Annotated in this window: 47 protein-coding genes, 1 rRNA gene, 1 pseudogene and 1 riboswitch; of the genes and pseudogenes, 29 read left to right on the plus strand and 20 right to left on the minus strand. The window is 71.8% G+C overall.

The features are described from left to right. Positions 1 to 10 precede the first annotated feature (10 nt). From rrf to KBY47_RS30535, 11 genes are all read left to right on the plus strand, one after another. A 5S ribosomal RNA gene (gene rrf / locus KBY47_RS30485) occupies positions 11 to 127 on the plus strand. Positions 128 to 236: 109 nt separating this feature from the next. After that, positions 237 to 845 (plus strand): CDP-alcohol phosphatidyltransferase family protein, encoded by a 609-nt coding sequence (locus KBY47_RS30490; RefSeq protein WP_210926825.1) that lies wholly within the window; start codon positions 237 to 239, stop codon positions 843 to 845. Between the two features lie 115 nt (positions 846 to 960). Beyond that, positions 961 to 3,456 carry a mannose-1-phosphate guanyltransferase gene (locus KBY47_RS30495; protein ID WP_210926827.1) on the plus strand — a complete coding sequence of 832 codons (2,496 nt, stop codon included), beginning with the start codon at positions 961 to 963 and terminating at the stop codon, positions 3,454 to 3,456. Between the two features lie 102 nt (positions 3,457 to 3,558). Then, positions 3,559 to 4,476 carry a DUF881 domain-containing protein gene (locus tag KBY47_RS30500; RefSeq protein WP_210926829.1) on the plus strand — a complete coding sequence of 306 codons (918 nt, stop codon included), beginning with the start codon at positions 3,559 to 3,561 and terminating at the stop codon, positions 4,474 to 4,476. 12 nt (positions 4,477 to 4,488) lie between these two features. After that, positions 4,489 to 4,821 carry a small basic family protein gene (locus KBY47_RS30505; RefSeq protein ID WP_003977440.1) on the plus strand — a complete coding sequence of 111 codons (333 nt, stop codon included), beginning with the start codon at positions 4,489 to 4,491 and terminating at the stop codon, positions 4,819 to 4,821. Between the two features lie 5 nt (positions 4,822 to 4,826). Then, a complete protein-coding gene (locus tag KBY47_RS30510) occupies positions 4,827 to 5,660 on the plus strand; it encodes a DUF881 domain-containing protein (RefSeq protein WP_210926832.1) in 834 nt (277 codons plus the stop codon). 61 nt (positions 5,661 to 5,721) lie between these two features. Then, on the plus strand, positions 5,722 to 6,684 hold the full coding sequence (locus tag KBY47_RS30515) for an FHA domain-containing protein (protein WP_210926834.1): 963 nt from the start codon (positions 5,722 to 5,724) through the stop codon (positions 6,682 to 6,684). Positions 6,685 to 6,727: 43 nt separating this feature from the next. Then, positions 6,728 to 7,483, plus strand: coding sequence for a MerR family transcriptional regulator (locus KBY47_RS30520; protein WP_210926836.1), 756 nt, complete (start codon positions 6,728 to 6,730; stop codon positions 7,481 to 7,483). A 122-nt stretch (positions 7,484 to 7,605) separates the two neighbouring features. Continuing rightward, positions 7,606 to 8,079, plus strand: coding sequence for a bifunctional nuclease family protein (locus KBY47_RS30525; RefSeq protein WP_004002801.1), 474 nt, complete (start codon positions 7,606 to 7,608; stop codon positions 8,077 to 8,079). 261 nt (positions 8,080 to 8,340) lie between these two features. After that, the gene (locus KBY47_RS30530) at positions 8,341 to 9,021 is read left to right on the plus strand and encodes a MerR family transcriptional regulator (RefSeq protein WP_210926839.1); all 681 of its coding nucleotides are present in this window, start codon (positions 8,341 to 8,343) and stop codon (positions 9,019 to 9,021) included. Between the two features lie 57 nt (positions 9,022 to 9,078). Beyond that, the gene (locus KBY47_RS30535; RefSeq protein WP_210926841.1) at positions 9,079 to 10,488 is read left to right on the plus strand and encodes a DNA polymerase IV; all 1,410 of its coding nucleotides are present in this window, start codon (positions 9,079 to 9,081) and stop codon (positions 10,486 to 10,488) included. A gap of 116 nt (positions 10,489 to 10,604) precedes the next feature. On the opposite strand, the gene KBY47_RS30540 is transcribed toward KBY47_RS30535, so the two are convergent. Further along, the gene (locus KBY47_RS30540) at positions 10,605 to 10,952 is read right to left on the minus strand and encodes a PRC-barrel domain-containing protein (protein ID WP_210926843.1); all 348 of its coding nucleotides are present in this window, start codon (positions 10,950 to 10,952) and stop codon (positions 10,605 to 10,607) included. A gap of 153 nt (positions 10,953 to 11,105) precedes the next feature. After that, positions 11,106 to 11,201, plus strand: a riboswitch (glycine riboswitch). 176 nt (positions 11,202 to 11,377) lie between these two features. Here KBY47_RS30540 and gcvP point away from each other — a divergent pair. Beyond that, on the plus strand, positions 11,378 to 14,263 hold the full coding sequence (gene gcvP, locus KBY47_RS30545) for an aminomethyl-transferring glycine dehydrogenase (RefSeq protein ID WP_210926845.1): 2,886 nt from the start codon (positions 11,378 to 11,380) through the stop codon (positions 14,261 to 14,263). Between the two features lie 84 nt (positions 14,264 to 14,347). Here gcvP and modA read toward each other — a convergent pair whose 3' ends face one another. The 4 genes from modA to KBY47_RS30565 form a co-directional block, all read right to left on the minus strand. Next, positions 14,348 to 15,172 (minus strand): molybdate ABC transporter substrate-binding protein, encoded by an 825-nt coding sequence (modA, locus tag KBY47_RS30550; protein WP_210926848.1) that lies wholly within the window; start codon positions 15,170 to 15,172, stop codon positions 14,348 to 14,350. Between the two features lie 53 nt (positions 15,173 to 15,225). Continuing rightward, positions 15,226 to 15,621 (minus strand): molybdopterin-binding protein, encoded by a 396-nt coding sequence (locus KBY47_RS30555; protein WP_210926850.1) that lies wholly within the window; start codon positions 15,619 to 15,621, stop codon positions 15,226 to 15,228. 193 nt (positions 15,622 to 15,814) lie between these two features. Further along, on the minus strand, positions 15,815 to 16,012 hold the full coding sequence (locus KBY47_RS30560) for a DUF5999 family protein (RefSeq protein ID WP_210926851.1): 198 nt from the start codon (positions 16,010 to 16,012) through the stop codon (positions 15,815 to 15,817). Positions 16,013 to 16,325: 313 nt separating this feature from the next. After that, complete coding sequence (locus tag KBY47_RS30565) at positions 16,326 to 16,910, minus strand: hypothetical protein (RefSeq protein WP_210926853.1); 585 nt, start codon at positions 16,908 to 16,910, stop codon at positions 16,326 to 16,328. Between the two features lie 539 nt (positions 16,911 to 17,449). On the opposite strand from KBY47_RS30565, the gene KBY47_RS30570 reads away from it, so the two are divergent. Both KBY47_RS30570 and KBY47_RS30575 read left to right on the plus strand, forming a co-directional pair. Beyond that, positions 17,450 to 18,967 carry a glutamate-cysteine ligase family protein gene (locus KBY47_RS30570; RefSeq protein ID WP_210926855.1) on the plus strand — a complete coding sequence of 506 codons (1,518 nt, stop codon included), beginning with the start codon at positions 17,450 to 17,452 and terminating at the stop codon, positions 18,965 to 18,967. A 155-nt stretch (positions 18,968 to 19,122) separates the two neighbouring features. Then, positions 19,123 to 19,923 (plus strand): type II CAAX endopeptidase family protein, encoded by an 801-nt coding sequence (locus KBY47_RS30575; protein WP_210926857.1) that lies wholly within the window; start codon positions 19,123 to 19,125, stop codon positions 19,921 to 19,923. A gap of 49 nt (positions 19,924 to 19,972) precedes the next feature. Here KBY47_RS30575 and KBY47_RS30580 read toward each other — a convergent pair whose 3' ends face one another. The 3 genes from KBY47_RS30580 to KBY47_RS30590 form a co-directional block, all read right to left on the minus strand. Then, positions 19,973 to 20,782 (minus strand): PhzF family phenazine biosynthesis protein, encoded by an 810-nt coding sequence (locus KBY47_RS30580; protein WP_210926859.1) that lies wholly within the window; start codon positions 20,780 to 20,782, stop codon positions 19,973 to 19,975. Between the two features lie 122 nt (positions 20,783 to 20,904). Further along, complete coding sequence (locus KBY47_RS30585; protein ID WP_210926861.1) at positions 20,905 to 21,372, minus strand: Crp/Fnr family transcriptional regulator; 468 nt, start codon at positions 21,370 to 21,372, stop codon at positions 20,905 to 20,907. Between the two features lie 102 nt (positions 21,373 to 21,474). Next, positions 21,475 to 21,936 carry a pyridoxamine 5'-phosphate oxidase family protein gene (locus KBY47_RS30590; RefSeq protein ID WP_210926863.1) on the minus strand — a complete coding sequence of 154 codons (462 nt, stop codon included), beginning with the start codon at positions 21,934 to 21,936 and terminating at the stop codon, positions 21,475 to 21,477. Positions 21,937 to 22,139: 203 nt separating this feature from the next. Here KBY47_RS30590 and KBY47_RS30595 point away from each other — a divergent pair, with 203 nt between their 5' ends. The 7 genes from KBY47_RS30595 (at position 22,140) to KBY47_RS30625 (ending at position 31,042) form a co-directional block, all read left to right on the plus strand. After that, positions 22,140 to 22,838 carry a response regulator transcription factor gene (locus KBY47_RS30595; protein WP_210926865.1) on the plus strand — a complete coding sequence of 233 codons (699 nt, stop codon included), beginning with the start codon at positions 22,140 to 22,142 and terminating at the stop codon, positions 22,836 to 22,838. A gap of 102 nt (positions 22,839 to 22,940) precedes the next feature. After that, positions 22,941 to 24,668, plus strand: coding sequence for a GAF domain-containing sensor histidine kinase (locus tag KBY47_RS30600; RefSeq protein ID WP_210926867.1), 1,728 nt, complete (start codon positions 22,941 to 22,943; stop codon positions 24,666 to 24,668). A 113-nt stretch (positions 24,669 to 24,781) separates the two neighbouring features. After that, on the plus strand, positions 24,782 to 25,687 hold the full coding sequence (locus KBY47_RS30605; RefSeq protein WP_210926869.1) for a universal stress protein: 906 nt from the start codon (positions 24,782 to 24,784) through the stop codon (positions 25,685 to 25,687). A gap of 28 nt (positions 25,688 to 25,715) precedes the next feature. Continuing rightward, on the plus strand, positions 25,716 to 26,738 hold the full coding sequence (adhP, locus tag KBY47_RS30610) for an alcohol dehydrogenase AdhP (protein ID WP_210926871.1): 1,023 nt from the start codon (positions 25,716 to 25,718) through the stop codon (positions 26,736 to 26,738). 5 nt (positions 26,739 to 26,743) lie between these two features. Then, a complete protein-coding gene (locus tag KBY47_RS30615) occupies positions 26,744 to 27,604 on the plus strand; it encodes a universal stress protein (protein WP_210926873.1) in 861 nt (286 codons plus the stop codon). Between the two features lie 344 nt (positions 27,605 to 27,948). Beyond that, positions 27,949 to 30,333, plus strand: coding sequence for a phosphoketolase (locus KBY47_RS30620; RefSeq protein ID WP_210926875.1), 2,385 nt, complete (start codon positions 27,949 to 27,951; stop codon positions 30,331 to 30,333). 79 nt (positions 30,334 to 30,412) lie between these two features. Continuing rightward, positions 30,413 to 31,042: a PadR family transcriptional regulator gene (locus tag KBY47_RS30625; protein ID WP_210926877.1), complete on the plus strand. Its 630-nt coding sequence runs from the start codon at positions 30,413 to 30,415 to the stop codon at positions 31,040 to 31,042. 64 nt (positions 31,043 to 31,106) lie between these two features. Here KBY47_RS30625 and KBY47_RS30630 read toward each other — a convergent pair whose 3' ends face one another. After that, positions 31,107 to 31,535, minus strand: coding sequence for an SRPBCC family protein (locus tag KBY47_RS30630; RefSeq protein ID WP_210926879.1), 429 nt, complete (start codon positions 31,533 to 31,535; stop codon positions 31,107 to 31,109). Positions 31,536 to 31,654: 119 nt separating this feature from the next. Continuing rightward, positions 31,655 to 31,843, minus strand: a complete 189-nt coding sequence (locus KBY47_RS30635; RefSeq protein ID WP_210926881.1) for a hypothetical protein — start codon at positions 31,841 to 31,843, stop codon at positions 31,655 to 31,657. 198 nt (positions 31,844 to 32,041) lie between these two features. On the opposite strand from KBY47_RS30635, the gene KBY47_RS30640 reads away from it, so the two are divergent. The 3 genes from KBY47_RS30640 to KBY47_RS30650 all read left to right on the plus strand — a co-directional run bounded on the left by KBY47_RS30640 (position 32,042) and on the right by KBY47_RS30650 (position 34,879). Next, the gene (locus KBY47_RS30640) at positions 32,042 to 32,611 is read left to right on the plus strand and encodes a Clp protease N-terminal domain-containing protein (protein ID WP_308405353.1); all 570 of its coding nucleotides are present in this window, start codon (positions 32,042 to 32,044) and stop codon (positions 32,609 to 32,611) included. A 107-nt stretch (positions 32,612 to 32,718) separates the two neighbouring features. Further along, entirely contained in the window at positions 32,719 to 33,723 is a 1,005-nt protein-coding gene (locus KBY47_RS30645; RefSeq protein ID WP_210926885.1) for a DMT family transporter, read from the plus strand. Between the two features lie 214 nt (positions 33,724 to 33,937). After that, entirely contained in the window at positions 33,938 to 34,879 is a 942-nt protein-coding gene (locus KBY47_RS30650; RefSeq protein ID WP_210926887.1) for a DMT family transporter, read from the plus strand. A 110-nt stretch (positions 34,880 to 34,989) separates the two neighbouring features. Here KBY47_RS30650 and KBY47_RS30655 read toward each other — a convergent pair whose 3' ends face one another. Then, positions 34,990 to 35,679 (minus strand): pyridoxamine 5'-phosphate oxidase family protein, encoded by a 690-nt coding sequence (locus KBY47_RS30655; RefSeq protein WP_210926889.1) that lies wholly within the window; start codon positions 35,677 to 35,679, stop codon positions 34,990 to 34,992. A gap of 35 nt (positions 35,680 to 35,714) precedes the next feature. On the opposite strand from KBY47_RS30655, the gene KBY47_RS30660 reads away from it, so the two are divergent. Continuing rightward, a complete protein-coding gene (locus tag KBY47_RS30660) occupies positions 35,715 to 37,049 on the plus strand; it encodes an aminotransferase class I/II-fold pyridoxal phosphate-dependent enzyme (protein ID WP_210926890.1) in 1,335 nt (444 codons plus the stop codon). A gap of 158 nt (positions 37,050 to 37,207) precedes the next feature. Here the strand turns inward: KBY47_RS30660 and KBY47_RS30665 are convergent, their stop codons facing one another. Continuing rightward, positions 37,208 to 38,149, minus strand: coding sequence for a DMT family transporter (locus tag KBY47_RS30665; protein ID WP_210926892.1), 942 nt, complete (start codon positions 38,147 to 38,149; stop codon positions 37,208 to 37,210). Between the two features lie 74 nt (positions 38,150 to 38,223). On the opposite strand from KBY47_RS30665, the pseudogene KBY47_RS30670 reads away from it, so the two are divergent. Next, a pseudogene (locus KBY47_RS30670) lies at positions 38,224 to 39,120 on the plus strand (LysR family transcriptional regulator); the annotation flags it as partial. 217 nt (positions 39,121 to 39,337) lie between these two features. Here the strand turns inward: KBY47_RS30670 and KBY47_RS30675 are convergent. Further along, entirely contained in the window at positions 39,338 to 39,805 is a 468-nt protein-coding gene (locus KBY47_RS30675; protein ID WP_210926894.1) for a pyridoxamine 5'-phosphate oxidase family protein, read from the minus strand. Between the two features lie 191 nt (positions 39,806 to 39,996). On the opposite strand from KBY47_RS30675, the gene KBY47_RS30680 reads away from it, so the two are divergent. Next, positions 39,997 to 40,638, plus strand: coding sequence for a cysteine hydrolase (locus KBY47_RS30680; RefSeq protein ID WP_210926896.1), 642 nt, complete (start codon positions 39,997 to 39,999; stop codon positions 40,636 to 40,638). 15 nt (positions 40,639 to 40,653) lie between these two features. On the opposite strand, the gene KBY47_RS30685 is transcribed toward KBY47_RS30680, so the two are convergent. The 6 genes from KBY47_RS30685 to KBY47_RS30710 form a co-directional block, all read right to left on the minus strand. Next, complete coding sequence (locus tag KBY47_RS30685; protein WP_210926898.1) at positions 40,654 to 41,187, minus strand: Rieske (2Fe-2S) protein; 534 nt, start codon at positions 41,185 to 41,187, stop codon at positions 40,654 to 40,656. Between the two features lie 155 nt (positions 41,188 to 41,342). Next, positions 41,343 to 42,806, minus strand: a complete 1,464-nt coding sequence (locus tag KBY47_RS30690) for an aminotransferase class I/II-fold pyridoxal phosphate-dependent enzyme (protein ID WP_210926900.1) — start codon at positions 42,804 to 42,806, stop codon at positions 41,343 to 41,345. Positions 42,807 to 42,909: 103 nt separating this feature from the next. Beyond that, a complete protein-coding gene (locus KBY47_RS30695) occupies positions 42,910 to 43,350 on the minus strand; it encodes an SRPBCC domain-containing protein (RefSeq protein ID WP_210926902.1) in 441 nt (146 codons plus the stop codon). A 29-nt stretch (positions 43,351 to 43,379) separates the two neighbouring features. Beyond that, the gene (locus KBY47_RS30700) at positions 43,380 to 43,745 is read right to left on the minus strand and encodes a metalloregulator ArsR/SmtB family transcription factor (RefSeq protein ID WP_210926904.1); all 366 of its coding nucleotides are present in this window, start codon (positions 43,743 to 43,745) and stop codon (positions 43,380 to 43,382) included. Then, on the minus strand, positions 43,742 to 44,212 hold the full coding sequence (locus KBY47_RS30705) for an SRPBCC family protein (protein WP_210926906.1): 471 nt from the start codon (positions 44,210 to 44,212) through the stop codon (positions 43,742 to 43,744). Before KBY47_RS30705 ends, KBY47_RS30700 begins: the two co-directional genes overlap by 4 nt. Before the next feature lie 80 nt (positions 44,213 to 44,292). Beyond that, positions 44,293 to 45,243 (minus strand): helix-turn-helix domain-containing protein, encoded by a 951-nt coding sequence (locus KBY47_RS30710; protein ID WP_210926908.1) that lies wholly within the window; start codon positions 45,241 to 45,243, stop codon positions 44,293 to 44,295. Between the two features lie 146 nt (positions 45,244 to 45,389). On the opposite strand from KBY47_RS30710, the gene KBY47_RS30715 reads away from it, so the two are divergent. Further along, complete coding sequence (locus tag KBY47_RS30715) at positions 45,390 to 46,421, plus strand: trans-acting enoyl reductase family protein (protein ID WP_210926910.1); 1,032 nt, start codon at positions 45,390 to 45,392, stop codon at positions 46,419 to 46,421. Positions 46,422 to 46,981: 560 nt separating this feature from the next. Further along, positions 46,982 to 47,773, plus strand: coding sequence for a dienelactone hydrolase family protein (locus KBY47_RS30720; RefSeq protein ID WP_247695480.1), 792 nt, complete (start codon positions 46,982 to 46,984; stop codon positions 47,771 to 47,773). A 480-nt stretch (positions 47,774 to 48,253) separates the two neighbouring features. Here KBY47_RS30720 and KBY47_RS30725 read toward each other — a convergent pair whose 3' ends face one another. Beyond that, positions 48,254 to 48,859, minus strand: a complete 606-nt coding sequence (locus tag KBY47_RS30725; protein ID WP_210926912.1) for a dihydrofolate reductase family protein — start codon at positions 48,857 to 48,859, stop codon at positions 48,254 to 48,256. Positions 48,860 to 48,993: the final 134 nt, after the last annotated feature.

Below are 48,993 nucleotides of genomic sequence, written 5' to 3' on the forward strand. Positions count from 1 at the left end.
TTCATAGTGTTTCGGTGGTTATAGCGTGAGGGAAACGCCCGGTTACATTCCGAACCCGGAAGCTAAGCCTTACAGCGCCGATGGTACTGCAGGGGGGACCCTGTGGGAGAGTAGGACGCCGCCGAACTTCTTTTACAGCTCTGGCTCTTGGGTCTCTGACCCGAGGGCCAGAGCTTTTTTGCGTTGAGGTAGGGTCAGGGGGCATCGTTGGCTCGTTTCCCACAGGAGGCTCCCGGGTGGAGGTCCAGGAGACCCGTGTCCAGACGGATCGGGTCCTCACCATCCCGAACATCCTCAGCATGGCGCGGCTCCTCGGTGTGCCGCTCTTCCTGTGGCTGATCCTCAGGCCCGAGTTCGGGGGGCCCAAGAGCGACGGCTGGGCGCTGCTCGTCCTGGCGCTGAGCGGTGTCAGTGACTACCTGGACGGTAAGCTCGCGCGGCGTTGGAATCAGATCAGCAGCCTGGGTCGACTTCTTGATCCCGCGGCGGACCGGCTCTACATTCTTTCGACTTTGGTGGGGCTCACCTGGCGGGAGATTCTGCCTCTCTGGTTGACCCTTGTACTGCTGGCACGCGAGCTGGTTCTGCTGGTGATGGTGGGCATCCTCAGACGGCACGGCTATCCGCCGCCGCAGGTGAACTTCCTGGGCAAGGCCGCGACCTTCAACCTGATGTATGCGTTTCCGCTACTGCTGCTCAGTGACGGATCAGGATGGATCTCGTCACTCGCTGCTATTTTCGGATGGGCGTTCGCCGGATGGGGTACAACCCTGTACTGGTGGGCAGGAGTTCTCTACGTGGTACAGGTCCGCCGTCTGGTTCGGGCGGACGCCATGGCCGATTGACCTCGCCGATTGACGCAGCCGCTGCGGTGCGATGGCCCGCGACGGAAAGGTGCGGGACAATTCTGGCGAGAGTAGTCGGCTAGACCGTCGTCTCTTAGAGGAGGACGCTTCCGACATGAAGGCCGTCGTGATGGCCGGTGGCGAAGGAACACGCCTTCGCCCCATGACCTCAAGCATGCCCAAGCCGCTCCTGCCGGTGGCCAACCGGCCGATCATGGAGCACGTTCTGCGGCTGCTCAAAAGGCATGGGCTCAACGAGACCGTTGTGACAGTCCAGTTCCTCGCCTCGCTGGTCAAGAACTACTTCGGTGACGGCGAAGAACTCGGTATGGAGCTGACCTATGCCAACGAGGAGAAGCCACTCGGCACCGCCGGAAGCGTCAAGAACGCCGAAGAGGCGTTGAAGGACGACACGTTCCTCGTCATCTCCGGTGATGCCCTGACCGACTTCGACCTCACCGACCTGATCAGCTTCCACAAGGAAAAGGGAGCACTGGTCACGGTCTGTCTGACGAGGGTGCCGAATCCTCTGGAGTTCGGCATCACCATCGTCGACGAAGAGGGCAAGGTCGAGCGTTTCCTGGAGAAGCCGACCTGGGGGCAGGTCTTCTCGGACACGGTGAACACGGGCATCTACGTCATGGAGCCCGAGGTGTTCAACTATGTCGAGGCGGATGTGCCCGTCGACTGGTCCGGTGATGTCTTCCCGCAGCTGATGAAGGAAGGCAAGCCGATTTACGGCTATGTCGCCGAGGGCTACTGGGAGGACGTCGGCACCCACGAGAGCTATGTGAAGGCGCAGGCCGATGTCCTGGAGGGCAAGGTCGACGTCGAACTGGACGGGTTCGAGATCTCCCCGGGCGTGTGGGTGGCCGAGGGAGCCGAGGTGCATCCCGACGCGGTGCTGCGCGGGCCGCTCTACATCGGGGACTACGCCAAGGTGGAGGCCGGCGCCGAGATCCGTGAGCACACGGTCGTCGGCTCGAACGTCGTCGTGAAGAGCGGCGCGTTCCTGCACAAGGCCGTGGTGCACGACAACGTGTACGTCGGGCAGCACAGCAACCTGCGGGGCTGCGTCGTCGGCAAGAACACGGACATCATGCGTGCGGCCCGGATCGAGGACGGGGCGGTCATCGGGGACGAGTGCCTGATCGGTGAAGAATCGATCGTCCAGGGCAACGTCCGTGTCTATCCGTTCAAGACGATCGAGGCCGGCGCCTTCGTCAACACCTCCGTCATCTGGGAGTCCAGGGGCCAGGCGCATCTGTTCGGTGCGCGGGGCGTCTCGGGAATCCTGAACGTGGAGATCACACCGGAACTGGCGGTACGGCTCGCCGGTGCCTACGCGACGACGCTGAAGAAGGGCTCCACCGTCACCACGGCCCGCGACCACTCCCGTGGCGCGCGGGCGCTGAAGCGGGCGGTGATCTCCGCGCTCCAGGCCAGCGCCATCGATGTACGGGACCTGGAGAACGTACCGCTGCCGGTCGCCCGGCAGCAGACCGCGCGGGGGAGCGCGGGCGGGATCATGATCCGGACCACGCCCGGTGTGCCGGACTCCGTGGACATCATGTTCTTCGACGGGCAGGGCGCCGATCTGTCGCAGGGCAGTCAGCGCAAGCTCGACCGGGTGTTCGCGCGGCAGGAGTACCGGCGGGCGTTCCCCGGGGAGATCGGGGATCTGCACTTCCCGGCCAGTGTGTTCGACTCGTACACCGGATCGCTGCTGCGGAACGTCGACACGACCGGGATCGCCGAGTCGGGGCTGAAGGTCGTCGTCGACGCGTCGAACGGCAGTGCCGGGCTCGTGCTGCCCAGTCTGCTGGGCAAGCTGGGTGTGGACTCGCTGACGATCAATCCTGGTCTCGACGAGTCGAGGCCGACGGAGTCGGCGGAGGCGCGGCGGTCCGGGCTGGTCCGGTTGGGAGAGATCGTCGCGTCCGCGAGGGCCGCCTTCGGCGTGCGGTTCGACCCCGTCGGTGAGCGGCTGTCGCTGGTCGACGAGAAGGGGCGGATCGTCGAGGACGACCGGGCGCTGCTGGTGATGCTCGACCTGGTGGCCGCGGAGCGGCGCAGCGGGCGGGTGGCGCTGCCGGTGACCACGACGAGGATCGCCGAGCAGGTTGCCGCGTACCACGGCACCCAAGTGGACTGGACCACCACCTCGCCGGACGATCTGACGCGGGTCGGGCGGGACGAGTCGACGGTCTTCGGCGGTGACGGCAAGGGCGGGTTCATCGTCCCCGAGTTCAGCAGTGTCTTCGACGGTACGGCTGCCTTCGTGCGGCTGATCGGGCTGGTGGCGCGGACGCAGCTCACGCTCAGCCAAATCGACGCGCGGATCCCGCGTGCGCACGTCCTGAAGCGGGATCTGGCGACTCCGTGGGCCGTCAAGGGCCTGGTGATGCGGCGGGTCGTCGAGGAGGCCGGAGAGCGCGACGTGGACACCACTGACGGGGTGCGGGTAGTGGAGCCCGACGGGCGCTGGGTGCTGGTGCTGCCCGACCCGGCGGAGGCGGTCACGCATCTGTGGGCGGAGGGGCCGGACGACGCCTCCGCGCAGGCCCTGCTCGACGAGTGGTCGGCCGTGGTGGACAGCGCGGGACGGTAGGTAGAACGCCCTGCACGCGCGCGTGCCGGACAAGTGTCCCCAAGGGGGCCTGTCCGGCACGCCGGTGGGGCCGTTCGGAGGTACTGGCCGCGACATGCGACGATGTGCGGCATGCCGCAGCAGCCCCCCGTTCGGAGCACACCGACACGCCCCCCGCGTCCGGACGCCTCCATGTCGCTGCTCACCAACGTCATGGATCACAGCCTCGACGACGGGTACGCCGAGGCGGCGGCCCGCAAGGAGGCCGCGGGGGCCGGGGGGCTGCCCAAGACGCTCCGGGCGAAGCTCGGTCTGGCCGCCGGTCTGGTGCTCGCCGCCCTGGTCGTGACGGTGGGTGCGGCGCAGGCGCGGGTGGCGGCCCCGGTCGTGGCCAAGGAGCGCGAGGAGCTGATCGACCGCATCCAGAGCGAGACGGCGGCCGCCGACGAGCTGGAGAGCAGCATCGACGACCTGCGCAACGAGGTGAGCGCACGCCAGCGCGAGGCGCTCAAGGAGAGCGGCGGCGACCGTACGGCCCTGCTGGGCATTCTGTCGGGCGCCGCCGAAGTGCGTGGGCCCGGTGTGAAGTTGGTCGTGGACGACGCCGAGAACGCCTCGGCGGGGGGTGACGGCGACCCGCGCGGGACGTCGGGCTTCTCCGACACGGGGCGGGTGCGGGACCGGGACATGCAGCGCGTCGTGAACGGGCTGTGGGAGTCGGGCGCGGAGGCCGTCTCGATCAACGGACAGCGGCTGACGGCGCTGTCCGCGATCCGGGCCGCGGGTGACGCCATACTGGTCGACAACAGGCCGCTGGTGCCGCCGTACACGGTGCTCGCGGTGGGGGACGGGCAGGGGATGCGCAGCCGGTTCCAGGACAGCGCCGACGGGTTGTACCTGGCCGCTCTGGAGGAGAGCTTCGGCATCCGTACCGACATCTCCGTGGCGGACGATCTCCGGTTGCCCGCGGCGCCGAGCGTGATCGTCCGGACCGCCGAGCCGCGCACCGAGACAGCACAGCCGAGAACCGAGAAGAACTGAGGAAGGCACAACGTGATCGCCGTACTGGGCCTCGTCGTGGGAGTCGTGGCCGGCCTGTTGGTCCGGCCCGAGGTTCCGGCGGCCGTCGAGCCTTATCTGCCGATCGCCGTCGTCGCGGCGCTCGACGCCGTCTTCGGTGGCCTGCGGGCCATGCTCGACGGCATCTTCGACGACAAGGTCTTCGTGGTGTCTTTCCTGTCGAACGTGGTGGTCGCCGCGCTGATCGTCTTCCTCGGCGACAAGCTCGGTGTGGGGGCGCAGCTGTCCACCGGTGTGGTGGTCGTCCTCGGCATCCGGATCTTCTCCAACGCCGCGGCGATCCGCCGGCACGTGTTCCGGGCGTGAGGGCGATGAACGAGAAGGAAGAGGCGCCGGAGAACCGGCTGCGCAGGGAACTGCCCGCCGAGGTGCCCGCTCAGGTACCCCGGGCCGAGGCTCCGGAGCAGGCCGCCGAGCCGCGGCTGACCGGTCGGCAGCGGCTGGTGAACGGGCTGTGGCCGCCAAGGGTGACCAGGGCGCAACTCATCGTGGCGCTGCTGCTGTTCGGGCTCGGTTTCGGGCTCGCCGTCCAGGTCGCCTCCAACAGCGACGGCGACGACGCGCTGCGCGGTGCGCGTCAGGAAGATCTCGTACGCATTCTCGATGAACTGGACGACCGTACTCAGCGTCTAGAAGACGAGAAGCAGGATCTGGAGGAGCAGCGGGACGAGCTGGAGAACAGTTCGGACCAGGCCGAGGAGGCCCGCAAGCAGCGGATCGAGAAGGAGCGGCAACTCGGCATTCTGGCCGGGACGGTGGCGGCGCAGGGGCCCGGCATCACGATGACCATCGACGACACGAAGGGGACGGTCGAGGCGCACATGCTGCTCGACGCGGTCCAGGAGCTGCGAGCGGCCGGTGCCGAGGCGATCCAGGTGAACGGGGTACGCGTGGTGGCCGGGACCTATCTCACGGAGTCCGGGAAAAGCGTGAGCGTCGACGGGAACAAGATCGACGCGCCCTATCGTTTCCAGGTCATTGGCAAGCCGCAGGACCTCGAACCGGCGCTCAACATCCCAGGAGGCGTGGTGCAGATGCTGGAGAAGGAGCAGGCCACCGTTACTGTGGAGCGGTCGGACAAGATCGTTGTGGACGCCTTGCGAGCGGCGAAGCGGCCTGACTACGCTCGGTCGTCCTCCTCGTGAACCGGGGGTGCATGAGGGACAGCCGGCCAGGGCATGAGGTTGCGGGGGGTCGGCGCACCGAATGGGTGGTGCGTGGTGGAAACTGTCTGGTGGAGACGGACGTTGTGAGGATGTCCGGGTCGGCCAGTGTGTGCAATCAGGGTTCGTCCTGCCCCACGGGCGGGTCTGTTTCGGTCAAGGGGAATCGCCCGTGAAGTTGTTTGCGAAGTTGTTCGGCAAGAGCGCGCGAGAGGGTAGCGACAACGCGACCGCTCGGCATCGCGCACAGCCTGACGCAGAGGGCCAGCGCCCGCTGTTCCGGGACCAGGTGGGTGGCCCCGGCGGTGACGTTTCCGGTGGTCAGGGCGCGCCGTCTGTTGACCCTGCCCAGGCGGGAGGCATAGGTTTCGGGCAGCCGTCGACCTCAGGTGCGGGTGGAGGGTTCGGTCCCGGTCCGTACGCGTCCAACGCCCCCGCGGGGCAGCCGCGGCAGGAGGATCCGTCCATGTCGGTCCTGGTGTGTACGAGGTGCGGCAACCGCAACGCGGAGAACAGCCGCTTCTGCTCGAACTGCGGCGCGCCGCTGCGCGCCGGTGCGGTGCCGGAGCGCCCGTCGGAGACGACGTCCACGATCTCCATCAGCGGTCTGGAAGCCTACGACGCCGAGGTGACCGGCCAGACGCCGGTCCCCGCGCTCTCGCCAGAGGCCCAGGCGGCCGTGGACGCGCTGCCGCTCGGCTCGGCGCTGCTGGTCGTGCGCCGTGGGCCGAACTCGGGCAGCCGCTTCCTGCTGGACAGCGACCTGACCACGGCCGGGCGTCACCCGCAGAGCGACATCTTCCTGGACGACGTCACGGTCTCGCGCCGCCATGTGGAGTTCCGGCGCAGCCCCGACGGCTCGTTCACGGTCGCCGACGTGGGCAGCCTGAACGGCACGTACGTGAACCGCGAGCGGATCGACCAGGTCGCCCTGTCCAATGGTGACGAGGTCCAGATCGGCAAGTACCGGCTGGTCTTCTACGCCAGCAGGCAGCAGGGCATCTGACCGGCCCCCGGACGAGGTCCGGGGGAACCCCCAGGGAAGGTCCATGCTTCGAACACCGAGCGGCGGTGCCGGGCGCGGTACCGCCGCCACGGACAGTGAGCTGATGAGCATCGGCACGGTGCTGAACGTGCTGCGCGAGGAGTTCCCCGAGGTCACCATCTCCAAGATCCGGTTCCTGGAGTCGGAGGGACTCATCGAGCCGCAGCGGACCCCCTCGGGCTACCGCAAGTTCAGCGCCGAGGACGTCGAGCGGCTCGGCCGGGTCCTGAGGATGCAGCGGGACCACTATCTGCCGCTGAAGGTGATCCGCGAGCATCTGGACGCGATGGAGCGCGGTGAGAGCGCGTCGCTTCCGGCGGTGGGGCGTCCGGGGCAGCCGGGGCAGGGCTGGGACGCGGAGACCGCGCCGGAGCCCTGTGAAGGGCCCACGGCGTCCCGTATCGGACGGGCCGAGCTGCTGGCCGCGGCCGGGATCGGGGAGGCCGAGCTGGCCGAGTGGGAGTCGTACGGCCTGATCGCGGCGCTGCCGGACGGAGCGTACGACGCCGAGGTGGTGACCGTCGCGGAGCTGGTCGCCGAGCTGGGGCGGTTCGGGATCGAGCCGCGCCACCTGCGGCTGATGAAGGCCGCCGCGGACCGTGAGGCGGGACTGGTGGACCAGGTGGTGGCTCCCCTGCGGCGGCACCGCAATCCGCAGACCAGGACCCATGCCGAGGCCCGTACGAGGGAGCTGGCGGGGCTCACGATGAGGCTGCACGCGGCGCTGGTGCAGAGCGCGCTCGGGGTGCGGCTGCCGTAACCGGGCCTGTCGGGCTCGTGGCGGGCCGCGTGCCTGGCCGGAGGGCCGGGGAGCGGGGTGGATCGGCCGGTCGATGGTGGCCCGACTACCCAAACGTCCCGGGCACGTCCTAGGGTTGCTGTGTGAACGAGCTCGATGTCGTAGGTGTCCGGGTCGAAATGCCCTCCAACCAACCGATCGTGCTCCTGCGTGAAGTGGGAGGCGACCGCTACCTCCCCATCTGGATCGGGCCGGGGGAGGCGACGGCGATCGCCTTCGCGCAGCAGGGCATGGCCCCCGCACGACCGCTGACCCACGACCTCTTCAAGGACGTCCTCGAGGCCGTCGGCCAGGAGCTGACCGAAGTGCGGATCACCGACTTGCGGGAGGGCGTCTTCTACGCGGAGCTGGTCTTCGCCAGCGGCGTCGAGGTGAGTGCCCGCCCGTCCGATGCCATAGCGCTGGCCCTGCGCACCGGAACGCCGATCTACGGCAGTGACGGAGTGCTGGACGACGCCGGTATCGCGATCCCGGACGAGCAGGAGGACGAGGTGGAGAAGTTCCGCGAGTTCCTCGACCAGATCTCGCCGGAGGACTTCGGCACCAGCAGTCAGTGAGCCAGGTGGTCGGCCCGGCGGACCAGCGGTCCGTACGGGCCGGCCCACGGTCGGTGACCGCTCGTGGCCCGGCATGTGCCGGGGGCGAGTGAGGGCGTCACGCGGCCTCTCGCCAGAGCATTCGGCTAGCCTTTCCCCGCGACGGGGTGCGGGAAACCACTCCTAGGGTGATTATCACTCGGCGTGCCGAGTGTGGCGATCGTTGACGCACCCTTGGTGACTGCCTACCGTCGAGAAGGCAGGTCAAGGACGGAGGTCGGCGTGAGAAGCAGCGGCGACGGTACGGCTGGGGGTGCCCACGGACGCAGTCCGGGGGGAAACGGTCCGTACCCTCCCTCAAGCTCTCGGCTCCGCCCGGGCGGGGGATATCCCCAGGTCAGGGCGGCCGATCACGCTGTGCAGCGCCCGGCGGCCGTGCCCGTCGGCGGAGGGGCGGCGTCCATGGCGACCGAAGAGATCGGCTATCGGGGTCCGACGGCGTGTGCCGCTGCCGGCATCACCTATCGGCAGCTGGACTACTGGGCCCGTACGGGGCTCGTCGAGCCGAGCGTGCGGCCCGCGCACGGATCGGGGACGCAGCGGCTGTACAGCTTCCGGGACGTCGTCGTCCTGAAGATCGTCAAGCGGTTCCTGGACACCGGGGTGTCGCTTCAGAACATCCGTAGCGCGGTGCAGCATCTGCGGGAGCGCGGGTTCCGGGACCTTGAGCGGATGACGCTGATGAGCGACGGTGCCACGGTGTACGAGTGCACCTCGCCCGATGAGGTCCACGCGCTGCTCCAAGGGGGCCAGGGGATCTTCGGGATCGCCGTGGGTGTGGTGTGGCGGGACGTCGACAGCGCGCTGTCGCAGCTGCACGGGGAGCGGGTCGACACCGGGGAGACGCTGGTCGGGCACAACCCGGCGGACGAGCTGGCTCGGCGGCGTAACCGGGCGGTGTGAGGCGGCGCCGCGGGGCGGCCGTGGGCGTTGTCAGTGGTGTGAGGCAGCATCGGAGATGTGAGAGCCGCGCCCACGATCCTGCATCTCGACATGGATGCCTTCTTCGCCTCGGTGGAGCAGGCGTCCAAGCCGAGCCTGCGCGGGAAGGCCGTCATCGTGGGTGGGCTGGGACCGCGGGGGGTCGTCGCCACTGCGTCGTACGAGGCGCGGGCCTTCGGGGTGCACTCGGCGATGCCGATGGCCCAGGCGCGGCGGCTCGCGCCGAATGCCGCGTATCTGGTGCCGCGGTTCCAGCTGTACCGGACGATCAGCGAGCAGGTCATGGGGCTGTTGCGGGAGCTGTCGCCGTTGGTGGAGCCGCTCAGTCTGGATGAGGCGTTCGTCGATCTGGAGGCCGCGGGCGCGGCGTGGGACGAGACGTCTGCGCGGCTGGTGGGGGGTGGGCTGCGGGCGGACATCCGGCGGGTCACGGGGCTTACGGGGTCGGTGGGGCTCGCGGCTTCGAAGATGCTGGCGAAGATCGCCTCCGAGCAGGCGAAGCCGGATGGGCTTGTGGTGATCGAGCCTGGTACGGAGCGGGCTTTGTTGGCGCCCATGTCCGTGCGGACGTTGCCAGGGGTGGGGCCTGCGACCGGGGACCATCTGCGGCGGGCCGGGATCACGACGGTGGGGGAGATGGCCGAGGCCGGGGAGGACGAACTGGTCCGGCTGTTGGGGAAGGCGCATGGGCATGCGCTGTACGCCATGGCGTTGGCTCGGGACGAGCGGTCGGTGGTGGCTGAGCGGGAGACGAAGTCCGTGTCCGTCGAGGACACGTATGACGTGGACATCCATGACCGGGTGCGGGTGGGGGTGGAGGTTCAGCGGCTGGCGGAGCGTTGTGTGCGGCGGTTGCGGGGGGCCGGGTTGTCGGGGCGGACGATCGTGCTCAAGGTGCGGCGGTACGACTTTTCGACGCTGACGCGGTCGGAGACGTTGCGGGGGCCCACGGACGATCCGGCGGTGGTGCGGGAGGCGGCGGCTCGGTTGTTGGAGTCGGTGGACACGACCGGGGGTGTGCGGTTGTTGGGGGTTGGGGTGAGTGGGCTTGCCGATTACACGCAGGAGGATCTGTTTGCGCAGGCTGCGGGGGAGGGGGGTGGCGGTCTTGGTCTCGGGGAGGGGGACGGGGATGGAGAGGGGGCCGGTGCGGGTGATGTGGAGGGCGTGGTTGAGGCTGCCGTTGGGGAGCGGCGGTGGGTGCCGGGGCGGGATGTGCGGCATGCCGTGTATGGGCATGGGTGGGTGCAGGGGAGTGGGGTGGGGCGGGTGACTGTGCGGTTTGAGACGCCGGGGTCGTTGCCTGGGCGGGTGCGCACGTTTCTCGTCGATGATCCGGAGCTGGTGGAGGCGGACCCGTTGCCGTTGGTTGCGGAGGGGTGTGGTGGGGCCGGGGGTGCGGGGGCCGTGGGCGGGGTTCTTGCGTGACCGTGGGTTCGTGCTGGGCCGGGGTGGGTGCGCAGCCCGGCGCGGCGGGGTGCCGCTGCGCCCACCCGTGCCGCCCCAGCGGCACGACCGCCCGCAGCTACGGCGGCATGGTGGGGTTATGTGGCGTCTGCGTCTTCTGTGGGAGTCGGGGGTGTGACGTCCAGGCCGTAGTGGTGGTAGAGCTGGAGTTCCTGTTCGGGGGAGAGGTGGCGGCCTACGCCGAAGTCGGGGGCGTCCTTGATGAGGGCGCGGTCGAAGGGGATGTGCAGGGTGCCTTCGACGAGTTCGCTGGGTTCGAGGGGGACGAAGGCGTCTCTGCTGAAGAGGCCGGTGCGTATGGCGGCCCACTCGGGGACGCCGGTGGCGTCGTCGAGGTAGACCTCGTCGATGGTGCCGATCTTGACGCCTTCGCGGTCGAACGCCTTGCGGCCGATCAGGTTGCGCGGATCGATGTCGGTCTGCACGGGCCCTCCAACTGGTCGCAAGTCATCCGTTACGGTTTGGCTCGTAGCGGTTTGTAGCGGTTTGTGCTCGACTACTACGAAAGAGCACATTGGAGGTGGCGGCCACTCGAAGGACCGGGTCTTGTGTGCGCTGGTACGCTGGCAAACGGCTGCTGACCCCGTGCGGGAGAGTCCTCCAGACACCATCGGAGGCGCCGAAGGAGCAAATCCTCCCCGGAATCTCTCAGGCCCACGTACCGCACGGACGAGGTCACTCTGGAAAGCAGGGCGGGTGTCGACGGCGTCCGCTCTCACCGACGGTGAAAGCCGGAGGCCCGAAGGGTGTCCGGTGAAGCTCTCAGGTTGAGATGACAGAGGGGGAGGCCGTCGGGACATCTGTGTCGTGGTGTCCCTCGAAGGTCGTGTCAGACCATGGAGGCCTCCGTATGACCGCCCATCGCATTCCCCTCGCCGAGCTTGAGAAGGGCATTCCCTTCGAGCAGCGCCATATCGGACCCGACCAGGAAGCGCGGGCGAAGATGCTCGCTCAGGTCGGCTACGGCTCGCTCGACGAGCTGACCGCCGCAGCGGTCCCGGATGTGATCAAGAACGCCGAGTCCCTGGAGCTGCCGGAGGCGCGGAGCGAGGCCGAGGTGCTGGCCGAGTTGCGGTCGCTGGCCGACAGCAACCAGGTGCTGGGGTCCATGATCGGGCTCGGCTACTACGGGACCTTCACGCCTCCCGTCATCCTGCGCAATGTGATGGAGAATCCGGCCTGGTACACGGCGTACACGCCCTACCAGCCGGAGATCTCGCAGGGGCGGCTCGAGGCGCTGCTGAACTTCCAGACCGTGGTCGCCGACCTCACCGGGCTGCCGACCTCGGGTGCCTCGCTGCTCGACGAGGGCACGGCCGCGGCCGAGGCTATGGCGCTGTCGCGGCGCATGGGCAAGAACAAGAAGGGCCTCTTCCTGGTCGACGCGGACGCGCTGCCGCAGACCATCGCCGTCATCCAGACCCGCGCCGAGCCGACCGGTGTGGAGGTCGTCGTCGCCGATCTGAGCAGTGGTATACCGGCTGACCTCGCGGAGCGTGAGATCAACGGGGTGTTGCTTCAGTATCCCGGTGCCTCCGGTGTCGTACGCGACCTCGGGCCGGTTGTCGAGCAGGCCCATGGTCTTGGTGCCGTCGTTACCGTCGCCGCCGATCTGCTCGCGCTGACGCTGCTGAAGTCGCCGGGGGAGCTGGGCGCTGACATCGCCGTCGGCACGACGCAGCGGTTCGGCGTGCCGATGGGCTTCGGTGGGCCGCACGCCGGCTACATGGCCGTACAGGAGAAGTTCGCACGCAGCCTGCCGGGGCGGCTCGTGGGTGTCTCCGTGGACGCCGACGGGCACAAGGCCTACCGGCTCGCCCTCCAGACGCGTGAGCAGCACATCCGCCGGGAGAAGGCCACCAGCAACATCTGCACCGCTCAGGTGCTGCTCGCGGTGATGGCCGGGATGTACGCCGTGTACCACGGGCCCGAAGGGCTGAAGGGCATCGCCGCGCGTACGCACCGGTACGCCGCCGTCCTGGCCGCGGGGCTCGCCGCCGGGGGCGTCGAGGTCGTCCACGGCTCCTACTTCGACACGGTCACCGCGCGGGTCGCCGGGCGCGCCGGTGAGGTCGTCGAGGCCGCGCGGGGCAACGGGGTCAACCTGCGGCTCGTCGACGCCGACCACGTCTCGATCGCCTGCGACGAGACCACCACGCGGGCGCAGCTGGCCGCCGTATGGGACGCCTTCGGGGTCGAGGGCGACGTCGAGGCGCTGGACGCGGAGACCGAGGACGCTCTGCCGGGGGCACTGCTGCGGGGCGACGAGTACCTGAGCCACCCCGTCTTCCACCAGTACCGGTCCGAGACCGCCATGCTGCGGTACCTGCGGCGGCTCGCCGACCGGGACTACGCGCTGGACCGGGGCATGATCCCGCTGGGCTCCTGCACCATGAAGCTCAACGCGACCACCGAAATGGAGCCGGTCACCTGGCCCGAGTTCGGGCAGCTGCACCCGTTCGCGCCCGCCGAGCAGGCGCAGGGCTACCTCACGCTCATCCGTGAGCTGGAGGAGCGGCTCGCCGAGGTCACCGGGTACGACAAGGTCAGCCTTCAGCCCAACGCCGGGTCCCAGGGCGAGCTGGCCGGGCTGCTCGCCGTACGCGGGTACCACCGGGCCAACGGGGACGAGCAGCGGACCGTGTGTCTCATCCCGTCCTCCGCGCACGGGACCAACGCGGCGAGCGCCGTGATGGCCGGGATGAAGGTCGTCGTCGTGAAGACCGCCGAGGACGGCGAGATCGACGTCGAGGACCTGCGGGCCAAGATCGAGCAGTACCGTGACGAGCTGGCGGTGCTGATGATCACGTACCCGTCCACGCACGGTGTGTTCGAGGAGCACGTCGCCGACATCTGCGCCCGGGTGCACGAGGCCGGTGGGCAGGTCTACGTCGACGGGGCCAACCTCAACGCGCTGGTCGGGCTCGCCAAGCCGGGGCACTTCGGCGGTGACGTCTCCCACCTGAACCTGCACAAGACCTTCTGCATCCCGCACGGCGGCGGTGGTCCGGGCGTCGGCCCGGTGGCCGTACGGTCCCATCTGGCGCCGTACCTGCCGAACCACCCGCTCCAACCCGCGGCCGGGCCGGAGACGGGCGTCGGGCCCGTCTCCGCCGCGCCCTGGGGCTCCGCGGGCATCCTGCCCATCTCCTGGGCGTACGTCCGGCTGATGGGCGGTGAGGGGCTGAAGCGGGCCACGCAGGTGGCGGTGCTGAGCGCCAACTACATCGCCAAGCGGCTGGAGCCGCACTACCCGGTGCTCTACACCGGCCCCGGCGGCCTGGTCGCGCACGAGTGCATCATCGATCTGCGCCCGCTGACCAAGGCGACCGGCGTGAGCGTCGACGACGTCGCCAAGCGGCTCATCGACTACGGCTTCCACGCGCCGACGATGTCGTTCCCGGTGGCCGGGACGCTGATGATCGAGCCGACCGAGTCGGAGGACCTGGTCGAACTTGACCGGTTCTGCGAGGCGATGATCACCATCCGGGGCGAGATCGAGAAGGTCGGGTCCGGTGAGTGGTCCGCGGACGACAACCCGCTGCGGAACGCGCCGCACACGGCCGCGGCCGTCGGTGGGGAGTGGGAGCACGCCTACAGCCGGGACGAGGCCGTCTTCCCCGCCGGGGTGTCGGCCGCGGACAAGTACTGGCCGCCGGTGCGCCGGATCGACCAGGCGTTCGGGGACCGGAACCTGGTGTGCTCGTGCCCGCCGCTGGACGCGTACGAGGACTGAGGTTCTGGTCGGCGGGGGACCGTGCGTCGTCGGCTGCGGGTCTGCCGTGGCCGGGCGCGCGGTTCCCCGCGCCCCCAAGGAGCGTCAGGGGGCCAGGTAGCCCGCGTCCGTGAGGATCTTGCGGCCGTCGGGGAAGCGGACGAAGTCGACGAAGGCCTGGGCCGCCTCGGCGTGGGGGGCGTGCTTGAGCCGGGCTATCGGGAGGTTGTCGATGGCCGGGGCCGACTCCGGGAACGTCAGGCCGACGACCGTGCCCCCGGACGCCCGGATGTCGGTGCGGTGGACCAGGGCCGCGTCCGCCTCTCTCCGCCGGACCTCGGCCAGGGCGCGCTCGCCGTCCGGTGCGTAGGTCGGCTGGGCGACGGTGACGCCGTTCGGGGTGAGGATCCGCTGGGCGGCGGCGCCGCAGGGCGCGGTCTCGTCGCAGAGCGCGACCTTCACGCCGGGCCTGGCGAGGTCCGCCAGCGAGACTATGCCCTGAGGGTTGCCCGGCAGCGTGGCGATCTGTATCTCGTTGCGGACGAACGTCGCGGGCGGGCCCGCCGTGAGGTCCTGGTCGGTGAGGGTCTCCATGGTGCCGGGACCCGTGGCGGCGAAGACGTCGGCCGGGGCGCCGCCGGTGATGCTCGTGGCGAGGCCGGCGCTGTCGCCGTAGCGGAAGGTGACCTCGGCGCCCGGGTTCCGCTTCTCGAACTCCGCGCCCAGCTTGCCGAAGGGCTCCCGGAGGGAGTCGGCGGCGAAGACGGTGACCGGGCCCGAGACCCGCACCGTCGTCTGCGGGACGAACCCCGAGTCGAGCGGCGGCGGGGCGGTGCAGGCGGCCAGGAGCAGCAGGGCGGAGACGCCGACCGTGCGCGCCGCGAGGGTGCGGCGGGGCAGGCGTGTTCGGCGTGCGGGGCGGTGGGTCACAGGGGCCTCGATCGGTGTCCGGGCTGGACGGGCGGGTCCGTCCGATCCGCGCGTCAGGCGCGGTCGATGTGTACGTTTGTCGACTTCACGCGGGCGGTGGCGGCGGTGCCGACCTCCAGACCCAGCTCCTCGACCGCCTCACGGGTGAGGAGGGAGACCAGCCGGTGCGGGCCCGCCTGGATCTCGACCTGGGCGGCGACATCGCCGAGCTTGATCGCGGTGACGATGCCGGGGAAGGCGTTGCGTGCCGAAGTGTACGGCGTGTCCTCGTCGGCGCTGTCGGCCCTGGCGAGTTCGACGGAGAACGCGGCGAGGTCCCGTCCGTCGATGAACCGCCGCCCGTTGTCGTCCCGGTGGGTGGGCACCCGGCCCGCGTCCGCCCAGCGGCGTGCCGTGTCGGGACTGACACCCAGCAGACGGGCGGCCTGGCCGATTGTGTAGGACTGCATGGCGGTCACGATAAGGCGGCCGGTGAGCCGTCGGGGAGGCGGGGCGGGTGTGCGGCGGGCCGCTCGCGGGGGTACGGGACCCGCTACGCGCAGTGACCGGCCTCGGACACGCGTCGGGGCCGGTTCGCGGTGGTTCTCCGCGGGCCGGCCCCCTCAGGATCCCGGGCGGTGCGGCGTACCCGCCCGGTGGTGTTCAGGCTGCCGTCATCACCTGGAGCGGACGGTGCGGGTCGATGATGCGGCCGTCCGGCAGCAGCTCACCGGTGTCCTCGAAAAGCACGACTCCGTTGCACAGCAGGCTCCAGCCCTGTTCCGGGTGGTGCGCCACGAGGCGGGCGGACTCCCGGTCGGCGGACTCGGCTGACGGGCACGGTGGCTGGTGCTGGCACATGGGTGGGGTCTCTCGGTCTGGTGTGAGGTGTGCGATGGATTCGTTCATGGCCGCCCCCGTTGAATAAGTCGGTCGGAACCCAGTGTTGCCCTACCGGCGGCGATCCGCAGGCATTTCGCGGCACCGCTTCTCACAGGTTCAGGACGCGTCACCCACGCGGACGGTTCATCCCAACTGCACGGTCACTTCGGGTGGTTCGCCGTGGCCGGATGGGGCTAGTCATATCGCCGCCCTGACGCCGTACCCCGCCGTCGGGCCCGGTGGGGGCGCGGCGGCGGGGTACGGCGTCGGCTTCGGTTGACCGCGGTCGGCTTCAGGCGGGCGAGCCGAGCAGCGGGGTGGGTGTCGCCCGGTGGGTGAGCACCGGGAGCAGGTCGGCGACGCGGTGCGGGCGGTGGGCCGCGATGCCGGGCGGGGCGGGGGCGAGCGGCACCAGCAGGTCGGCGGCGGCGGGATGGCCGGCGGCGCCGTCCGCGGCGCAGTCGCCGTGCAGCCACAGGGCGAGCATGTACAGGCCGGGCAGGGACAGCAGCCGCGGCTGGTACGGCTGCGGCAGGGTCTCCGCCTGGCGCAGCGCGCGCTCGGTGGAGGCGACGTAGGGGCCCTCGAAGAAGCGTGAGAAGGCCCAGCCGTCGGGGGTCAGCATGGCTTCCGCGGCGGCCAGGGCGCGGTCGCCGGAGCGGATCATGAAGCGCCAGCCGGCGAGCCGGGTGGCGGGCGTGCCTTTCGCGGAGATCCGGTCCAGTACGTGGACCGGAAGCGGCAGTTCTGGTGTCGCGGGGCCCTGGGCGGTGCGCAGGGAGGGCGTACGTGCCTCACGCACGGCGGTGGGGGAACCGAGTGCCGTGAGGACGGTGCGGAGCGCGGGCGCGGGAGCCTCGGGGACATGCAGCGGCATGGTGGGTCGCCTCTCATTCGACAGGCACGGTGGAGCGAGGTGGCGGGGCGGACGGCGCTGTCAGCTCACCAGGTCAGGGAGGCAGGGGCCGGGGTCGGGGGAAGTGCGGGATGGGTGCGGTCCGCCGTACCACTGATCGGCGGCAGGACTCCGTGACCGCGGGCGCCAACCTTCTGCCTTGTTCGCGGAGTTTATACGACACGTGTTCAGGCTGTGTTTCGTCTAGTCGTTTCCGCCGAGTATGGCAAGGGTTCATTCGGTCGGCGATACGCGGAAAACTTCCCGTTTCCGGGGCCGTCGTACCGCGCTGACCTCGGGATTCTTCGCCGCTGCGGTAGGCTAATTCTCATCGGCGTTTTTCACGAGGTTCGGGGGGCCGGAAAATTCATCGGGCAACTTGCCGGATGAATGTGCCACCGTTCGTCCCGGGCCCGCGAGGACCACAGTAGCGCGCCGGACGATCGGCGGGGGACGTTATCGATCGCCTCGGCGGGGCATCATCCACCCTGACCCGGACACCGTGCGAGGAGGGACGCCCCATGGGGGAGAAGGTCGTGGCGGGCGCGTTCGACCTGTCCGATCGGCAGCGCTACCGCGACAGGCTCCGGCGATGCCTCGACGGACTCGGCCGGCTGCTGGAGCACGGACGGTTCGACCGGCCCAGGAATCTCATGGGTCTGGAGATCGAATTGAATCTGGTCGGGCCCGACGGCATGCCGAAAATGTTGAATGCGCAAGTCCTGGAACGGATCGCCAGCCGGGACTTCCAAACAGAACTCGCCATGTTCAATCTGGAAGTGAACATAGCTCCACATCGATTGGGTGGTCGGGTATTCGATCAGCTCGCGGAGGAACTCCGTACGTCACTGGCATATGCCGACCGAAAAGCGGGGGAGCTGGCCGCGGGAATCGCGATGATCGGCATTCTGCCCACCCTCGACCGCGATGACCTGGTCTCCTCCAACCTCTCCGACGTCGACCGCTACACCCTGCTCAACGACCAGATAGTCGCCGCCCGCGGCGAGGACTTCGCCCTGGACATCGCGGGCGTCGAACGCCTCACCTGCACCTCGAAGTCCATCGCCCCCGAGGCCGCCTGCACCTCCGTGCAGCTTCACCTCCAGGTCACTCCGGACCGGTTCGCCGACGTGTGGAACGCGGCGCAGGTGGCCTCCGCCGCGCAGATCGCCGTCGGGGCCAACTCGCCCTTCCTCTTCGGCCGTGAGCTGTGGCGGGAGTCGAGGCCGCCGCTGTTCCAGCAGTCCACCGACACCCGCCCGCCGGAGCTACAGGCCCAGGGCGTACGGCCGCGCACCTGGTTCGGGGAGCGGTGGATCTCCTCGGCGTACGACCTGTTCGAGGAGAACCTGCGCTACTTCCCCGCCCTGCTGCCGATCTGCGACGACGAGGACCCGCTGGCCGTCATCGACGCGGGCGGTGTCCCGGCCCTGTCCGAGCTGGTGCTGCACAACGGCACCGTCTACCGGTGGAACCGGCCCGTGTACGGCATCGCCGACGGCGTCCCCCATCTCCGCGTCGAGAACCGGGTCCTGCCCGCCGGGCCCACCATCGTCGACGTCATCGCCAACGCGGCCTTCTACTACGGGCTGGTGCGGGCCCTCGCCGAGGAGTCCCGGCCGGTGTGGACCCGGCTGCCCTTCGAGGCGGCAGCCGCCAACTTCGACGCCGCGTGCCGGTACGGCGTCGAGGCCCGCTTCCAGTGGCCCCGGCACGGCCGCCACGGCGGGACGACCGAGGTCGACGCGGTGGACCTGGTGCTCGACGAACTGCTGCCGCTCGCCGAGGTCGGCCTCGACGCGTGGGGCGTGGAGCCCGCCGACCGCGATCTGTACCTCGGGGTGATCGAGCAGCGCTGCCGGCGCCGGTTCAACGGCGCGTCCTGGCAGGTCGCCACCTTCCACCGGGCCCTGGAGGCGGGGCTGTCCCGGGATGTCGCGCTGGCGGCGACCACCCGGCGCTACTGCGAGCTGATGCACGTGGGGGAGCCGGTGCATGCCTGGCCGGTGGGGCTGCCGGAGCCGGTGCCCCTGGGGTGAGCGCCACCCGGGCCACCCGGGCCACCCGGGCCACCCGGGCCACCCGCGCCACCCGGGCCACCGCGACCATCCGTCGGGGTCGCCCCCCGATTCTGCCGACGCGAGGGCGAGCGGCGAAGATGGGGGCCTGGCGGACGGTCTGAGCGGAGGCGGGTGTGCGGGTGGAGGCGGTTTCGGGGGCCGGATCACTGCCGGGGGATGATCTCTCGCGGCGCCGGTTGCGCGACGAGACGCTGCTGGTGCTGGCCGTCTCACTGGGGGCGAGCGGAGTCTCCGCCCTGATCAGCTTCGTCGGGTCGGTGACCAGGCCGGGCGGGCTCAAGGACCAGGCGGCCACCCTCAACGCCTCGGCGGCGCCCGGGCGGCCCTGGCTGGACCTCGCCTGGCAGCTCTTCGGGATCGCCACGGCGCTGGTGCCGGTGGCGCTCGTCGCGCACTTCCTGCTGCGGGAGGGCCGCAGTCTGCGCACCCTCGGCTTCGACCGCACCCGGCCGTGGTTCGACCTCGGGCGGGGCGCGGTGATCGCCGCGGTGATCGGCAGCAGCGGGATCGCGTTCTACCTGGCCGCGCGAGGGCTCGGCTTCAACCTCACGGTGGTGCCGGAGGCGCTGCCGGAGGTGTGGTGGAAGTACCCGGTGCTGATCCTCTCGGCGATCCAGAACGCCGTGGTCGAGGAGGTCATCGTCGTCGGCTACCTGCTGCGCAGGCTGGGGCAGCTGGGCTGGTCGCCGGGGGCCGCGCTGATGGGGAGTTCGGTGCTGCGCGGCTCGTACCACCTGTACCAGGGCATCGGCGGGTTCATCGGGAACCTGGTGATGGGCGTGGTGTTCGTCTACCTGTACCGGCGCTGGGGGCGGGTGGGGCCCCTGGTCGTCGCGCACTCGCTGCTCGACATCGGGGCGTTCGTCGGCTACGGGCTGCTGGCAGGGAAGGTGGGGTGGCTGCCCACGGCGTGAGCGGCCGGGCAGGGCGTACGACGGTCTCGTACGCCCTGCTGCGTGTCGGCTACGCGTGCAGCTCGCCGTCGATGACCGTGACCGCGCGGCCCGTCAGCAGGGTGCGGTCGCCACGCAGACCGGTGCGGACCCGGCCGGAGCGGGGCGAGGCCTGGAGGCCGGTGAGGTCGGGGTGGCCCAGACGCCCGGACCAGTGCGGGGCGAGGGCGGTGTGGGCGCTGCCGGTGACCGGGTCCTCGTCGATGCCGACGTTCGGGAAGAAGCAGCGGGAGACGAAGTCGTAGCCGCGGGCCGGGTCCTCGGCGCGGGCGGTGGCGATGATGCCGCGGGCGGAGTAGGCGGCCAGCGACCTGTGGTCCGGGCGCAGCGCGTGCACGGTCCGCTCGTCGGCCAGCTCCAGCAGCAGGTCGCCGACGTGCGGGCCGGTGTCGTAGGCGGCGAGCGGCTCGGCGCCCAGCGCGTCCGCGACGCCGTCCGGGACGTCGACGGCGGTGAGCGGGGCGGTGGGGAAGTCCAGGGTGATCGAGCCGTCCTCGCCGGGCGTGGCGATGAGCACGCCGCTGCGGGTGGCGAACCGCACCGGTCCCTGGTGGGCGCCCGTGGAGTGCAGTACGTGGGCCGTGGCGAGGGTGGCGTGGCCGCACATGTCGACCTCGGTGGCGGGGGTGAACCAGCGCAGCGCCCAGTCGGCGTCGCCGCCCTCGGGGAGGTGGTGCGCGAACGCGGTTTCGGCGTGGTTCACCTCCATCGCCACGCTCTGGAGCCAGGCGTCGTCCGGGAAGGCGTCCAGCAGCAGGACACCGGCCGGGTTGCCGGAGAAGGGGCGCTCGGTGAAAGCGTCGACGACACGAATTCGCATGCTCCGACGCTAGGCCCTGTCGTCGAATCCCCGCCTGCCCGGCGGAGCCTGGCACGCACCCCCGGGGGCGGGCCATGGCCGATTCGGTGGTTCTGGACTCGTTCGCGGTGCCGGTGCCTCGTTCAGCCGGTGCCGGTGCCCGCTCCGTAGGGGGCGTACAGGTCGAGGAGGCGGGTGCGGGCCGAGCGGAGGCGGTGGGCGAGGACGTCACCGACCCAGCGGGCGACGCTGTTGCCGAGGGCGGGGTCGTCCTGGCACAGGGAGCGCACCGCGGTGGCGTCGAACTCGTAGGCGCGGACCGGGGAGGTGGCGACGGCACCGAGGTGCCAGACGTGCGGGGAGAACAGCCAGGACCAGCCGATCAGCTCGTTGTGGCCGAGGGACTCGATGACGGCGGGGCGGCGGCCGGGCACGTGCATGTCGAGTTCGACGGTGCCGGTACGGATGATCCAGAACCGGTCCGCGCGCCCGCCCTCCTGGAAGATGCGGGTGCCCTGCGGGAAGGCCACCTCGTGGGCGAGCCGCATCAGCCGCTGGCGGTGCTCCAGGGGCAGGGCCCGCAGCATGCTGGGTGTGGGCGGGGTGTTCATGGGGCCTCCTGGGCGAGGGGTTCGGCTGTCCTCAGCTTGTCCCGGCACCGCGTGTCCCGCGTGGGCCGACCAGCCCCCTTCGCCGCGCCACTGGGCCTTCACTCACCCGCCGTCGCGGGCCGTGAGGCGGATGCCCGTGACCAGGTCGGGGCGGATCCGCACCGCGTGGTCCATGTCCAGGGACGGCGGCGCCCACGGGCTGAGCAGGGACTTGAAGCGGGCCAGCTCCACCGGATCGGTGACCTGGTACGCGTAACCGGTGACCACCACGCTCCAGCCGAGATGGGTGTCCGGGTCGATGGCGTCCGCCTCGTAGGCGACGACGACGCCGTGGCCGTCGGACCCGCGCGCCACCGACGTCAGGGCCGCGCCCTCATGGGTGCGGATGATGATGTCGCCCGCGTCGAGGACGTGGTTGACGGGCCGGACGGTCGGCAGGGCGTGCCGGGTGAAGACGATTCTCCCCAGGGACACGCTGCCGAGCAGCCGCAGGGCCTCCGCGCTGGCGAGTTCGATGCTCTGGCGGGGCCCGGCGGCGACGGTCCGGGCGTGGTCGAAGGTCATGGCTGCTGCTCCGAGGGCTTGGTCCGGCTCATGGAACGACGTCCGGGTCGCCGTCCGCCAGGGCCGAACGGCCCCCGTCGGCGACGCACGCACGGATCAGGGCCGATCGGCCCTGGCCCTTCGCCCCTGGGTGCGGGCAGGATGGGGGAGAAGGTGCGGCCCCCGCCGCACCGCGGTCGAACAGTGGAATCAGGAGCGCATTCATGGCGGACAGTGAGCAGAGCGGCCCCGGCACCCCCATCCGGGTCTTCCTGCTGGACGACCACGAGGTGGTACGCCGCGGAGTGCACGACCTGCTGGACGACGAACCGGACATCACCGTGGTCGGCGAGGCGGCCACCGCGGAACAGGCCCTCGCCCGGGTGCCCGCGCTGCGCCCGCAGGTCGCCGTGCTGGACGTCCGGCTGCCCGACGGCGACGGTGTGAGCGTCTGCCGTGAGCTGCGCTCGCGGATGCCCGATCTGGCGTGCCTGATGCTGACGTCGTTCGACGACGAGGAGGCGCTGCTGGACTCGATCATGGCCGGTGCCTCCGGCTATGTGCTCAAGCAGATCCAGGGCTCGGACCTCGTCTCCGCCGTCCGTACGGTGGCCAAGGGACAGTCGCTGCTCGACCCCAGCGCCGCGACCAAGCTGATGGCGCGGCTGCGCGGCGGCCAGGAGCAGGAGACCGAGGTCGACGTGCTGCCGGGCCTGACCGGACGCGAGCGCGAGATCCTCGCGCTGATCGGGGAGGGCCTCACCAACCGGCAGATCGGGCAGCAGCTGTTCCTCGCCGAGAAGACGGTGAAGAACCACATCTCCCGGCTGCTGGCCAAACTCGGTGTGGAGCGCCGCATCCAGGCGGCCGTGATCGCCACCCAGGCACAGGACCGGCTGCGGCAGAACGGCGGCGGCCACTGAGCCGGACCGACGGCGGAGTAACTTCTTTCGCGTCCGCGCATTAACGTGTCCTCTGATCGGCACATCATCTTCGGTGCGCCGCGCGATCTGGAGGAAGCACAGGTGGGAAGCTCCGACGAGCCCCGGGAGGCGCGGGTACAGCTGCCGCAGCTCAGGCTGGACGAGCTGCTCGAGGAGCTACAGGCCCGCATCGACGCCGCCCGCGGCACCCGGGACCGGGTGCACAGCCTCCTGGAGGCCGTGCTCTCGGTCGGCCGTGAACTGGATCTGGAGCAGGCGCTGCGCCGGATCGTCGAGGCCGCGGCCGTCCTCGTCGACGCCGAGTACGCCGCCCTGGGCGTGATCGGACCGGACGGCAAGCGGCTGTCGGACTTCCACACCGTCGGGGTCAGCGACGAGCAGATCGCCAGGATCGGCCCCTTCCCGGAGGGGCACGGCATCCTCGGCGAGCTGATCCGGCACCCGGAGCCACTGCGCCTGGCGAAGCTCTCCGACCACCCCGCCTCGTACGGCTTCCCGCCGCACCACCCGCCGATGAACTCCTTCCTCGGCGTCCCCATCCGGGTCCGCGAGCAGGTCTTCGGGAACCTGTACCTCACCGAGAAGCGCGGCGGGGCGCAGTTCGACGAGGAGGACGAGTCGGTCCTGGCGACCCTCGCCGTGGCCGCCGGGGTCGCCATCGACAACGCCCGGCTCTACGAGGAGTCCCGGCTGCGGGAGCGCTGGCTCCAGGCCAACGCCGAGATCACCCACGGGCTGATGTCGGGCACCGAACGCGCGGAGGTGCTCGGCCTGATCACCGGCCGGGCGGCGGAGATCACCGGCGCGGCGCTCGCCGTGTTCGCGGTCCCTATGGAGGACACCGGCACCCTCGCCGTGGAGGTCGCCGTCGGCAAGGAGTCGGAGAAGCACCGGGGACTGGTGCTGCCGGTGCGCGGCACCCTGATGGGGGAGGCCTTCGCCGGAGCCGCCCCCGTGATCAGCCGGGACGCCTCCAACGACGAGCGCATCTCGGCCGGACCGCCGCGCTTCACCGGCCTCGGCCCGGCCGTGGCCGTCCCCGTCGGCACCGGTGAGGGCGGGGTGCAGGGCGTGGTCCTGCTGGTGCGGGAGTCGGACCGGCAGCCGTTCTCCGAGGAGGAGATCGAGCCGTTGCAGGGCTTCGCCGCGCAGGCCGCGGTCGCCATGGAGCTGGCCGAGCGCCGGGCGGACGCCGCGCAGATCGCCGTGCTGAAGGACCGGGACCGGATCGCCCGGGACCTGCACGACCTGGCCATCCAACGGTTGTTCGCCACCGGGATGACGCTCCAGAGCGCGGGCCGGTTCATCGAGCACACCGAGGCCGCGCAGCGCGTGGTGCGCGCGGTGGACGACCTGGACGAGACCATCAAGATCATCCGGTCGACGATCTTCGGGCTGCGGGCCCGCGACGGGGCGGCCGGGCCCGGCCTGCGGTCCCGGGTGGTGCGGGTCGTCGGCGAGGCGGCACCGGTGCTCGGCTTCGCGCCCAGCCTGCGCATGGAGGGTCTGGTCGACACCCATGTGGGGCGCGAGACGGCCGACCACGTCGTCGCCGTGCTCTCCGAGGCGCTGACCAACACCGCCCGGCACGCGCACGCCGACCGTGCCGACGTGGCGCTGGAGACCGACGGCCGCGAGGTCCGCCTGACCGTGTCGGACAACGGCGTCGGCATCCCCGCCGAGGGGCGCCGCAGCGGACTGCGCAACATGGCCGAGCGCGCCCAGCAGCTCGGCGGCGACCTCGAACTGAGCAGCCCGCCCGGTGGCGGCACCACCCTGGTGTGGCGGGCGCCGGTGGCGGCGCAGTAGCACCCCCGCTCCGGTGGGGCCGGTCGGCCCCGGCCGGGGACCTGCGGCCCCTGCACCGCACCCCTCCTCCCGCCTGATCCTGGAGTCACACACCAGGTCAGGGGAGGAAAACCATGGAGCGCATCGTCGTCACCGGACTCGACGGATCCGCGGAGAGCCGGGCGGCCGCCGAGTGGGCGGCCCGTGAGGCGCAGTTGCGCGATCTGCCGCTCAAGCTGGTCCACGTCTGGGAGCCGGTGCCGGAGCCGATGGCGCAGGCCCCGCTGCTGGGCGCCGAGACCATGCAGCACTGGAGCGAGCGCATCCCCCGGGACGCGGTGGACGGCCTCCGGCTGCGCCACCCCGGTCTCCAGGTGTCGGCCGAACAGGTGCCCGGCGGTCCCGCCGAGGTGCTGACCCGCGTCGCGGGCGACGCCGAACTGCTGGTGCTCGGCTCCCGCGGGCTGAGCGGCGTCGGAGGCTTCATGGTGGGCTCCGTCGGCCTGTCCGTCGTGGCGCACGCCGAACGGCCGGTGGTCCTGGTCCGCGCCGGGGAACAGGCCGCCGACGAGCACGAGCCGGACCCGGCCGGCATCCCGTCCGCCGCCACCGCGTACCGGCCGGTCGTCCTCGGCCTCGACGTCGACAGCGCGGACGAGGCCCTGCTCCAGTTCGCCTTCGAGGCCGCCGCCGTACGCGGCACCACCCTGCGTGTGGTGCACGGCTGGAGCCCGTCGCCGTACGAGGTCTACAGCCTCAGCGTCAGCCCCGAGACCCAGCAGCTGCTCGCCGGGCAGCGGGCCGTCGCGCTGGCCGCCGCACTGGAGCCCTGGCGCGCCAAGTACCCGAACGTCGAGGTGGTCGAGGAAGCGGTTGTCGGGGTACCCGCCCACCATCTGGTGGACGCCTCCCGCACCGCCTCGCTGGTGGTCGTCGGCCGCCGGATCAAGCGGCGCCGGTTCGGCGCGCGCATCGGGGCCGTCGCCCACGCCGTCCTGCACCACGCCGCCGCGCCCGTCGCCGTCGTCGCGCACCACTGACCCGCCCCATCACGCAAGGAGTCCCGTCATGAAGGCAGCCGTTGTCCGAGCGTTCGGCGAGCCCCTCGTCATCGAGGAGCGTCCCGACCCCGAGCCGGGCCCCGGCCAGGTACTGGTCCGGGTGGAGGCCTCCGGGCTCTGCCACACCGACATCCACGCCGCGCACGGCGACTGGCCGGTGAAGCCGAACCCGCCGTTCGTGCCCGGCCACGAGGGCGTCGGCCTGGTCGAGCGCCTGGGGGACGGCGTGACGCACCTCTCCGTCGGCCAGCGGGTCGCGGTGCCGTGGCTCGGCCGGGCCTGCGGCCGGTGCGAGCACTGCCGTACCGGCTGGGAGACGCTGTGCGAGCAGCAGATCAACACCGGGTACGGCTGCGACGGCGGGTACGCCGAGAAGATGCTTGCCTGGGCCGACTTCGCCCAGCCCGTGCCCGACGGCGTCTCCGCCCTCGACGCGGCGCCGCTGACCTGCGCCGGAGTCACCACGTACAAGGCGCTCAAGGTCGCCGGGGTGCAGCCCACGCAGCTCGTCGCGATCTCCGGCGTGGGCGGCCTCGGGCACCTCGCCCTCCAGTACGCGAAGATCGCCGGGGCCACGGTCGCCGCGATCGACGTCACCGACGAGAAGCTGGAACTCGCCGCCGAACTCGGCGCCGACTTCGTGATCGACGCCCGCAAGGACGACGTGGCCGAGGTGCTCAGGCAGCACGGCGGAGCGCACGCCGCGATCGCGCTGGCGGTCAACGAGGCCGCGTTCGAGGCGGCGTACGCCGGACTGCGGCGCGGCGGGAAGCTCGTCATGGTGGCGCTGCCCGCGCACGGCACGGTCCGGGTGCCGATCTTCGACACCGTCCTCAACGGAACCTCGGTCATCGGCTCCATCGTCGGGACCCGGCAGGACCTCGCCGAGGTCTTCCAGCTGCACGCGGCCGGACGCACCCGGGTGGTCCGCGAGAGCCGCCCGCTCAGCACCGTCAACGACTCCATCGAGGACGTGCTGCGCGGCGACGTCCGCGCCAGGATCGTCTTCGACATGGGCGCCGGGGGGTGACCGCCGTGGACTTCCCGCTGGTCGTCGGCGTAGACGGTTCCGAGCCGAGCCTGCGGGCCGTGGACTGGGCGGCCGACGAGGCCGCCCGGCGCGGCGTCCCCCTGCGGGTGGTGTACGCCTCGCTCTGGGAGCGCTACGAGGGACCCGCACCCGGGTACCACGCCTCCCACGTCCGGCCGCGCGGCGACGATGTCGTGGAGGTCGCCGGGCGCCGGGCGAGCGACCGGCAGCCGGACCTGAAGGTGACCGTCGAGGTCGTGTCCGAGGAACCGGAGTACGCGCTCGTCCGGGAGGGACGGCAGGCCACCGCGGTGGTCGTCGGCACCCGCGGCCACGGCGGCTTCGCCGGGGCGCTGCTCGGCTCCGTCAGCGTGACGGTGGCCGCCAACGCGCACTGCCCCGTGATCGTGGTGCGCGGCGGCGACGCCACCCCCACCGGCGGCCGGATCGTGGTCGGCGTCGGCGAGGGCGCCGAGACCGCCGCGACCGTCCGCTACGCCGTCGAGGCCGCCCGGCTCCGCGGGGCACCCCTCGAGGCGGTACGAGCCTGGCGGCGCCCCGTCCGGGACACGACCGGGAACCCGCTGCGCGCCGGAGGACCGGCGGGACCGGCGTACGAGGAGGAGGCCGCCCTGACGCTGGACGAGGCGCTGCGGGACACGGGCGACGACGTGCGGGTGATCCGGCGCACCGTCGAGGGCCACGCCCGCCGGGCCCTGGTCGACGCCTCCCACGACGCCGCGCTGGTGGTCGTGGGGGCCAGGCGGCGCGGCGGCCGCTTCGGGCTCCAGCTCGGCCGGGTCGCCCACGCGGTGCTGCACCATGCGGCCTGCCCGGTCGTGGTGGTGCCGCAGCGGGTGGCGTGACGGGGCGCGCTCCTTCGGGGCGGGGGTGCTGGCGGAGGTGCCACCGGTGCCGGTCGCCGTGCTGCCCGAGGGGTGGCGTGGCCGTGGCCCGCGGTCGTGCCTGAGGAGGGAGGGCGACCGTCGTAGGCCGTTGTAGGCCGTGCCACTGGCGGCCGTGGTGCGGCGCGGGTGGCGTGACCGGCGGATTCGGGGGCACCCCGTGGCGGCCCATGCCCCCGAGCGGAATTCGGTGGCCTCGGGCGGATAGCGGCCGGGGAGGTGCTGGTACCCATCCCTGGTGCGGGGCAGTGTTCCCGGCAAGCGCCCGACGACTCATCTCGACGACGACCGACGGAGCTTCATCCATGCCCACGGCAGACGACCAGGACAGCCGAACCGTGCTGACCGACGACGAAGTGCGCCGACTCGACGCCCACTGGCGGGCGGCCAACTACCTGGCAGCGGGCCAGATCTACCTGCTCGCCAACCCGCTGCTCACCGAGCCGCTCCGGCCCGACCACATCAAGCCGCGGCTGCTCGGCCACTGGGGCACCTCACCCGGGCTCAACCTCGTCCACACCCACCTGAACCGGGTGATCCGGGCGCGTGACCTGGACGCGCTGTGCGTGTGGGGACCCGGGCACGGCGGACCGTCCGTGGTGGCCAACTCCTGGCTGGAGGGCAGCTACAGCGAGACCTACCCGGACGTGTCGCGGGACGCCGAGGGGATGGCGCGGCTGTTCCGGCAGTTCTCCTTCCCCGGCGGGGTACCGAGCCATGTCGCGCCGGAGACGCCCGGCTCGATCCACGAGGGCGGCGAACTCGGCTACGCCCTGGCCCACGCCTACGGCGCCGCCTTCGACCACCCCGACCTGCTGGTCGCCTGTGTCGTCGGCGACGGCGAGGCGGAGACCGGCCCACTGGCCGCCTCCTGGCACTCCAACAAGTTCCTCGACCCGGTGCACGACGGCGCGGTCCTGCCGATCCTGCACCTGAACGGCTACAAGATCGCCAACCCGACGGTGCTCTCCCGGCTGCCGGAACCGGAACTCGACGCCCTGCTGCGCGGCTACGGCCACGACCCCCTGTACGTCGCCGGCGACGACCCCGCCCAGGTGCACCGCGACCTCGCCGCGACCTTCGACCGGGCCCTGGACCGCATCGCCGGGATCCAGCGCGCGGCACGCGGGGGCGGGGCCACCGAGCGGCAGCCCTGGCCGGTGATCGTGCTGCGCACCCCGAAGGGCTGGACCGGCCCGGCCGAGGTCGACGGCGACCCGGTGGAGGGCACCTGGCGCGCCCACCAGGTGCCGCTGCCCGGCGTCCGGGAGAACCCCGAGCACCTGCGGCAGCTGGAGGCCTGGCTGCGCTCGTACCGCCCCGAGGAGCTGTTCGACGCGGCCGGGCGGCCCGTCGCGGACGTCCTGGCCTGTGTGCCGGACGGCGCCCGACGGCTGGGCGCCACCCCGTACGCCAACGGCGGGCTGCTGGTCCGCGACCTGCCGGTGCCGTCCCTCGACGACTTCGCCGTGCCGGTCGACAAGCCGGGCGTCACCCTGCACGAGCCCACCCGGGTCCTCGGCGGCCTCCTCGAACAGGTCATGCGGGACAGCGCGGCCCGCCGGGACTTCCGGCTGGTCGGCCCCGACGAGACCGCGTCCAACCGGCTCCAGGACGTCTTCGGCGCCACCGGCAAGGCCTGGCAGGACGCCACCCTGCCGGTCGACGAGCACCTGGACCGGCACGGCAGGGTGATGGAGATCCTCTCCGAGCACCTGTGCCAGGGCTGGCTCGAGGGCTATCTGCTGACCGGGCGGCACGGACTGTTCTCCTGTTACGAGGCGTTCGTGCACATCGTCGACTCGATGGTCAACCAGCACATCAAGTGGCTCAAGACCTCCCGGGAGCTGCCCTGGCGCGCCCCGATCGCCTCCCTCAACTACCTGCTGACCTCCCATGTCTGGCGGCAGGACCACAACGGCTTCTCCCACCAGGACCCCGGCTTCGTCGACCACGTCCTCAACAAGAGCCCGCAGGTGGTCCGGGTCTATCTGCCGCCGGACGCCAACACGTTGCTGTCCGTGGCCGACCACGCGCTGCGCAGCCGCGACTACGTCAACGTCGTCGTCGCCGGGAAGCAGCCCTGCTACGACTGGCTGACCATGGACCAGGCCCGCGCCCACTGCGCGCGCGGCGCCGGGATCTGGGAGTGGGCCGGGACCGAGAACGGCGGCGAACCGGACGTGGTGCTGGGCTGCGCCGGTGACGTGCCCACCCAGGAGGTACTGGCCGCCGCCCAGCTGCTGCGCCGGAACCTGCCGGACCTCGCGGTGCGGGTCGTCAACGTGGTCGACATGACGACCCTGCTGCCGCGCGAGGAGCATCCGCACGGGATGACCGACTTCGAGTACGACGGCCTCTTCACCGCCGACAAGCCGGTCATCTTCGCCTACCACGGCTATCCCTGGCTGATCCACCGGCTCGCCTACCGCCGTACCGGGCACCCGCACCTGCACGTGCGCGGCTACAAGGAGTCCGGGACCACGACCACACTGTTCGACATGGTCGTCCGCAACGACCTCGACCGCTACCGCCTGGTCATGGACGTCATCGACCGGGTCCCCGGCCTCAGGGTCCGCGCCGCGGCGGTGCGCCAGCAGATGGCCGACGCCCGTACCCGCCACCACGCGTGGATCCGCGAGCACGGCACCGACATGCCCGAGGTGGCGGAGTGGAGCTGGGGGGCCTGACCGGGGTGTTTGCCATGCGAAGTATTCCGATATATCGTTGAGACATCGCGATGGATCAACGATGGATGGAGTGATGGCGATGCGTCCCCATGGACACGAGTACGGACACGAGCGTGGACACGGCCCCTTCGCGCAGGGCGGTCGCGGCGGCTTCGACGGACGGCGTGCGGCCTTCGGGCCCTTCGGCCCGGGTGGGCACGGCTTCGGGCCCGGCGGCCCGGGTTTCGGCCCCGGCCCCTGGGGGCGAGGACGCGGCGGACCCCGGGGCCGGGCGCGGCGGGGCGACGTACGGGCGTCGATACTGGCGCTGCTCAAGGACCGGCCGATGCACGGCTACGAGATGATCCAGGAGATCGCCGAGCGCAGCGGCGGGGCGTGGAAGCCCAGCCCCGGTTCGGTGTACCCCACCCTCCAGCTGCTGGAGGACGAGGGGCTGATCGCCAGTGAGACCGAGGGCGGCAAGAAGCTGTTCTCGCTCACCGAGACGGGCCGCACCGCGGCCGAGGAGGGTCCGGAGGCGCCCTGGGAGGAGGCCTCGCGCGGCGTCGACTGGGAGGCCCTGACGGAGATCCGCCAGGCCGGGTTCGGTCTGATGGAGGCCTTCGGCCAGGTCTGGAAGACGGGCAGCAAGGAGCAGCGCGAGAAGGCGCTCGCCGTCATCAACGAGGCCCGCAAGAAGCTGTACCTCATCCTCGCCGACGAGGACTGAGCCGCGTGGAGTGGGCGCCCCCTGGTGTACGCCAGGGGGCGCCCACGCGCGCGTGGCGGTGCCCTCAGGTCACCAGCGCGGCCAGCTTGCGCAGCGACTCGTTCAGGGCGGCCGTCGCCGAGTCCTTCAGCCTGCCCGCCATCAGGGACACCGCGGCGCCCGTGAACTCCCCGTCGATACGGACCGTCGTGCCCCCGTCGTCGGGCGTCAGGGTGTAGCGGGTGGCGACCGTCACCGACATGGGGCCCTTGCCGCGGATGGCCAGCACCCGCGCGGGCTCCACCTCCTCGACGGTCCACACGACCTCGGCCGGGAAGCCCATCAGCTTCATGTTCTCCTCGAAGGCCGCGCCGGTCTCCAGCACCTCGGGGCCGCCCTTGGGGAAGCCGGTGTGGGTCGCGTTCCAGTCGCCGTGGGCGGGCCAGTCCACGAGTCGGGCCCACACCTTCTCGGCCGGGGCGGCGATGTGCGCCTGTGCGCTGACTTCGGCCATGCGGCCACCTCTTCCTCTCGGGCCGGGTGTCGCGGAACGTAGCCGCGAGGGCTCCAACGTTCAATACTGACGACGCGTCAGATGAGTGCGGCTACCGGCTCTCGGTGCCGTGGGCCGCCTCAGCCGACGCGTCGTATCAGCGCCGCGTCGAACAGGTCCCACGCGCGCGGGAAGGCGCTCTCGTCGTGGCAGTGCCAGGCCTCCCAGAACAGGTCGGCGAGCAGCGCGTCCTCCGGGGCGTACACCCGGTACACGTACTGTCTGCCGTCGACCGCCGGAAGCGCGACCAGCCAGCAACCGCTGTCCACGCCCTTCAATGACGTACCGCCGGACACGCCGGTTGCCTGCCGGGCGCATGGCAAGGCGACGCGCGCCCCTATGACGGTTTCGGCCTGATCTCATCCGTAAGGAGGAGATGTCGGCCGAGGATGTCCCCTTTCTGTGGGACGCGAAGATGCATCCCGCCGGGGATGACCCGATCTCCGGGGGCTGATGGGGTAGGGGATGTGCAACACCGGATCCCCCATCAGGTGCCCGCCGAGCCGGGCGCCCACCGCACGGACGACGACGCCAGGCTCAGTGCGGAGCTGGCCGCGGTGGTGGCGGGTGCCCGTAGACGGGCCCAGCGGGACGGGGACCGGCAGATCGACTCGGCGCACCTGCTGCACTCGCTCCTGGAGTACGACCCCGAAGTGCGCGCCCTCTTCGACGACGGGCCGCAGCTCGCGCGGCTGCTCGGCTATCTCGTGCAGCGCAGCATCGGCTACGGGCTGCGCTGGCAGGCCTCGGTCGAGGACTCGGGCGCCGTCCCCGTCGTCGCCCCCGCCGCCCCGGAGGCCGACGGGTGCTCACCGCTCGTCGTCGGCGCGATGGAGCGGGCCCGTGAGCGGTCCGCCGGGCGGAACGGCGAACCGGCCCGGGGTGTCGATCTGCTGGCCGCGGTCGTCGCGGAGCCGCGCTCGCGCGCCGTGGAGGTCCTCGGGCGGGCCGGGGTGGACGTCGGCGGGCTGCGCAGGGCGATCGGGGGCGTGGTGGGTGAGGTCGTCGTACGGCCCGTTCGGGGAGCCGGTCGGTAGGCGCCGTTCGGGACCGGCCGGTCCCGAACGGCGGCTGCGCGTGTACGCGTCCAGTCGCTGAGACAGGTGTCATCGGGGGTGACGCTCCTGTCGTCGCCTGTCATCATGTGCCGGTGCATACGTCCAACAGCAGTCAGGGCAGTCCTGGCAAGGGGCTCGGCCTCGGTCTCGCGCTCGGGTCGGCGCTCGCCTTCGGTGGCTCAGGGGTGGCGGCCAAGCCGCTGATCGAGGCGGGGCTCGACCCGCTGCACGTGGTGTGGCTGAGGGTGGCCGGCGCGGCCCTGGTCATGCTGCCCGTCGCGGTGCGGCACCGCGCGCTGCTGCGCCGCAGGCCCGCGCTGCTCGCCGGGTTCGGACTGTTCGCCGTCGCCGGTGTGCAGGCCTGCTACTTCGCCGCCGTCTCCCGGATCCCGGTGGGCGTCGCCCTGCTCGTGGAGTACCTGGCGCCCGCGCTGGTCCTCGGCTGGGTGCGGTTCGTGCAGCGGCGGCCGGTGACCCGCGCCGCCGCGGTCGGGGTGGTCCTCGCGGTCGGCGGCCTGGCCTGCGTCGTCGAGGTCTGGGCCGGTCTCGGCTTCGACACCCTCGGGCTGCTGCTGGCCCTCGGGGCGGCCTGCTGCCAGGTCGGCTACTTCGTCCTGTCCGACCAGGGCAGTGACTCAGGCGCCGACGCGCCCGACCCGCTCGGGGTCATCGCCTACGGCCTGCTGGTCGGCGCCGCCGTGCTGACCCTGGTGGCCCGGCCGTGGGGCATGGACTGGGCGGTGCTCGGCGAGAGCGCGTCCATGGACGGCACCTCGGTCCCGGCGGTGCTGCTGCTGGCGTGGATCGTGCTGATCGCCACCGTCGTCGCCTATGTCACCGGCGTGGTCGCCGTGCGCAGGCTCTCACCGCAGGTCGCCGGGGTCGTCGCCTGTCTGGAGGCGGTCGTCGCGACCGTCCTGGCCTGGATCCTGCTCGGTGAGCACCTCTCCGCCCCGCAGCTCATCGGCGGTGCGTTCGTGCTGGTCGGCGCGTACATCGCGCAGTCCTCGACGCCCGCGAGGGCGGCGCCGGAGCCGGTCGCCGCGGGCGGCGCGGAAAGGGATGTGGCGACGAGGGGCACGGCGGTCTAAGGTGTCGATCATGCATTCGGACGCACGCGTTCTCCCGCCCCCGGCCGCCTGAGGCGGGCGGTCCTTCACGGCTGACGCCCGGTGACCGGGGATCGACTCCCCGACCACCGCCGGGACGCGCCGTGCTGCCCGCAGACGAAGTCCGCGGACCCCGCCGTCGGGCGGCGGTCCTTCGCCGAACTTCCGCGCATCTCGCGCACTGCGGAGAGAACACGTGTCCACTGTTGCTTCCGGCCTGCCCGTCGGGCGAGGCCTGCTCTATCTGATCGTCGCCGGCGCCGCCTGGGGCACCGCGGGCGCCGCCGCCGCACTGGTCTACCGGACCAGTGACATGGGCTCCGTCGCCCTGTCCTTCTGGCGCTGTGCGGCCGGGCTCGCGCTGCTGGCCGCCGCCCGGCTGCTGACCCCTCGCGCGCGAGGCGCCCGCACGGTCGCGGCCCCGCGGTCGGGCCGTCGTACGGCGCTGCGGATCGGCGCCACCGGTCTGGGCCTCGCGGTCTTCCAGACGGCTTACTTCGCCGCCGTGTCGGCGACCGGGCTCGCCGTGGCGACCGTGGTCACGCTCGGCGCCGGGCCCGTGCTGATCGCGCTCGGGGCGCGGCTGACCATGGGGGAGCGGCTCGGCCGGGCCGGGGCCTTCGCCGTGCTCGGGGCGCTCGCCGGACTCGGGGTGCTGGTCGTCGGCGACGGTGCCGCGACCGTACGGCCGTCGGGGGTGCTGCTCGCGCTGCTGTCCGCCGCCGGGTACAGCGCGATGACCCTGCTGACCCGCTGGTGGGGCCGGGACGGGGCCACGGACTCCGCGCACACGACCGTATGGGCGTTCGCGGTGACGAGTGCCTGTCTGCTGCCGTTCGCCCTGGCGGAGGGGCTGGTGCCGGAGACCGCCGATCCGCAGCGGCTGCTGTGGCTGCTGGCGTACATCGCGGCGGTCCCCACGGCGCTCGCGTACGCGCTCTACTTCGCCGGGGCGGCCGTCGTACGGTCCGCGACGGTGTCCGTGATCATGCTGCTGGAGCCGGTGAGCGCGGCGGTGCTGGCCGTCGGTCTGCTCGGTGAGCGGCTCACCGCGGCCACGCTCATGGGCACCCTGCTGCTGCTCGGCTCGGTCGCGGGGCTCGCCGTGGCGGAGGCGCGCGGGGCGCGGGAGGGCTGAGGCCGACGTACGGCGCCCCGGGTCCGGTGGACGGTCCCGGGGCGCCGTGCGCTTTCAGCGGTCATCGCCGCCGGGTACGCGGTTCAGCTGGTCGCCGCCGGGTACGCAGTTCAGCTGGTCATCGCCGCCAGGTAGTCGGGGAAGTCGACGCCGGGGGCGAGGTCGGCGTTGGGGACGGGGGCCTCGTAGCCCTTGCGCAGGGGGAGGACGCCCGCCCAGTGGGGGAGGGCGAGGTCCCCGGGGTCGTCGTTGGCGCCGCCGGTGCGGAGCTTGGCGGAGACCTCGTCGAGGTCGAGGCGGATGACGGCGGTGGCGGCCAGCTCCTTCTTGTCGGCGGGCCGGGAGTCACGCGAGCGGCCGGGGACGACCTGGTCGACCAGCGCGTCCAGGGCGGTGCGCTTCTCGTCGGGGTCGGTGACGTCGTGCGCGATGCCGTGCACCACCACGGAGCGGTAGTTCATGGAGTGGTGGAAGGCCGAGCGGGCCAGTACCAGGCCGTCGACATGGGTGACGGTCAGACAGACCGGGAGGCCGGGGTCGGCCTTGCCCGTCATCCGCAGCGGGCGTGAGCCGGTCGAGCCGTGCACGTAGAGCCGCTCGCCGATCCGGCCGTACAGCGTGGGCAGGACGACCGGGGTGCCGTCGCGCACGAAGCCGAGGTGGCAGACGTAGCCCTCGTCGAGGATCGCGTGCACCAGCTCCCTGTCGTAGGAGGCGCGGTCGGCCGAGCGGGTGGGGACGGTGCGGTCGGTCGGTGTGTAGGCGGCGGGCCGCGACTGCGGCTCCCGGGTCCCCTGCATGGCGCTCTCCATTGCATTAGTGCATAATTGGCTTTGTGCTAGAAGATTATCCGATCAGTGGGCGGCGTGCAGCGGAGATTTCCGCCAGCGTGGAGCGCGCGGTGGGTTCGGGGCACCTCGAACCCGGGCAACACCTGCCGCCGATGCGGGAGTTGGCAGAGCGGCTCGGGGTGAACCCGAACACCGTCGCCGCCGCGTACCGCACCCTGCGGGAGCGCGGGGTCATCGAGACCGCCGGGCGCCGGGGCAGCCGTATCCGGGCGAAACCGGCCACCACCGGGCGCGAGGAGATCCGGGTCGACGTGCCCGAAGGCGTGCGCGACCTGTCCGACGGCAATCCGGACCCGGCGCTGCTGCCGTCGCTGGCGGCGGCCTTCGCGGCGGCGGCCGAGCGCGGCGACCGGGAGCCGGTGCTGTACGGGGCCGCCCCGGTCGATCCCGAACTGGCCCGGCTCGCGAGGGCCGACCTGGACGCGGGCGGCGTGCCGGACGGGCCGGTGACGGTGGCCTCCGGCTCGCTCGACGCCATCGAGCGGGTGCTCACCGCCCATCTGAGACCCGGGGACACGGTCGCCGTCGAGGACCCCGGCTGGGGCGGACTGCTGGACCTCGTCCCGGCGCTCGGACTGCGTACGCGTCCGGTCGGCTTGGACGGCGACGGGCCGCTCCCCGACGCCGTGCGTGCCGCCCTGGCGGGCGGGGCGCGCGCCCTGATCGTCACGGACCGGGCGCAGAACCCGACCGGGGCGGCGGTGAGCGGCGCACGCGCGCGTGCGTTGCGCTCGGTCCTCCTGGAGTACCCCGAGACGCTCCTCGTCGAGGACGATCACGGGCACGGCATCGTCGACCTGCCGCTGCATCCCCTGGCGGGCGGCACCCGCCACTGGGCTTTCGTCCGCTCGGCGGCCAAGGCCTACGGGCCCGACCTGCGGCTCGCCGTGCTCACCGGGGACGCGGAGACCCTCGACCGGGTGCGTGGACGGCAGCGGCTCGGCCCCGGCTGGGTCAGCCGGATCACCCAGGGGGCGGTGGCACGGCTGTGGGCCGTCGGCGCGGTGGACGCGCGGGCGGTGGCGGCGGCGTACGGCCGTCGGCGGGACGCGCTGATCGCGGCGCTGGCCCGGCGCGGGGTGCCCGCCCAGGGGCGCAGCGGCCTCAACGTGTGGATCCCCGTGCCCGACGAGACCGGTGCCGTGGCCCGCCTGCTGCACTCGGGCTGGGCCGTCGCCCCCGGCGCCCGCTTCCGCCTCGACGCGCCGCCCGGCATCCGCGTCACCGTCTCCACGCTGACGGAGGCGGAGACCGGGCCGCTGGCCGACGCGATCGCTTCGGCGGTCGGGGGGTGGGGGCCGGGGCGGAGCAGGGTGTAGGGGGTCTGCGGGGCTTCGGTGGATTTGCGGCGCGGGCAGGGGTGCGGTCTGCGCCTTTGCACACGCCGGGGCGAGCGGGCCGGCGGCAGGGGCTCGCGGCCTACGGGACTCAAGGCCCCGCGCCCGGCCCGGGCGCTACGATCCCCCGCGACACGGCGCTACGGTCGCATCCGTATCTGCGTCAGCGCCGCCCCCGCGACCACGATCACCGCGCCGACCGGGGTCGACCAGGTCAGCGGTTCGCCGAGGAGGGCGATGCCCGCGGCCGTGGCGATGACGGGGACGAAGTAGGTGACCGTCTGGGCCGTGGTCGGGCCGACCTCGGCGACCAGACCGTACTGGACGAGCATCGCGATGCCCGTGCCGAGGGCGCCCAGGGCGGCGATCGCGAGCAGCGGCAGGACGGGGAACCGGCTCGGCAGGTCGGTGAAGAGCGGGGTGACGACGGCCAGCTGGACCGTCGCCAGCAGCAGTTGGGCGCCGGTCATGGACAGGTGGGAGTGGCTCACCCCGGCCAGGGTGCGGCGGACGTAGATCCAGCCGATCGGGTAGCTGAGCGAGGCGAGCAGGGCCATCGCGGCGCCCGGCCCGTCCAGGCCCCGGAAGCCCTGCCAGGCGCCGAGGACGGTCAGGACGCCCAGGAAGCCCAGGCCGAGTCCGGCGACCCGGAGCCGGGTGGGCCGGTCCTCGGAGAGGGCGACCAGGGAAAGGGCCATGCCCCACAGAGGAGAGGTGGCGTTGCAGATGCCCGCCAGCGTGGACGGGATGGTCAGCTCCGCGTAGGCGAACAGGGAGAACGGCAGGGCGTTCAGGAAGAACGCGGCGACCGCCAGATGTCCCCAGGTCCGCGCCCCGCGCGGCAGCCGCTCGCGCTTGACCAGCAGGGCCGCCGCGAGCACCGCCGTACCGAACACCAGCCGCCCGAGGGTGACCTGGAAAGGGGCGTACGCCCCGGTGCCGACCTTGATCAGCAGGAAGCTGAAGCCCCAGACCAGGGAGAGGGCGCCCAGCCGCAGCCGCCAGTCGAGGCGGGGACGGGGGCCGGGAGTGGGCTCGGGCTGGGCGGTGGCCCGGTGTGCGGAGGTGGTCGCGGTGGTCATGGACGCAACGATGGGGCAGACGATCTCGTAGAACAAGCGAGAATTGGAGCGCAGTATCTCGTAGCATCGCTTACATGTTGAACCTGGAGCGGCTGCGCACCCTGGACGCCCTCGCCCGGCACGGCTCGGTCAGCGGCGCCGCCGAGGGGCTGCACATCACCACCTCCGCCGTCTCCCAGCAACTGGCCAAGCTGGAAAGGGAGGTCGGCCAGCGTCTCCTCGCCAAGCACGGCCGGGGCGTGCGGCTCACCGACGCGGGGCGGCTGCTCGCCGAGCACGCGGCGCGGATCCTGTCGCAGGTCCAGATCGCGCAGTCGGATCTGGAGGCACAGCGCGGGCAGGTCGTCGGCGAGCTGCGGCTGTCGGCGTTCCCGACCGCCGCGCGCGGACTGTTCCCCGTCGCGCTGGCCGCGCTGCGCGCCGAGCACCCCGCGCTGCGGCTGCGCTCCTGCGAACTGGAGCCGGAACGCGGCATCGCGGGCGTGGTCCGCGGCGACCTCGACCTCGCCGTCGTCCTGGACTGGTACAACAAGCCGATGCCGCTGCCCGACGGTCTGGTCAAGGCGCCGCTCCTGGACGACCCGGCCGATGTGGCGATGCCGGTCGGCCATCCGCTCGCCGGGCGGGAGGAGGTGGACCTGGAGGAGTTCGCCGGGGACGAGTGGATCACCTGGGGCGAGGGCGAGTTCTGCCACGAGTGGCTGGTCTTCACGCTGCGCTCGCGCGGCATCGAGCCGATCCTCGGCCACCGCGCCGCCGAGACCCACACCCAGCTCGGCCTGGTCGCGGCCGGGCTCGGCGTCTTCGTCGCGCCCCTGCTGGGCCGCCACCCGCTGCCCGCCGGGGTCGTCACGGTCCCGCTGCGCCCGCGGGTGCGCCGCCATGTCTACGTCGTCTGGCGGGCGGACGCCGACCGCCGCCCGTCGATCCGGGCGGCGGTGCGGGCGCTGCGGGTGGCGGCGGAGGGGATCGACGCGGGGGACGCCGGGGTAACGGGGGCCGCTGGGGCTATGGGGGCGATCGGGGCTCAGGGTGTCCCTGGGGCTATGGGTGCCCTTGGGGCTTCGGGTGCCGTCAGGGCTTCGGGTGTCCCTGGGGCTACGGGTGCCGTCAGGGCTACGGGTGTCCCTGGGGCTACGGGTGCCGTCAGGGCTCCGGGTGCCGCCGGGGCTCCGGGTGCCGCCGGGGTTAGCGGGCGGCCAGCTTCCGGAAGTCCCACGAGCTGATCGCGTCCGGCGTCAGCCGCAGCCAGGCGTGGCGGCCGTCGTGCGGGAGTTCGTCGATGGCGAAGTACTTGCGCGCGAACACCGGCTCCACGTCAGCGAGTTCGGGGTGCGGGGCGCCGGTGCGCGGGGCCTCGCCGACGAACTCGACGGTGCCGGACAGCTCGGCGCCGCGCAGCTCGTCGTACCCGTGCCCGGCGTCGACCACGACGGCGACCCGGGGTTCCTGGCGCAGGTCGGCCCAGCGGCGGCTGCGGGTGAGGGAGTACAGCCACAGCGAGGTGCCGTCCCAGACGAACCACAGGGGGCTGACGTGCGGGGTGCCGTCGGCGGAGACGGTGGCCACCCGGCAGGTGCGCTCGGTGGTGAGGAACGCGTCCAGCTCCTCGGATGACATCATGATCTTCCGGCCCCGGCGCTTGGTGACGGCCATGCGGTTCCCTCCACGGCGACTTCAGGACGACCGGCGGTTCGTCAGCCCGGTTGGTCTCTGACAAGTCAGCCCAGCTGGTTACTGACGGCCCGTCAACTCGTCGGTTCGTGGGGAGAGCATGACCCGGCTTCCCTCCGTACGCAATGGCGGCTACCCTCGCCCGCCCGGCGCCGCTGACAAGGGAGGGTGCCATGCCGTCGTCCGCACGGCTCGCCGAACTGCTCGACCCCGCCGCCACGGTGCTGCTCACCGTCGAGTGCCAGCAGGGGGTCGTGGGGCCGCAGGGCGCGCTGCCCGAACTCGCCCGGGAGGCGCGGTCCTCCGGCGCGCTCGCCAATGTCGCCCGGCTGGTGGCCGTGGCGCACGAGAGCGGCGTCCAGGTCGTCCACGCCATCGCCGAACGCCGCCCCGACGGCCGGGGCGCCAACCGCAACGCCCGCCTCTTCCGCGCCGCCGAACGGCTGCCCGTCCAGCAGCTGGCGGGCACCACGGCGGTCCGGGTGGCGGCCCCCATCGAGGTCGCCGAGGAGGACTTCGTGGTACGGCGGCTGCACGGCCTGTCGCCCGTCCAGGGCACCGGTGTCGACGCCCTGCTGCGCAACCTCGGCTGCCGCACCCTGATCGTCACCGGTGTCTCGGCCAACGTGGCCGTGCCCAACGCCGTGTTCGACGCCGTGAACCTCGGTTACACGGCGGTCGTCCCGACGGACGCCGTGGCCGGGGTGCCCGCCGAGTACACCGCCGCGATGATCCGGCACACCCTCGCCCTGGTCGCCACCCTGGCCACCACCGACGAGGTGCTGGGCTGTCTGAAGCGCCCGCGCCGCCGCTGAGGGCAGCGTGGTCGCTTACATCCGCATGATCGATTCCCCGTCCACGGTGATCTCGGCGGCCGCCAGCGGCTGGGTCGCCGGGCCCTTCTGGACGCTTCCGTCGGCCGCCGAGAACCGGCTGTCGTGGCAGGGGCAGATGATGACGCCGTCCGTGATGTCCTTCACCGCGCAGCCCTGATGGGTGCACTTGGAGGAGAACGCCTTGTACTCGCCCGCCGTCGGCTGGACGACGACCACGTCACCGATCACCTTCCCGCCGCCCTCGGGAATCTCCGACGTCCTGGCGATCACCGTGCCGCCCGCGGCCCCGCCCTCGCCGCCGGACTGCGACGATCCGGCCCCGGCGTCCACCTCGGTGCCGGTCCCGGCCCCGCTGTCGTCCTCCGACCCGCACGCCGTGAGCGCGGCGGCGATGCCCGCGGCCCCGGCCGCCGCGATGACGGCCCGCCGCGCCGGGCGCGACGACGGCTGTGCGGACGCGGGCCCGGCGGGGTCGGGCCGGGTGGGCTCGGGCCGGGCGGGTGCGGGCTGAAACGGTGCGCTGGTCATGCGGGGAGTCCCTTCCAGGGGATGTGTGTGCCGCCGTGCACGGGCCCGGGACGGCACCGCCCCGCGACCCCGGTCCACGACCGCCTCTCGACGTGATCCACCCTGAGGTACGGCCCGTGCGCCGCGCCCGTTCAGACGGCCGAGTGCCGCGGCCCCTACGCGGCCGTCACCCGCAGTGTCTCGGCGGTGGGGTCGGCGGCGTCGGGGAGGAGCATGCCCGCCTCGACGCCGCTGCGCAGGTACTCGACGACGGTCTCCGTGATGACCTCGCCGGGCGCCACGACGGGCACGCCCGGCGGATACGGGCTGATCATCTCCGCGGCGACGCGCCCCACGGCCTTCTCGGCGGGCACGTGCTCCGCCGCGGCGAAGAAGGCGTCGCGGGGCAGCATGGCCTGCTCCAGCTCCAGACTGCTGGGCGGATCGGGGAGCCGTACCGGAGGGCCGGGCTCGATGGAGTCGGCGTTCTCGACGAGTCGGCGCAGCGAGTCGACGAACAGGTGCTCGGTGTGGTCGTCGTCCGCGTGGGTGATGGTCCCGCTCAGCCGACAGGTGTCGGACGCCCCGAAGTCGACATGGCAGTGGGCGCGCAGCCACTCCGTGGCCCGCATGCCGCTGATGCCCAGGTCCCGCACGTCGACCGTGATCTTCAGCCGGTCCACTTCCGCCGCCAGACCGGCCTCGACGATCTCCTCACCCATCAGCCGCAGCCCGGGCAGGTCGTCGACGGCCGCGCGGATCCGGGCGGCCCGGGCGAGCGCCGCGCCCATCAGCTCCTGCCCCCGCTCGGCCATCTGACGGCGCCAGCCGTCGAGCGTCGCGTACACCAGGGAGGAGGCGCTGGTGGTGCCGAGCAGGTCCTCGCGCTGCTTGAGGACCTCGGGGGAGATCCGGTCGCCCTGGAGGTGGAAGACGGAACTCTGCTCGACGGCACCGCCCATCTTGTGGACGCTGGTGACCACCAGGTCCGCCTCGGCGTCCATGCCCCACGCCGGGAGATCGGGGTGGAAGGGCAGATGGGCTCCCCACGCCTCGTCGACGATGAGCGGCACGTCGCGTTCGTGACAGGCGTCCGCGACCCCGCGGATGTCCGCGCAGGACCCCCAGTCGGTCGGCGTGATCAGCAGGACGCCCTTCGCGTCCGGGGCCGTCCGCAGTGCCCGCCGCACGTCGTCGGGCTCCGGAGGATGCGCCAGGTGCCGCTCGGCGTCCAGCTTCGGATGCACCCAGACCGGCTCGACGCCGTTGACGATCAGGGCGGCGATCACCGACTTGTGGGCGTTGCGCGAGATGAGCAGCTTCTCGCCCGGCCCGGCCACCGCCAGCATCGCGGTCTTCACCGACAGGGAACTGCCGCAGGTGGAGAAGAACGCCCGCTCGGCGCCGACCGCGTCCGCCATCAACTCCTCCGCCTGCTGGACGACCCCCTGCGACTGGCGGCGGTCGTCCAGCCCGTTGAGGGAGAGCACGTCCGAGGCGAACACGCCCTCACCCACGACATCGACGACCCGGGGATCGGCCCCCCGCCCCTGCTTGTGCCCCGGCGGCCCGTACACCACGTCACCACGACGCCGGAACTCCTCCAACGCCTCCAGTACGGGAACCCGGGAATGATCCATCACTGCCTCCTCGTGCGATACGGCTCCGCGGCCGCCGTCACCACCGAGTTGCACGGTCACGGTCACCGAAACGCCGCGGCCGGGGGAGGCGCTCACCCCGGGCCTAATGCCAGTTGCTGATCCTGATGTCGTGCGGGGCGGGTTCTCCCTTGCCCGTCTCGACGAGGTTCTTGAGGCTCATCAGGAAGGTCGCCCACTTGGTGGTGCAGTGGTGCATGAACTCCACGGGCTCCTTCCAGCCCTCGTGGCTGAACAGCACGATCGTGTAGTCGTCCTCCTGCTTCAGCAGGAAACGGATCCTGGTGCCGAGCCACTCCTCGGGACCGTCGACGACCTCCCAGACCACGCGCTCGCACGGCTGTGCCTCCAGGACCTTCATGTCGAACCCGCCGGGCTCGAAGCGGAACCGGAGCACGCCGCCGACCTCCGGGTTGCCGTCGGTGTCCTGTGTCCACCAGCCCGCCAGCCCGTCGACCGTGGTCAGGGCTGCGTAGACGGCGTCGGGGGACGCTGTGACTCCGATCCTGTGCAGGATGTCCACCATGTCGGTATCTCCCTCTCGTAATGGCGCTGTCAGCCGTCTTGATCGTGTCGTTGGGGTTGTTCGAGGCGCTCGCGCTGGATCGCCTCGGCGATGCGCTTGATGCGCCGCAGTCGGGCGTCCCAGCTGGCGCCGACCGACGCCAGTTGCGCGGTCGCGCGGGCGAGTTGGGCCTCGTCCACCTCGTACAGGCGCTCGCGCCCGGACGGGGTGACGTGCACCAGTCCGACCCGCTGGAGCACGCCCAGGTGTTTGGTGACCGCCTGCCGTGTGACCGGCAGTTGCTCGCTCAGCGTGGTCGCGGTGCCGCCACCGGCCGTCAGCAGCAGGTCGAGCATCCGGCGCCGGGTGGGGTCGCCCACCGCCGACCAGAGTTCGTCGTCCACCGGGGTGCTCATCGCGTCGACGCCAGCCGGGCGGAGTACGCGACCAGGCGGGGCAGGAAGTGGTCCCAGCCGGTGACGTGGTCGCGGTACTGCTCCTCGAGCACGGCCGCCTCCCAGCCCTTCTCCCGGAACCCCGTCTCGGTGAAGCGCAGCAGCGTTCCGGTGCCGGAGGGGAGGAGGTCGAAGGTGACCAGGAGGGAGTTGGCCGGGGTCGCGGTCTCGCCCTCGTCGTACACCCAGCGGAAGGCGAACCGCCGGGGCGGGTCGGCCTCCACCACCGTGACGGGGACCTCGACCCCCTCGGGCGAGGTCTTGTCGCCGAAGACGATGTGTCCGGTGGCGCCGGGCACCGGCTCCAGCACGGCCTCGTCCGGCCACCACTCCCGCAGGTGCTCGGGCGTGCTGATGACCTTGTAGACCACCTCGGGCGTGGCCTCGATGTGGATCTCCCGCTCGATGCTGCCGTACTCCGTCCGCACTCAGCTCACCCGCTCTCTCGCAACCTTTGGTTGCGTATCACTGTAGGCCTGTTCTCCAACATGTGCAACCTTTGGTTGCTCTAGAGTCGGGCCGGGTGTGCGCTGAACGTGCGGCGATACGTGTCCGGAGGCACGCCGAGCGTGCGGTTGAAGTGGCGGCGCAGGGTCGTGGCGGTGCCCATGCCGGTGGCCGCCGCGATGGTGTCGACGCCCGCGTCGGTGGTCTCCAGCAGTTCCTGGGCTCGACGAATGCGCTGCGTCAGCAGCCATTGCAGCGGTGTGGTGCCGGTCACCGCCCGGAAATGGCGGCCCAGGTGGCGCGAACTCATGCCCGCCTGCCGGGCCAGGTCCTCTACCGTCAGTGGCTGGTCCAGCCGCTCCAGCACCCAGGGGAGGAGAGCGGCGAGCGGGTGGTTGTCCGGGGCGGGCACCGGTGTGGTGACGAACTGGGCCTGCCCGCCGTCCCGGTGCGGCGGCACGACCAGGCGACGGGCGACGGCGTTGGCGACCGCCGAACCATGGTCGAGGCGGACGAGGTGCAGGCACAGGTCCATGGCGGCGGCCTTGCCCGCGGAGGTGAGCACGCTGCCGTTGTCCACGTAGAGGACGTCCGGATCCACCTCCACCCGCGGGTAGCGGTCGGCCAGGGCCCGGGTGTGCGCCCAGTGGGTCGTGGCGCGGCGGCCGTCCAGCAGACCGGCTGCCGCCAGTACGAACGCGCCCGTGCAGAGGGAGGCCACCCGTGCGCCTGCCTCGTGGGCCGCCCGGACGGCGTCGACGAGGCCGGCGGGCGGGTCCTCGTCGACGTCGGCCCAGCCCGGGACGATCACCGTGCCAAAGTGCGGGAGCCGGTCCAGAGCATGGTCGGGCTCCAGCCGGAACCGGCCGAACCGAACCGCGTCCGACCCGCAGACGGCGAGGTCGTACCAGGGAACCGTCACATCGTCCGGAGCGGAGCCGAAGACCTCGTGCGCCACGGACAGTTCGAAGTGCAGCATCCCGTCGGTGACGGCCAGCGCGACAGTGTTCACGTCCGGAATTGTACGGGTCATGTCGTTCCGGACACTGGTCCGTGGGTCACCCCCTCGCCAGGATGTGAGCACTGGATCGGCCAGGCGCATGGCCGCACGTCCGGGCATCCGGGCGCGTCCGAGCGTGTTGGAGCAGGGGAGAGACGATGGAACCGAAGCGCACAGTGGCGGTGTTCGGCGCGTACGGGCACACCGGGCGCTTCGTTGTGGCGGAGCTGGTGGAGCGCGGGTTCGTCCCCGTCCTGTCCGGCCGTGACGCCGACAAGCTGAAGGAGTTGGCGGCGGCCCGGCCCGGACTCGACGTCCGCCCGGCGTCGGTCGGCGACCCGGTCTCGCTCGACCGCGCGCTCGCCGACGCGGACGCGGTCGTGAACTGCGCCGGTCCCTTCGCCACGACCGCCGCGCCCGTGATCGAGGCCGCCTTGCGAGCGGGGATACCGTACGTGGACGTGGCGGCCGAGATCGAGGCCAACGCCGATACGTTCGCCCACTTCACGGAGCGGGCCCGGGCCGCGGGAACCCTGGTCGTGCCCGCGATGGCCTTCTACGGCGGCCTCGGCGACCTGCTGGCCACCGCCGCGCTGGGCGACGACATCGAGGCCGACGAGGCGCACATCGCGTACGGGCTGAGCGGCTGGCACCCGACCGCCGGAACACGCGCCGCGGGCGAGGTCTCCCGGGAGCGGCGCGGCGGCCGACGCGTGCGGTACACCAACGGGCGGCTGGAGTACCACGGGGACGACCTGACGACGCTCACGTGGCCCTTCCCCGACCCCCTGGGCCCCCGGCCGGTCATCGGGGAGTTCACGATGGCCGACGTCGTCACCCTCCCCAGCCATCTCGCCATCCCCGAGGTGCGTACCTACATGAGCGTCGAGGCGGCCGGGGACCTGTCGGCCCCGGACACCCCGGCACCGGTCGCGGCCGACGAGCACGGGCGCTCCGCGCAGACCTTCCTCGTCGATGTCGTCGTGCGTCGCGGCGACGTCGAACGGCGCGTCGTGGCAAGGGGCCAGGACATCTACGCCGTCACCGCGCCGCTCGTAGTCGAGGCGGTCGACCGCGTCCTCACCGGGCGGACCCGGACGCTCGGCGTCGCCTCCGCGGGCGCGGCCTTCCACGCGGCGGACTTCCTCGGCGCGTTGTGGCCGCACATATCCGTCGAGACACGTCCGTAGCGGCGGAGGCGCACTTCATGCCGGAGGCCGCCTCTTCAAAGCTGGCCGTGGAAAGCAAGGTTGAAGAGAAGGACGGCCTGGGACAGTGCTGAAAGAGGTCGCCGCGACCCGGTACATCACGCCTCTGGGGGGAAGGCGGCTCCTTGCCGTGCGGAACTCAGGCCGCCGTGCGCGGGCGCCGGACGGCGGGGTTCGGAGGAGTGCCGCTAAGGGCTTGCCGGGAAACAAGTCGTGGCTTCCAGCCAGGCTGCGAAGTAACTCGTCGCTGTCGCGGCTGGGGTCCGGGAGGGCACGGACTCGCGCGGAGCGGCTGAACTGGATTCTGGTCAGGCCCTATTGGGGCGGGTCCGCCGTCCTGGCGGGGGCCGGAAGGGGACTGTGGACCTTGCTCCGGGCCGCGGTCGGCCCGCACGCGGTGACACGCTGTTCGAGTTCACGGACGCGATGCTCTGCGAGGACGGCCCGGTGACGGGGTGGGTCCGGAATTCGCCAGAAGCCTGCCTTCTGCCAGTGGCAGAACACCGGCCCGACCGGGCTCGAGATCACTACAGTCCAGGCTCATGACGACGGTGACAACGCGCACGATCGAGTACCCGGCCGACGGCCTGACGATGATCGGGCACCTCGCGCTCCCGGCCGGTGTCGACCGCCGGCCCGCGGTCCTGGTCGGGCCCGAGGGGGTGGGGCTCAGCGACGTCGAGCGCCGCCGGGCCGATGTACTCGCCGAGCTGGGATACGTGGCCCTGGCCTTCGACCTCCACGGCGGGCGCTATCTGGGCGACCCTGAGGAGATGCTGGCCCGTTGCATGCCGCTGCTCGCCGACCCCGACCGGATGCGAGGCATCGGCCACGCGGCGCTCGACGTGCTCCGCGCCGAACCGCGGACCGACCCGGACCGGATCGCCGCCATCGGCTATGGCACCGGGGGCGCCATCGCGCTGGAACTCGGCCGCGACGGCGTCGACCTGCGCGCGATCGCCACAGTCAATGGACTGACCACGGGCCGACCAGAGGAAACGGCGCGCATTCACTGCCCGGTATGGGCCGGGGTCGGATCAGATGACCCGATCATGCCGCCCGCGCAACGGGACGCATTCACGGCCGAGATGCAGGCTGCGGGCGTCGACTGGCGCCTCGTGGTCTACGGCGGCGCCTTGCACGCCTTCCATCACCCACCGGTCGAGCACACCGTGCTCCCCGGCGTCGGTTATCACCCTCAGCACGCGCAGCGAGCGTGGCGGGACGTCGTCGACCTGCTCGCCGAGTGCCTGCCCCTCACGGAGAAGGCCTCCCCCGGTCCGGACTCAAACGTCTCGCCGACGGTGTTGTCCACGGCAGTGGACCCTGCGTAGTCACGCACATCCGACTCGAGAAGCCCGAGGCTCAGCGACCGCGCGTCGGCCGCCGGTTCGATGTGGGTCAGGCTGTGGGGCCCGGATCCAGCCCTCTTGCCGTAGTGGCCGTCCCAGAGCACGTCGTACGCCTCCCGGGCGGCTTGTTCGCTGTCGTAGGCGATGATCAGGAAGGTGACGGTGGCGGCGCTGTCGTCGTGCCGGAAGGTGGAGGCGCCGTAGAAGCGGGACTTCTCGCAACCCTCGTTCTTCCTGAGGGGGCACGCTTGCGAACGGTAGAGCCTGTCGCCGTTCCCGCTGTCGCTCTCCGGACCGCCGCCGCAACCGGCGAGCAGCAGTGCCGCCGAGATCACCGCGCACCATCGGCGGTGTCTCATGGTCATGCCATCACTCCCCGGGCGGCGATCTTAGGCCCTCGGGGAGTATCCGGGTCTGTCCGCAGGGACGGTGGCAGGGGCGGCGGAGGCGAATGAGGTGACGTCAGGCGGGGGCGCCGAGCGGCGGGTGCTCGAGCACGCGGGGCTTGTACTCGACCAGCTGGATGCGGCCGTCGAAGGTGCGGTGCTCGGTCATCTCGAGGGCGACGTCCGGATAGCCGTCGTAGATGCGTTCTTGGCCCGTGGCGCCGGTGATCACCGGGAACATCACGACCCGGAAGCGGTCGACGAGTCCGGCTCGCAGCAGGGACCGGCACAGGCTGAGGCTGCCGATCGTGCTCAGGAGCCCCGTGCCACTCGACTTCAGGGCGCGGACCGCCTCAACGGCGTCGTCGCGGACGAGTGTGGAGTTGGCCCACGTCAGTGGCTCCTTGAGTGAGGAGGAGAACACCACCTTGGGCGCTTGCGTGAGCTCGTCGACGGACGCCTCCTCTTCGGGCCGGAACTCGTCCTGGCCCTCCGGGACCTCACCTGCGGCGAAGCCCGACATCAGGCGGTAGGTGTTCGCTCCCATCAGGTAGGTGGCCTTCGGCTGCTCGCCGAGCCATGCGAGGTACTCCGGGCCCTCGAGGCCCCAGAAGCCGGGCCATCCCTCGCCCGATGCGTATCCGTCGAGGGAGGTGATGAAGTCGACGAGAAGCTCCGACATGGCGGTGTCCCTAAGAATGTGAGGCGGTCCGGGAGGACCGGGTGTGGCTGATGGTGGTCTGCCGCTTGTGGCTCGGAAGGAATGGCCGCCCGGTCCTCCGGGACGCTCCGACTGCTGATTGAGAACTGCGGTCA

It is taken from the genome of Streptomyces sp. B93 (assembly GCF_018070565.1).
In the GTDB taxonomy this organism is placed as follows: Bacteria; Actinomycetota; Actinomycetes; order Streptomycetales; family Streptomycetaceae; genus Streptomyces.

Coding starts and splice junctions, on each gene's coding strand:
- KBY47_RS30720 (WP_247695480.1), top strand. CDS start 46,982: ATGACGACGGTGACAACGCGCACGATCGAGTACCCGGCCGACGGCCTG.
- KBY47_RS30725 (WP_210926912.1), bottom strand. CDS start 48,859: ATGTCGGAGCTTCTCGTCGACTTCATCACCTCCCTCGACGGATACGCA.
- KBY47_RS30665 (WP_210926892.1), bottom strand. CDS start 38,149: ATGACCACCGCGACCACCTCCGCACACCGGGCCACCGCCCAGCCCGAG.
- KBY47_RS30675 (WP_210926894.1), bottom strand. CDS start 39,805: ATGGCCGTCACCAAGCGCCGGGGCCGGAAGATCATGATGTCATCCGAG.
- KBY47_RS30560 (WP_210926851.1), bottom strand. CDS start 16,012: ATGTGCCAGCACCAGCCACCGTGCCCGTCAGCCGAGTCCGCCGACCGG.
- KBY47_RS30520 (WP_210926836.1), top strand. CDS start 6,728: ATGCTTCGAACACCGAGCGGCGGTGCCGGGCGCGGTACCGCCGCCACG.
- KBY47_RS30585 (WP_210926861.1), bottom strand. CDS start 21,372: ATGAACACCCCGCCCACACCCAGCATGCTGCGGGCCCTGCCCCTGGAG.
- KBY47_RS30620 (WP_210926875.1), top strand. CDS start 27,949: ATGCCCACGGCAGACGACCAGGACAGCCGAACCGTGCTGACCGACGAC.
- KBY47_RS30595 (WP_210926865.1), top strand. CDS start 22,140: ATGGCGGACAGTGAGCAGAGCGGCCCCGGCACCCCCATCCGGGTCTTC.
- KBY47_RS30625 (WP_210926877.1), top strand. CDS start 30,413: ATGCGTCCCCATGGACACGAGTACGGACACGAGCGTGGACACGGCCCC.
- KBY47_RS30655 (WP_210926889.1), bottom strand. CDS start 35,679: ATGCAGGGGACCCGGGAGCCGCAGTCGCGGCCCGCCGCCTACACACCG.
- KBY47_RS30515 (WP_210926834.1), top strand. CDS start 5,722: ATGGGTGGTGCGTGGTGGAAACTGTCTGGTGGAGACGGACGTTGTGAG.
- KBY47_RS30630 (WP_210926879.1), bottom strand. CDS start 31,535: ATGGCCGAAGTCAGCGCACAGGCGCACATCGCCGCCCCGGCCGAGAAG.
- KBY47_RS30685 (WP_210926898.1), bottom strand. CDS start 41,187: ATGACCAGCGCACCGTTTCAGCCCGCACCCGCCCGGCCCGAGCCCACC.
- KBY47_RS30510 (WP_210926832.1), top strand. CDS start 4,827: ATGAACGAGAAGGAAGAGGCGCCGGAGAACCGGCTGCGCAGGGAACTG.
- KBY47_RS30495 (WP_210926827.1), top strand. CDS start 961: ATGAAGGCCGTCGTGATGGCCGGTGGCGAAGGAACACGCCTTCGCCCC.
- adhP (WP_210926871.1), top strand. CDS start 25,716: ATGAAGGCAGCCGTTGTCCGAGCGTTCGGCGAGCCCCTCGTCATCGAG.
- KBY47_RS30555 (WP_210926850.1), bottom strand. CDS start 15,621: ATGCAGTCCTACACAATCGGCCAGGCCGCCCGTCTGCTGGGTGTCAGT.
- KBY47_RS30580 (WP_210926859.1), bottom strand. CDS start 20,782: ATGCGAATTCGTGTCGTCGACGCTTTCACCGAGCGCCCCTTCTCCGGC.
- KBY47_RS30590 (WP_210926863.1), bottom strand. CDS start 21,936: ATGACCTTCGACCACGCCCGGACCGTCGCCGCCGGGCCCCGCCAGAGC.
- KBY47_RS30680 (WP_210926896.1), top strand. CDS start 39,997: ATGCCGTCGTCCGCACGGCTCGCCGAACTGCTCGACCCCGCCGCCACG.
- KBY47_RS30500 (WP_210926829.1), top strand. CDS start 3,559: ATGTGCGGCATGCCGCAGCAGCCCCCCGTTCGGAGCACACCGACACGC.
- KBY47_RS30565 (WP_210926853.1), bottom strand. CDS start 16,910: ATGCCGCTGCATGTCCCCGAGGCTCCCGCGCCCGCGCTCCGCACCGTC.
- KBY47_RS30715 (WP_210926910.1), top strand. CDS start 45,390: ATGGAACCGAAGCGCACAGTGGCGGTGTTCGGCGCGTACGGGCACACC.
- KBY47_RS30695 (WP_210926902.1), bottom strand. CDS start 43,350: ATGGTGGACATCCTGCACAGGATCGGAGTCACAGCGTCCCCCGACGCC.
- gcvP (WP_210926845.1), top strand. CDS start 11,378: ATGACCGCCCATCGCATTCCCCTCGCCGAGCTTGAGAAGGGCATTCCC.
- KBY47_RS30570 (WP_210926855.1), top strand. CDS start 17,450: ATGGGGGAGAAGGTCGTGGCGGGCGCGTTCGACCTGTCCGATCGGCAG.
- KBY47_RS30700 (WP_210926904.1), bottom strand. CDS start 43,745: ATGAGCACCCCGGTGGACGACGAACTCTGGTCGGCGGTGGGCGACCCC.
- KBY47_RS30690 (WP_210926900.1), bottom strand. CDS start 42,806: ATGGATCATTCCCGGGTTCCCGTACTGGAGGCGTTGGAGGAGTTCCGG.
- KBY47_RS30605 (WP_210926869.1), top strand. CDS start 24,782: ATGGAGCGCATCGTCGTCACCGGACTCGACGGATCCGCGGAGAGCCGG.